This window comes from Streptomyces sp. NPDC090025, from assembly GCF_044748125.1.
GTDB lineage: Bacteria > Actinomycetota > Actinomycetes > Streptomycetales > Streptomycetaceae > Streptomyces.
The window spans coordinates 115,343-162,002 of the sequence record NZ_JBIVFL010000018.1 but is presented as its reverse complement, the minus strand read 5'-3'; the positions used below and the strand labels follow the sequence as shown (position 1 = coordinate 162,002).

Here is a 46,660-nt window from a genome sequence, read left to right as displayed (position 1 = left end):
ACCCGCTACGACAAGACCGCACAGTCCTACGAAGCAGCCGTCACCCTCGCATCACTCCTGATGTGGGCGTGACATTTGACGACAGAACCTAGGGGCGAAGGACGCGAACGCGAATCGCGTGCCCACCGGTACGGACCACGGGCGGCCCGCCGTACGACGGCGAGGCCGCGCCCCGAGGACGCCGGGCGCCCTGCCCGTACCCCCGACCCCCTCCCGACGGGATTCCGCTCAGCGGTGGTCCGTACCGCTCGCAGCGGCCCGAGGGCGTCATCCGGGACCCTCCGCTCCGCCCGCGCGCCATCGAGCCGACGAGTTTCGGCCAACCCTTCTCGGCCTGTCGTACGAAGGGCGATACCAGACCGGGCAGGTCTACGGGTAAGTTTGCCAACTGCGCACCGCACGTGAACGGTTGACGTCTATCGTGGGTGCTTGGTGATCATGGGTAGGCTCGTCCCACCCGTCCGACACCCACCCCCGTTCAGCCCCGCACAGCCCCCCGTAGAGCACCCCCGTCGTACGCCGATTCCTGGGCACGTACCAAGGACACTCATGTCTCAACTTCGCTCACCCGCCGCGCGGTCCGAACGCCGCGAGGGCGGGCGGCACGGCCGGTCGGGCGCCCGCGTCACCGGTGCGGCCGGTGCCGGATCCGCTCAGTCCCCCGCCAGGCCCCCCGCGCAGCTCCCCGTCGAGACCCGCATACGCTCCCAGCTCCTGCGCGTCTCCGTCCTCCCGGCCGTCGCCGTCGCCCTCGGTGGCGCCGCCGCCGTGCTGTTCACCGTCCGCTCCACCGGCACCGGACCCACCGCCGGGGTATGGACCGCTCTCGTCGGCGCCGCCGCGCTCACCGTCGCCTCGGTGACCGCCGCCGTGCTCGGCGCCGACCGGGTGGCCAGGACCGTGCTCGGCCGGGCCACCGCGCTGCGCCGCGACAGCGTCCGCGGCCAGGGTGAACTCCGTACCATCGTCGAACAGTTGCGCAGGGGCGAGACCCCGGGCGAGCGTCCCGCGCTGCCCGCCGGTTCCTCCTCCGGTGATGAGTTCGACCAGCTGGCCCTGGAACTGACGCGCTCTCACGAAGCCGCCGTCACCGCCGTGGTGCAGGCGTCGCAGCTCTCCAGCAGCGTCGGCAACGAGCAGAAGGTCGAGGTCTTCGTGAACCTCGCCCGCCGTCTGCAGTCCCTGGTCCACCGCGAGATCCAGCTCCTCGACGAGCTGGAGAACGAGGTCGAGGACCCCGAACTGCTCAAGGGCCTGTTCCACGTCGACCACCTGGCCACCCGCATCCGCCGCCACGCGGAGAACCTCGCGGTGCTCGGCGGCGCCATCTCCCGCCGCCAGTGGTCGAACCCGGTCACCATGACCGAGGTGCTGCGCTCCTCCATCGCCGAGGTCGAGCAGTACCCGCGGGTGAAACTGGTGCCGCCGATCGACGGTACGCTCCGGGGCCATGCCGTGGCCGACGTCATCCACCTGCTCGCCGAACTCGTCGAGAACGCGACGCTGTTCTCCGCGCCGCACACCACCGTGCTGCTGCGCGCCCAGTACGTCACGGCCGGACTCGCCATCGAGGTCGAGGACCGCGGGCTCGGCATGCCGGTCGGTGAGCAGACCAAGATGAACGCCCTGCTCGCCGACCCCGACCAGGTCAACGTCGCCCATCTGCTCCAGGACGGGCGCATCGGCCTCTTCGTGGTCTCCGCGCTGGCCCGCCGGCACGGCATCGCCGTCCGACTCCAGTCGAACATCTACGGCGGCGTCCAGGCCGTGCTCGTCCTCCCGCAGGGCCTGCTCGGCGCCGACCCCGAGGGCCTCGGCCGCGGCGAGCACCCGGCCGCCCAGGCCCAGGCCCAGGCCGCCGCCCAGATCCAGGCGCAGACCCAGGCCCACGCCCAGGAGCACGCCCCGGTCGCGCCCGCCCCGGTCGCACCCGCCCAGGTCCCGGCCCCGGCCGGCGCGCCCGCCGCCGTACCGGCCGCCGCCCCCGCACCGGTACCGGCGCACGCCTCGGCCCACGCACCCGCCCCGGCCGCGGCGGCGCACCCGCAGCCCCCGGCGCGGCAGCCGTTCCCGCACGCGCCCACGCCCGCCGGGCCCGCCGTGAGCACCACCCCCGCCGTCCCCCCGGCGGCGCACCGGCCCACGGCACCCACCCACACGGCGGTCGGCGCCGCCGGACTGCCCGGGGGCCTCCCCGGCGGCCCGCACGGCGTCCCGGCCCACACCGCCCCCGCGTATCCCGCCCCGGCCGCCCCGGTCCCCCCGGCCCCGCGTCCCGGAGCGTCGGGCAGGCCCGTGCTCCCCAAGCGGCGCGCCCAGGAGCACCTCGTGCCGCAGCTGCGCGAGGAGCCGGTGGCCCGCACGAACGAGGAGCACACCCTGCACGACCCGGGTCTGATGGCCGCCTTCCAGCGCGGCATCGGACTCGCCGAATCCCAGCCCGCCCCCCGTGAAACGCTGCGTCCCGGTGACGCGCACAAGGAGTAGATGCACATGGCGAGCAATGCGCCGCACGGCCATTCCTCGGATCTCGACTGGCTGCTGAGCGGTCTGGTCCAGCGGGTCCCGTACACCCGCAACGCCGTACTGCTCTCCTCCGACGGCCTGGTGAAGTCGGTGCACGGCCTCGACCCCGACGCGGCCGACCACATGGCCGCGCTCGCCTCCGGCCTGTACTCGCTGGGCCGCAGCGCCGGTGCGCGGTTCGGCGACGGCGGCGAGGTCCGCCAGGTGGTGGTCGAGCTCGACTCCACCCTGCTGTTCGTCTCCACCGCGGGCTCCGGCACCTGTCTCGCCGTGCTCGCCGGGCGCGAGGCCGACGCCGCCGTGCTCGGCTACGAGATGGCGATGCTCGTCAAGAGCGTCCGGCCGTATCTGGTCACCCCGGCCAGAGCGGCCGCCGGCGCGGCGGGCAGTGCGGGCCAGTGATCATGGGGTCCCACCAGGAAGGGCCCTGGCTGGACGACGCGGCAGGCCGGCTGATCCGCCCGTACACCGTCAGCGGTGGCCGGACCAAGCCCACCACCGCGCTCGACCTGCTCTCGATGGTGATGGCGACCGGCGCGGCCCCCCAGGGCCAGATGGGTCCCGAGCACAGCCTGGCACTCGGGCTGTGCGAGGGACCCACCTCGGTGGCGGAGATCGCGGCGCACTTACGGCTCCCCGCCGTGGTCACCAAGGTCCTGCTCTCCGACCTCGTGGACTGCGGCGCGGTCACCGCCCGGGCGCCCCGCTTCCACGCCAATCCAACCGACCGTTCCTTGCTGGAGGCAGTGCTCGATGGCCTACGACAACGGCTCTGAGCGCCACGACCGCGGCCCGGCGGGCCCCGGCCACGAGGGCCACGAGGGCTTCCCGACCGATCCCTTCCCCACCGCCCTGAAGATCCTGGTGGCGGGCGGCTTCGGGGTGGGCAAGACCACCTTCGTCGGCGCGGTCAGCGAGATCGAACCGCTCTCCACCGAGGAGCTGCTGACCTCGGTCAGCGCGGGCACCGACAGCCTGGAGGGCGTCGAGTCCAAGACCACCACCACGGTCGCGATGGACTTCGGCCGCATCACCCTGGACGAGCGCAATGTGCTCTACCTGTTCGGCACGCCAGGACAGGAACGGTTCTGGTTCATGTGGGACGAGCTGTCCGAGGGCGCGCTCGGCGCGGTGGTGCTCGCCGACACCCGGCGACTCCAGGAGTGCTTCTCCGCCGTGGACTTCTTCGAGCGGCGCGGCATCGGATTCGTGGTCGCCGTCAACGAGTTCGACGGTGCCCACCGCTACGATCCGGACGAGGTGCGGGCGGCCCTCGACCTCAGGCCGGAGGTGCCGGTCATGCTCTGCGACGCCCGGATCTCCAGCTCCGGCATCCGCACCCTGCTGACCCTCGTCCAGCATCTGCTCACCACCATCCCGGCCACCGTGCCGACCTACGGAGCCACGCCATGACCTTTGACCCGACCGGTCACATGCTGCTGACCCCGATCGACCAGGAGGCCCCCGCCCGGGTCCGCCGCCTGCGCGAACTCGGCCTCGGCGAACAGCCCGACCCGGCCTTCGACGAATTCGCCCACCGGCTCGCGGACGTGACCGGCGCCCCGTTCTCGATGGTCAACTTCATCGACGAGAACCGGCAGTTCTTCGCGGGGCTGCACACCCCGTCCGGCAGCCACTCGGGCACCGACCTCGGCGCCACCGCGGCGGGCAGCGGGGGAGTGGGCCGCTTCATGGCCCGCGACCACGGCTACTGCCCGCACGTGGTGGTGCGCCGCAAGGCGCTCGTCCTGGAGGACGTCTGCGACTATCCGCGCTTCGCGGGCAACCCGGTCGTCGACGAGATCGGCATCCGCTCGTACATGGGAGCACCGCTGATCGACCGTACGGGAATAGCTCTGGGCACGATCTGTGTCGTGGACACCGACGTACGGCCCTGGGGCCGGGCGGGCCTGGAGACCATCAAGGCCATGGCCGCCGAGCTGGTGGAGCAGATCCACCGCCGCGAGGACGGCCGCATCTGACGCTTCGCCGGTCCTTCCGCGCGCGCCGGTGCCCCGGTGTTCGGCCTCCTCGCCGGACTCCGGGGCACGTTTCTTCCGGGGAACCGCTGGTGTCTCGCGGTCTGTTCAGGCGTGGACGCCGGCCATCGGCTCCATCCGGACCAGATCCGACAGACGCTCCGACCAACTGCCCTTGTCCTGGCCGAGGGCGACCTCCGCGAGGCGCAGCAGCTGGATGTCGGACGTGCCCGCGGGCGCGTAGATGTGATGGGCGTCGCGCAGATAGCGTTCGATGTTGCGGTCGGTGAAGAGCCCGGCCGCGGCGTGGATCTCCATGGCGTTGCGCCCCGAGTCGATCGCCGACTCCACGTTGACCAGCTTGGCGTTCATCAGCTCCGTGTCGCAGGACAGACCCTGGTCGAGCAGATGGACCGCGTGGTACGCGGCCAGCCGGGCGGTCATCAGACGCGACTGCATCTGACCCAGTTTCAGCTTCACCGTGGGCAGCGCGGCGAGCGGCTTGCCGTACCGGATGCGCTCGGTGGCGAAGCGGGTGGTCTCCTCCAGGATCGCCTGGTGGATGCCGAGGGAGACCGCGGTGAGGTTGGCGCGCCCGTACAGGACGCTGGAGGAGTACGCGACGGCGAGGCCGTCGCCCTCGTCGCCCAGTCGGTTGGCGGCCGGGATCCGGCAGTCCTCGAAGATCAGCTCACCGAAGCTGAAACCGTGCAGGCCCATCGCGGGCTGTTGCGGACCGGTGCTGAACCCCGGGCGATCGGATTCGACCAGGAAAGCGGTGAGTCCCTTCGAACCGGGACCGGTTCGGACCACCACGCCGTGCAGATCACCGACGTGGCTGTTGCCGACGTAGACCTTGCTGCCGTTCAGGACGTAGTCGTCGCCGTCCCGCACGGCGCTCGCCGACATGCCGAGGACATGGCCGCCGGACTCGGGCTCGGTGACCGCGATGGTCGGCAGGCAGTCGCCCGCGGCCACGGCCGGGAGCCAGGTCTTGCGCTGCTCGTCGCTGCCGAAGTGGACGATCTTGGCGGTGCCGAGCTGCGACGCCTGGACCATGGCGCCCATCGCGCCGCTGACCCGGGACAGCTCCTCGATGATGATGGTTTTGGCCAGATGGCCGGCGCCCATGCCGCCGTACTCGTGGCCGATAGTCGCGCCCAGCCAGCCCTGTCGGGCGATCAGCCGGGACAGCTCGTGATGGACCGAGCGTGACGCCTCCATCTCGGCTATCCGTGGCCGAACCTCACGCTCTGCGAAGTCCCGTACCTCCTGCCTGAGTTGATGATGCAGTCGGCTGCTGAAGTAGCCGTCCATACGAGTCCCTCCCCTGCGTGTCCCCGCTCGCCTCGTGGTCCGAGCAGGTGGTGCATCGGCGGTGATCCCCGTCCGAACAGGCCGACCACTTCATGGTGTTGATCTTTCTATGGCGGATCAATATCGCCACAAAGTTTGTCCGAAAACGGAACCGTTGACGTTCGTTTCTGACTGTGTTTCGAGTGGTCGCGGCCTGCTCGGTCCGGCCCGTTGGACATTCCCCGGGGTCTTCTTTCTGCCACATGCCAACGGCATCGGATTCAGGGGCATATGGCGCCGAGGGGGGTCCGGTCGCCACATACGTCACTTCGTCACCGCAGATGCGTCATGCCGGACGCGTCCCTGAGCCCCCGGTGCGCCGTAACCGCACGGGTTCCCGGTTTTTCGAACCTCCGCGACCGCCCTTTGGAGGGCGCGTGGCGGCATCCCAGGGCGCAAGGGCGCATGACGGGGAGTGAAGGGGGAGCGTGACAGAGCGTGCGCGGGCGCGTGCGCTGGTGAGGTCGAATGTCACCGGCAGGGCGTACGGTCGGTGCATGGCCACCACCGCGGAGGATGTCCGCAGGATCGCGCTGTCGCTCCCGGGCGCGTTCGAGAAGCTCGCCTGGGGCATGCCGACCTTCCGCGCCGGACCCGGCGGCAAGGTGTTCGCCTCGCTCGACGGCGCGGACGAGGTGCTGGGGGTGAAGTGCCCCAAGGAGGACCGCGCGGAGCTGATCGCCGCCGAGCCGGACAAGTTCTTCCTGCGTCCGGGCCACGACGACAATTACGCGTGGATCAGGGTCAGGCTGGGCGCGGTCGAGGACGAGGCGGAACTGCGCGCGATCCTCGCCGACTCCTGGCGTCAGGCGGCCCCGAAACGGCTGGCGGCGGAGCACCCGGAGGTGGGACGGGAGCGGTGACCGGCGTGATGCCGTGAGGGCCGGGGCAGGGGCCGGGGCTGGTGACGCGGGGCGCCCGGCGCACGGCCCGCTCATCCGAGGAAGGCGCCGATCCGGGCCCGCAGCGCGGCCGGGTCCAGGCCCTGCCCGGCCAGGTGCTCGTCGACCGACCCGTACCGGCGCAGCTCGCGCCGTCCGATGCCGAGCCCGAGCACCCGGTGCGGCACCTCGGCGAGGGCGTCGTTCGCGGCGGCGGTCGACGTGCCCGCCAGGTACGGCTCCACCAGGACCACGTCCGGCCGGGCCGCGGCGACGGCCCGCCGCAGGGCCTCGGCGTCGAAGGGCCGTACGGTCGTCGCGTACAGGACCGTGAGGTCCTGGCCCTCGGTCGCGGCGAGCACGGCGTCGAGCATCGGCCCCACCGCCACCACCACACCCCGCGACCCCTCCCGCAGCACGGTCATGCCGGTACGGGACACCGGGTGCGCGGCGGCGTTCGCGTGCGCCGAGAGCCGCAGATAGACCGACCCGTCGCTCGCGGCCGCCCGCCGCAGCAGGGTCTCCGCCTCGTCGGGGTGACCGGGCACCTGCACGGTCCAGCCGTCGAGCGTGTCCATCAGGGCCACGTCGCCGGGCGACATGTGGGTGAACCCACCGGCCGGCCAGTCGTACGAGCCGCCCGCGCTGACCAGCAGACCGTGCACGCCCTGGTGCCCGAAGTCCAGCTTCAGCTGCTCGAAGGGCCGCTCGACCAGGAAGCTCGCGAAGGTGTGCATGATCGGGCGCAGCCCGGTGAGCGCCATCCCGCCGCCGACGCCGATGAGCAGCTGCTCGCGGATGCCGACGTTGACCGCGCGGTCGGGATGCCGGTCGAGGGTGGGCCGGAAGCCGTCCGCGCTGATCTCGGCGAGGACCAGGGCGAGCCGGGGGTCCTCGGCGAGCAGCCGGTCGGTGGTGGCGATGAAGCGGTCGCGCATGGTGTCCATGGCAGGGGTCTCCAAGAAGAAGGGGATACGGAGGGCGGGGGCTCGGCGGGGGGGTGGGGTGGCGTCGGGTGGCGGGGCCTCGGGTGGCGAGGCGCGCCACCCCGTTCACCGCTTGGGTTCGACCCGGGCGACGACCGCCCGCGGCCTGCCGGGGTGCGGGGCGGTGAAGGCGGCGTGCAGCGCCTCGTGGTCCCGGCCGTCCACGGTCGCGGCGGACCAGCCCGCCGCCTCGAACCGGGAGGCGATGCCGCCGGGCCAGCCGAGGCTGGCGGAGGAGTTGTCGATGACCAGGGTGTGCAGCTGCTCGAGCCCGGCGGGCCCGGCGTAGGCCAGCGCCTCGTGATTGCTGCCCTCGTCCAGCTCGGCGTCCCCGATGAGCACCCACACCCGGGGCTCGGTGAGCCCCTGCGCCCGCAGCCCGAGCGCGGTCCCCACGGCCAGCGGGAGGCCGTGCCCGAGCGACCCGCTGCCGATCTCGACCCCCGGCACCAGGGTCCGGTCCGGATGGTGCCCGAGCGGCGAGGTGTACCCGCCGAACCCGCTCAGCCACTCCTCGGGCACGAACCCCTTCTCGGCGAGCACGGCGTAGTACGCCATCGGCCCGTGCCCCTTCGACAGCAGGAACCGGTCCCGCTCCGGCGCCTCCACCGTCCCCGGCGACACCCGCAGCACCCGGTCGTACAGCACCCAGAGCGCGTCGAGCGTGGAGGTCGCGGCGGTCGAGTGCTTCTCGTCCCCGGTCATCAGCCCCATGAGCCGTTCGAGCCGGTCGATGCCGGGGCGGGCCGTGCCCGGTGCGCCAGGGGTGTGCGTCGCGTGCGTCGTGTTCGTCATGACACACACCGTGCTACCTCAAGCGCGCTTGAGGTCAACCCGTAAACGGGTTCGTGAGCACGTGCGGAAGTGCGGTATTGTTCTCATGCGCGTCCGGCCAGGGAAACCCCAGGTCAGACGGGTATCGGGACGTGGCGCAGCTTGGTAGCGCACTTGACTGGGGGTCAAGGGGTCGCAGGTTCAAATCCTGTCGTCCCGACTCGAAAGAGTCGCAGATCAGGGGCCGTTTCAGAGAGATCTGAAACGGCCCCTTGATTGTTTTTGGGGACCAGTTGGGGACCAGGGCGGTCAGCGGGGGTCAGACGGCGACAACTGCCGTGACAGGCAGTGAACGAGGTGCACGGAGCACCATGAGGTGCGCGGAGAGGGCTGCTCCGGCTGCGGTGATCTGGCCGGCGTCGGGGTGCAGGTAGCGCTGGGTGGTGGTCAGTGAGCCGTGCCCGGCGATCTTGCGCAGGACGTGAAGGGGGACCCCGGCGTCTGCGAACCACGTCAGCCCGGTGTGGCGCAGGTCGTGTCGTCGAAGGTGCTCGAAGCCGAGCTGGGTCACGACGTCGTTCCAGTGCGTGGCGTCACGCAGGACGGCCGTGGAGATGCGTCCGCCGCGAGGGCCGAAGAATACGCGGGCGTCCGGGTCGTCACCGGCCGCGAGCAGGCGCTGGGCGACCATCGGCCGGACTTCTTCGATGAGGGGCACCTGGCGGGCGCGCTTGCCCTTGGTGGCCTTGCCGACAAGCCCGCCGCGGGCGGGGGTGGTCTGCCGGCGGACGGTCCAGATCCAGTTGTCGGTGTCGATGTCCCGGACGCGGACACCTGAGACCTCACCGATGCGCGCTGCTGTAGAGGCGGCGAAGGTGACCACGTCGCCCCAGCCCTGGTACTGGCCGTGCGAGCGGGCGACCAGAGCCTTGGCGAGGGCCTGCAGAGTCTCCCAGTCGGGAAGGGCGAGCGCGCGAGGATCGTTCAGCTCGTCCTCGACCTGCTGGTACTGCCGCTGCCAGCCGCTGACCCGGGCCGGGTTGACCTTGATCAGGCCGTCGCGGACCGCCTGCTCCATGACTCGTACGAGGACGGCGATGGTGTTCTTGACGGTCGAGCGGCTGTACTCGTCGGCGATCCATCGGTACACGGTGCGGTCCACGGCGCCGTTGGTGATCATCCGGACTGGCAAGTGGCCGAGGGCCGGTACGACTCTCAGGCGCCACCCGGCGAGATAGGGGTCGAGAGTCTTGAGCTCCAGTCCACGGAGCGCGAGTTCCATGTTCGCGGTGCCGTAATCGGCCAGAGGCATGGTGGCGAGCGAGGGGTTGACGCCGGCTTCCGCAGCCTCGACGAGCGCCGTGATCCACGCCTGTGCTTCGTCTTCCGTGTCCTTGGCCTCGGAGAGGGACTTGCGGGACTTCGTCTCGGGATCCCACCAGCGCACGCGAGCCCGGTAGGGCGAGGGGCGGTTGGGCCGGTACTCGACATCGGCGGTAAGGCGGACGCCGATCGGAACGCTCTCGGCGGCGGCGGGCGGTGCTGCTATCGCCACGTCAGGCTGCCTGCCCCGGGACGACACGGCGAGTGCGCAACCAGTGCTCGACGTCGTAGGCGCTGTAGAGGGTGACGCGATCGGACACGGGCACGAAGGGCGGCCCCTGCGGAGGGCGGGCCGAGCGCCAACGACGGAGGGTGGAGGGATCGATGTTCAGCATGCCCGCGAGCTCGTCGGTCGTGAGCCACTTGCCGGTGACCAGGTCGGGGAGAGCGTCTCGTCCGGTCTGAATGGATTTCTGGGAAGACATGAGTTCCTTGTGGCGCGGCGCGCCGACGGGGTGAGGTGAGGTCATGAGCAGGGTCGATCAGCTCCCTTGGTCAGGCGAATGCCGGGACGGCGACCATAAGAGCAACGGTGGAGAAGTCCAGGGGAAAACCTATGGATTCGCGCACGGAGAACAACCTGTTCTGGTTTGCGGCGCTGATCCCTCATGGGCCCTGGAATACCCCGCACATGGATGCAGTCGGGCGGCACACATCTGGGTGAGGCGCGAAGCGCCCGGTACGGAGGGGGCGTTCAGGATTTCGGCATGGCAAGTGCGCGGTCGCTTCGTGGCTGGGAGCGAGGTGTCAGCCTGGACGTGACGAAGACGCATGAGGGGATCTATGGCTTTCGAAGTGTGGCGGACAGGACTGTGCTGGGAGAGCTGATTTTCCGAACGAATCCCCGGTTTCGGAAACCGGGGATTGCGTGCTATATATCCCAGCAGTGATCGTCTTGTCTCCGTCAGGAGGCCGTCGCCCGTAGATGTGGCTGCATGGTTGAGTCCTCGTGGCTTCCGCGGTCGACGCCTGGAGCGAGGAGTCCGCAGAGGGCGGCAATGGTTCCCGCAGACGAGATCGGCAGCGATGTGGCGCAGTCGGCCACGAGGAGATCTTCTTGAAGTCGTCGTCCTCAAGGTGCTGTACTGCGAAGATCGCCTCAGGAGGTGTTCTGAACTGCGACTCTGCAGCTTTCCGGGGCTTTCATGGTGACGCGGTTTTATACGGTTGATTCTCCCCAGCCGCTCCTCAGTGCGGCTGATTCTCCCCAGGTTCTCCCCAACGGCGGGTGGTTTGAGTGGCGGATCGCTGCTGGCCTGGGGCGGATTCCGGGGCCGCTCGCAGCGCGCGGCGTAATCGAGGCACGGGCTGAGCTGGTGGCCTCTGCTCGGCCCGACCGGACTATTGGCGGTCGCCGCGAGGTACCTCCTCGAAGAGGTCGGTCAAGGAGACGGGTGCGTCCGCCACCGTGAGTTCAAGTGATCCGGTGATCACGGTGTCGTGGTTGCTGCAGGTGACCGACCAGGTGGCCGTGATCGGGGATGGCGCCGGCGCGGAGACGATGACGACGATGTCCTCGGAGTCGGCGTGCCGGCGGGGGCGGATGTGGCCGAGCGGGAAGGTGATGGTCGTCGAGCCGCCGTTGGCGATGTCCGGGCGGAAGGGGGCGTACGCCGGTGCCCGGCCGATCAGACCGCCGGGGATCAGGTCCTGGGGAATCGAGGTCTGGAAAGGGAACAGTGCTGAGGTGGGGGTCCCGAAAGGCTTGGGAGGTGAAGGGAACCCCGTCAGCGATTCGTTGGCGGTCTGGGTACGAGGGTGCACGGCCTCGACAGCGCCGGGGATGTAGAGCTGGATCTCGGCATCGGCCAGGTTGAGGTCGGTCAGGTTGGTCACGCGAAGCGCAAGAGGCGACAAGCGGATCGCGGCCGCTCGTCGTACGGCACGGGGCATCTCCTTCTCGCATTGCTCGACATGGTGGGTGACGTCGCGGAGGTATTGATCGCGGCTCCGGGGATCTCTGTTGAGGCCCAGGCTGTTCTGGCGAACCTGCGCCAGGATGTCGGCGATCGCCGCTGAGCCGCTGCTGGTGCCTGCGCGGTCGGCCACGTCGGCGGGCGGAGTGGGGGAGTGGAGCGAGGCGTGGCAGCGCGCGGTTTCGAGTGCCAGCCAGGACTGTCGTGCCTTCGGGCCTTGGTCCACAGGTTGCAGAGGCACGCCCGAGAGAACCGTGGTGGAGAGGCGGACCTGCTGGGGTGCGCGGCGGGCTCGTTCGCTGAGGTTGTCCATGTCCTCCGGGGTGGCGCGCTCGGTCCTGCCGTCGCAACGGACGAACACGGCTGCGGCAGCTACGTCGTGATAGCCCTTGCGCAGGACATGGATGGGGTCACCCCACTGAGGGGGTTCGACATCGACCAGGAGCACGTTGACCAAGCCATTCCCAAGATCGACAGGAACGACGGTGGGCTGGCAGAGCCGGCCGATGTCAGATCCGAGGTAGGCCTCCAGCTTTCGGTACAGCTCGACGGAGTCGATCTCCTCGATTCCCCGCGCCTGCCCGGGCTCGACCCCCACGAGGAGGTATCCGTGTCCCTCGGCGCTACGAAGGGCACGGTTGGGCATGCGGTTCGCGAAGCCGAGCACCGCTTTGGCGATGGTGAAGAAGGACCGGCGCTCGGTCAGGTCAAGGTGCGACTTCCATTCCAGCCATCCGACTTCGTCGGCGGCGCCGGCCCTGTACACGGCGGTGATGAGGGCTTGCTTCTGATCAAGGCGCACAGCTGCCGTGGTCTGGTCGTAGTCAAGGGCCATTCGCGGATGCACCACCCCTTCGCAGAGGGAACCAGAATGCCGGGTTGCGGGTCATCATGGGGTGGGGAAGGGAAGACGCAGGCAATCCGTCCCGGTGGGGCTACTTGGTGCGGCGGTCCCTACTGGGGACGGATGGGGGAGTCGTGCCGCCCTACTCCGGGGAACGCTGCTCGGTGACCTGAAGAGCCCGTTGATGTGGGTGGTCAGGGGCGGTAGACCAGCTCCAGGAGGACGGCCGCGATGAGGAGCCACGCGCCGGCCCCGAGCAGCCACATGCTGTCGAGGACCAGCCCGAGGGGACTGGCGAGGCAGGCGCCGCCGACGAGCCCGATCGAGTGCCGGCGCACGCTGTGGTCGGAAGGCAGGCGTCCGTCGGGTCGCGTCATGGGCCGAACTGTAGGGCGCGGTCGGGCCGGCCGCCCGTTGCCCGTGAAGTCTTCACTCGAACCTGACGCCCCGCGCCGTCGAGTCCGGCGTCAAGGAGCTGTCAGGGGAAGGGCGAGCTGCGCCAAGAACGCGCCAGGAAGGGCAGACATGCCCGTGGTGGGGCCGGACGCTGATCGGAGCCCGATGTGAAGGAGCCCGTCCGCATGACCACCTTGACCACCGCGAAGGACGCCGTACCCGGTGCCGAGGAGCCCCCTGATAGCGGTGCGCGGCACAAGCTGACCGCCGTCACCGGTCTGGCCGCGCTGTCGCTGGACGCGATGGCGTCGGTGGCGTACGGGCCCGAGGCCATCGTGCTGGTGCTGGCCGCAGCCGGCGGACACGGGCTGGGGTTTACGCTGCCGGTCACGCTCGCCATCGCGGGCCTGCTGGCCGTCCTGGTCGCCTCGTACCGGCAGGTCATCGCCGCGTTCCCGGACGGCGGCGGCTCCTACGCCGTGGCGAAGGCACACTTGGGGCGGCGGACGAGTCTGGTCGCGGCTGGCTCGCTGGTCCTGGACTACGTCCTCAACGTGGCCGTCGCCGTCACCGCCGGTGTGGCCGCGCTGACGTCCGCCTTCCCGGGCCTGTACGGCGACCGGCTGGTGATCTGCCTCGGCGTCCTGGTGCTCATCACAGCCGTGAACCTGCGAGGGATCGTCGACTCGGCCCGCGCCTTCATCGTCCCGACAGCCGCCTTCGTCGGCGCGATCCTCGTCGTGATCGCCGTCGGCCTGTTCCGCGACGCGCCCGTCTCCACCGCGGCCTCCGACGGCCACGCCTCCGTCCTCGCCGACAACGCCACCACCGTCGGCGCCCTGCTCCTGCTCAAGGCGTTCGCATCCGGCTGCTCCGCCTTGACCGGTGTCGAGGCGATAGCCAACGCCGTGCCCTCCTTCCGGGCGCCGGCCGCCCGGCGGGCGATGCGCGCGGAGGTGGCGCTGGGCGCGCTGCTCGGTGTGATGCTGGTCGGACTGTCGGTGCTGATCTCCCGCTTCGGGCTCCAGCCGGTGGAGGGCGTCACCGTCCTCGCCCAGCTCGCCGACGCCTCCCTGGGGCACAACTGGGCCTTCTACGTCATACAGTTCGCGACCATGGCGCTCCTCGCGTTGTCTGCGAACACGTCCTTCGGAGGCCTGCCCGTCCTGCTGAAGCTGCTGGCCCGTGACAACTACGTGCCGCACGTCTTCGGCCTCAAGGCGGACCGGCAGGTGCACCGGCACGGGGTCGTGTGGCTGGCCGTGGTGTCGGCGGCGCTGCTCGTGTTCTCCGGCGGCGACACCAACACCCTCGTACCGCTCTTCGCCATCGGCGTCTTCGTCGGCTTCACCATCGCCCAGACCGGCATGGTCCTGCACTGGCGGGCCACCCGGCAGTGGGGGAGGGCCCTCCTCAACGGTCTCGGTGCCGTCCTGACCGGCGTTTCCGCGTTCGTCGTCACCGCCGCGAAGTTCCACGACGGTGCCTGGCTGATCGTGATCGCCCTGGCCGTCCTCGTCCTCGCCTTCGAGACCGTCCACCGCGCGTACGGGCGGATCGGCGAGCGGCTGGGCGTCGGCCGCGTCCCTGAACCGCCGCACCGTGAGCGCTCCCTCGTCCTGGTCCCCGTCTCCTCGCTCACCCGGCTCACCAGCGAGGCCCTCACCGCCGCCGTCTCCCTCGGCGACGAGGTTCGGGCGGTGACCGTCTGTCACCCGGACCCGGAGGACCGGGCCCAGACCGAGGCGCTGGAGCGGGACTGGGCGCTGTGGAACTCGGGCGTTCCGCTGGTACGGCTCCCCTCCGAGCGGCGCTCGCTGGGCCGGCCCGTCAGCTCCTACGTACGCGAGTTGCGCGCGGCCGCGCCGGGCACCAGGGTCACCGTGCTGATCCCGGAGGCCGAGCCGGAGCACCTGTGGCAGCGGCTGCTGCAGAACCAGCGGGGCGCGGTCGTGGCCCACGCCGTACGCAGGGACACGGATGCCGTGATCTGCCGACTGAGGTTCCGGCTCGGGGCTCGTTAGCCGGACAGCTCGTCCCTGCCGGCTGCGCTTCGAAGCCGTCGAGGAGCGCCGCGAGGCCGAATCCGCAGGTGCGGTCGGAGCCGCGGTGTACGCGGCCGCGGCCCGGTCGGCGTCGGCGGGGGAGAAGCCCGCGCGCTCGTACTGGGCGAGGCTGTGGTCGTCGTGCCGTGACTCACCGGGACCGTGCATCAAGTTGCCGAAGGCCTGCCCGAGCTACGGGTGGCGGGTGAGCATCGTGTGCATGCTCCCGGCAATGGTGGCGGCGGACTGACGCCGGTCCATCGCGTCGGGGTCGGGCAGCTCGACCTCGGGCCAGACCGCGTCACCGGCGGCCGCACCCGCTCGTCCTTGGTCCTGATATGCCAGTACGCGGCGGTGGCGGCGGTGCCTGACCGAAAAGAACCCCCAGCCCGGGCCGTACGACGACACCCGCGCCCGCGAGGTCGCCGGGCGCTACGAGGTCGACGCCATGAATGAATCTCGACATCGCCACCGACGGCGCCCGGCTCACCTTGGCCGTAGAGATCAAGCCGGAGCTCCACCTGGCTAGCCGACGTGGACGCGGGGGCGTCGGTCCCGTTCGGACTCGGCCTCGCGCAGGATCTCGCGGGTGACGGGGGCGATCTCGCCCTGGCCGAAGAGGAAGAAGCGGAGGAAGTTGGCGAAGGGGTTGCCCTCGGTCCACTCGAAGTAGATGTGCGGGCGGGTGCCGGTGAGGTCGCGGGCGTGGAGGAGGAGCGCCGCGAGGGCGTTGGGGACGGAGGAACTCTCCACGGTGAGGACCCGGAAGCGGTCGTGAAGGACTTCGCCCTTCACGGTCAGGCCGGCCTCGAACTCGGACGGGTCGGTGATCGTCACCTCGACGAAGACGAAGTCCTCGGTGCCGGGAAGGTCGTTGTCGGCGCGGATCTGGTCCTTCTTCGCCCGGTACTCCTCGGCGTCCCGGGCGCCGGGTTCGTTGGCGATGAAGCGGGGGGTGCGGCGGGAGATGTCCTGGATGAAGCGCTCGGCCATGTCGTCGAGCTCGATGTGGGTGACGCGGAGCTCGAAGGCGCGGCCGAGGCGGGAGAGGAGGGAGATGAGGATGATGCCGGCGATGAAGCAGGCGCCGATCTTCACGCCGTCGGGTCGTTCGATGACGTTGACGACGGTGGTGTAGAGGAAGACGACGGAGATGACGCCGAAGCCGATGGTCCAGCCGCGCTGGCCGGCCTTGCGCGCGGCGATGGTGACGGCGATGGCGGCTGAGGAGATCAGGACGAGGACGCCGGTGGCGTAGGCGCCGCCCTGGGCGTCGACGTCGGCGTCGAAGATCCACGTCACGAGGAAGGCGACCAGGGTGAAGACGATCACCATGGGGCGCACCGCGCGGGCCCAGTGGGGGGCCATGCCGTACTTGGGCAGGTAGCGGGGCATCAGGTTGAGCAGGCCGGCCATGGCCGAGGCGCCCGCGAACCACAGGATCGCGATGGTGGCGATGTCGTAGACGGTGCCGAAGGTGTTGCCCAGGTACTCGTGGGCGAGATAGGCGAGGGCGCGCCCGTTGGCGCTGCCGCCGGACTCGAACTCCTTCTCGGGGATCAGCACGGTGGTGATGAAGCTGGTGGTGATCAGGAAGACGCTCATGATCAGCGCGGCCGTCGTCAGCAGCTTCTTGGTGCCGCGGATCCGCCCGGTCGGCTTCGCCTCGGTGTCATCGAGGTCGCCCTGGACGTGGGGCATGACGGCGACGCCGGTCTCGAAGCCGGACAGTCCGAGCGCGAGCTTGGGGAAGACGAGCAGGGCGACGCCGACCATGGCGAAGACGTTGCCGTGTTCGGCGGTCAGCGCGGTGGTCCAGTCGGTGACGACATGGCCCTCCGTCAGGACGTGCCACAGACCGTTGACCACGACGACCGCGTTCAGGGCGAGGTAGATGCCGACGAGGGCGACGGCGACGCCGATGGCCTCCAGGAAGCCCTTGAGGAACACCGCGCCGAGCAGCGCGATGAGGATCATGGTGATCAGCACCTGCTTGTCGTGCAGGGCCGACTCCAGGTGGGGGTTCTCCACCAGGTGGGTGGAGGCGTCGGCCGCCGACAGCGTGATGGTGATGAGGAAGTCGGTCGCCGCGAAGCCCAGCAGGGTGAGGACGAAGAGCTTGCCCTTCCAGAAGGACAGCAGGCGCGCCAGCATGGCGATCGAGCCCTCGCCGTGCGGGCTCTCCTCCGCCACCCGCCGGTAGACCGGCAGGGCGCCGGCCAGGGTGACGATCACCAGCACGATCGTGGCCACGGGAGAAAGGAGGCCGGCGGCCAGGGCGGCGATGCCGGGCTGGTAGCCGAGGGTCGAGAAGTAGTCCACGCCCGTCAGGCACATGACCCGCCACCAGCGCTGCCCCTTGTGCCCGGAGTCCGCGGCGGGCTCCTTGGGCCGGGAGGGTTTGCCCTTCCCCATGTCGGACAGCCCTTCCAGCATCCACGCTCGCAATCGGTCAGAGCGAGCGTCGTTCGTGGTGGCCATCGGTGGTCCCCGGGTGTTCGTAGGCGATCGTTTTCGGCCGTCACCGGACGGCCGGGCAAGCCTAAGCAGAGCACCCGTTGCAGAGCCCGGGTCGCGCGTCAGGAAAGCGTCAAGATGGGCCGGTCGGGCGTCACATCCCTCACACCAGGGGCAATCTTGAGCTGTATGCGGAGGAGGCCGTGAATGCGGATGTCACTCCGGGACGCGGTCGCGATGTCAGCCGCGGTCCTCGCACCGTTTCTGATGGGGCTGGCGCTGGTGCCGCTGCGTACGAGCCTCTCGCACACGAATCTGGCGTTGCTGCTCGTCGTCGTGGTCGTGGCTGTGTCGGCCCTGGGGAATCGGTTCGCCGGGGCGCTGGCAGCCATGTCGGCGGTCGCCTGGTTCGACTTCTTCCATACCGAGCCGCACCAGAGCTTCCACATCCAGGACCGCGCCGACGTGGAGACGGCGGTGCTGCTGCTGTTCGTCGGTCTGGCCGTGTCCCAGCTGTCGGCCCGTGCCCGGGTGCTGCGGAGGGCAGCGGTCTCGGATGCCCGACACCTGGAGCGGCTGCATGCCCTGGCGAGGCTGCTCCGGTCGGGCCGAGGTTCGGCCGACGAACTCGTCGAGCAGATCCGGGAGGAGCTCATCGAGGTCCTCGACCTGCGCGGCTGCCGCTTCGTGCATGGTTCTGCGCCCGTCGATCGTCCGCTGCCCAGACTGGAACCCGACGGCTCGTTGCGCGTCGACGGCTGGATCTGGGACCTGGACCGACAGGGCTGGCCGGACGGGGAGACGGAGTTGTGGGCCGTCGCCCACGGGCGCTGCCAAGGGGTCTTCGTGATGACTCCTGTGCCCGGCGTCGTGCCGGCGTCGCCGGAGGCCCGGCTGGTCGCCGTCGACCTGGCGGGGCTGGCCGCGCTCGTGCTCAGCGGCCAGAAGGATCTAGCCCAGCCCTGAGACCTTGAGAACCGACCGTGTCGTCTCGTGGTGGATGTAGAGGGAGAGCCGGGCCAGATCGTGGGTGCCGGGGCTCAGCATGCCGCGCTGCAAGGAGGTGCGGGCGCCGGCCTCGAGGCGGAGCCAGAGCGCCGGATTGGCGGTGAGAACGCGCAGGTCGACCTCGGCTCGACCGCCTTCCGTATCCCTGAGCATCACACGATGCGAGGTGCCTCCGGCCGGCCAGGCGAACGCCGTGAGCCGGTCCAGGCGGACCGTCCGCGTCACCCACAGGCCCTGGACGATCAGCAGGTCCGGTGCGGCGCTGACCCGCGGGGGCACCAGGACCACCAGCAAGAGCGACGCGAGAGCGATGAATCCCGCCGTGCGGAGCAGCGTCAGGCCGTGCGTGCCGGCGTCGACGGTCAGCGACGCCGCCAGCAGGAGCACCGCGCATCCGACGGCGGCGCGAGCCTCTCCCGGCCACCCCGCGTCTGACAGAACGTCGCCGGGGACGTCGGTTGCACGACGGGCAATGCGACGGAACGGCTTCATGGCGCTCACGCTAGGACCGTTGCCCGGCCCCGCCACCGGGCTCGTACGCCGTGTTTACGCTGCTGCCCGCAGGATTGACGGGTTGCTGACGGCGATGGGTCCGGTCGTGTGGTGCACGTACTCGCGGACGAGGCGGAAGCCGGCCGTCCAGGCCAGGAGGCGGCTGGCACGGTTGTCGCGGGAGCAGCTCCATGTGGCGGTTCGGCCGCGGGCGGTGATGTCGGCGGTGAGGCCCTGGACGCAGGCGAGGGCGAGGTGCTGCCGTCGCTCGGAGGGGTCGGTGGCGCAGGCCACGTCCTCGTACCGGCTTCCGGTGAAGCGCGTGCAGGCCAGCGCGAGGACACGGCCCTTACGGAAGGCTGCCCAGCCCTGCCCTGAGGCGGCGAGGCCCGCGGGACCGCCCCATGTGGCGTGGATCCAACTCATGGAGGGGGCGAGCGCCGCGAGCGCCGGGCCGTCCTCGGAAGTGAGCCGCCGTACCGTCACCGCGCGCGGCACGCGTGGTGGAGCCCCGGCCGCGTGGTGCATGTAGAGCATGCGGTCCCAGGGGTGCAGGCGGTCGAAAGCGGCGCCGAGCACCGGCAGGAAGCGGTCGGACGCCTCGACACAGTGACCGGTCAGCGGGGCGAGGTCGGTGGGGGTGAGGGCGGTGGGGTCGCCGGCCAGGAGGGCGTGGTCGCCGCAGGTGACGGCGATGACGCGGGGGTGTTCAGTGCGGTCGGTCCACCAGGTGCCGTGGCCGGTCGCGAGGACGTGCTCGGCGAGGGCGGCGGTGCCTGGTCCGCCGGCGGGGAAGACGCGGGCGCAGGCCGGTGGCTGGTGGGCGGGGTGAGGGATCACGGGGGAACCTCCGTTACGGACACGGGGCGGCCCGCCGGGGGACGGGCCGCCCCGTTCGGGGTCAGCTCTGGCCGGCCTTGCGGCCGTGGTTCGCCTTCTTCTTGCGGCGGTCCTTCTTCTTGCGTGCGCGCTTGGACATGCCTCGGATTCCCTTCAGGCGGTGTGGCCGACGAGGACGTCAGCGAGCTTGGTGAGGCGCTTGATCGTGCGCTCCTCGGTGGCGGCGGGCGCGGGTGCGACGCGGTGTTCGCGGTCGTAGTAGGCGCCGTTGACGATCTCGACGGCCGGGTCGCAGAGCCGTACGACATGGGCGGCGCCCTCGGCGGGGGAGACGCCCTCGTGCGCGTACAGGGGCAGCAGGCTGGTGGTGCAGATGCCGGGGTGGACGGAGACGGCGGTGACCCGGGGGTCGGCGGCGAAGACCGTCAGGGCCAGCTGCGACTGGGCGTAGGCGGCGAGCCGGGAGTAGCGGCGGGCGCGGTTGGGGTCGGCCCACTGGATGGAGCCGGTGCGGTGCAGGGAGGAGGAGACGTTGACGACGCGGCCGCCCGGCTCGGAGGTCAGGGCCGGTTCCAGGAGGTTGGTCAGGAGGTAGTGGGCGAGGAAGTTGACCTGGAAGGCGATCTCGTTGCCGTCGACGGTGACGGTGTGCCGCTCGGGAGCCGCCATGCCCGCGTTGTTGACCAGGACGTCCAGGTGTGGGTGCTCGGCGAGGACCCGGGTGGCAAGCTGCTCGACCTCCTCCAGACGGGAGAAGTCGGCGCCGAAGGGGCACAGCTGCCCGGCGGAGACGTCGGAGAGCGTGACGAGACGGTCGACGGCGGCGTGCGCCTCCTCGGTGGTCCGGCCGTGGAGGAGCACGGTGGCGCCGCGCTCGGCCAGCTGCCGGGCGGTCTGGTGGCCGATGCCTGAGGTGGCGCCGGTGACGAGCACGGTGCGTCCGGACAGGGAGGAAGAAGACATGGTTCATCCAGGGTTGGTCGAAGAGGTACGAGAAGAGGGGCGCCGTGGACCGGTTGCGACGGTCACGGCGCCCCTGTGACGTGGCGCGGGCAGGCGTCAGCGCAGGGCGGACGCGCCCGGTCGGCAGCGGGGCGTGCGACTCGGCGACGCCTGATGAGGCGGCCGGTCGAGCAGGAGCCACGCGCTGTTCACGCTTCTCATCCAATCCCGGGACACATCCCGGGGCAAGGCCAAAGGCCCTTCCCTGACGCCGCCCTGACGGACATTCACCCGAGCCCCGGAATCATCGACACGAGCAGGTCGATGGCCTTGATGCCGATGAACGGCAGGACGAGACCGCCGAGACCGTAGAGCAGCAGGTTGCGGCGCAGCAGGTCGTGCGCCGATGCCGGCGTGTAGCGGACGCCGCGCAGCGCGAGCGGAATGAGCGCCACGATGATCAGGGCGTTGAAGATGATGGCGGAGGTGATCGCCGAGGTGGGGCTGTGCAGACCCATGATGTTGAGCGCTTCGAGGCCTGGATAGGCGCCGGCGAACATCGCGGGGATGATCGCGAAGTACTTGGCCACGTCGTTCGTGATCGAGAAGGTTGTCAACGCGCCTCGGGTGATGAGGAGTTGTTTGCCGATCTGGACGATCTCGATGAGTTTGGTCGGGTTGGAGTCGAGGTCGACCATGTTGCCGGCCTCCTTCGCGGCCGACGTGCCCGTGTTCATGGCCACGCCGACGTCCGCCTGGGCGAGCGCCGGAGCGTCGTTCGTGCCGTCTCCCGTCATCGCGACCAGCTTGCCGCCCTCCTGCTCCTTCTTGATCAGGGCGAGCTTGTCCTCGGGGGTGGCTTCGGCGAGGAAGTCGTCGACCCCGGCCTCGTGGGCGATGGCGCGCGCGGTCAGCGGGTTGTCGCCGGTGATCATGACCGTGCGGATGCCCATGCGGCGCAGCTCCGCGAACCGTTCCTTGATGCCGTCCTTCACCACGTCCTTGAGGTGGACGATGCCGAGGACGCGGGGACCGTCCCAGTCGTGGACGGCGACCAGGAGCGGGGTGCCGCCGGCCGCCGAGATCTGGTCGCTCCAGGCGCCCGCCTCGCCGGGAACCTTCCCGCCGTACATCTCCACCCAGGCGATGACCTGCGCCGTCGCCCCCTTGCGCACGTGGCAGACGGCGCCGTTGTCCCAGCGCAGGTCGATGCCGCTCATACGGGTCTGCGCGCTGAACTCCACGAACCGGGCGTTCGCGAGCTCGCCGTCGGCCGGGGCCCGCAGCCCGTACCGCTCCTTGGCCAGGACCACCACCGAGCGGCCTTCGGGCGTCTCGTCGGCGAGCGAGGACAGTTGCGCGGCGTTCGCGAGCATGGCCTCGTCGATGCCCGGCAGCGGCACGAAGTCCGCGGCCTCCCGGTTCCCGAGGGTGATGGTCCCCGTCTTGTCGAGGAGGAGCGTGTTGATGTCGCCGGCGGCCTCGACGGCCCGTCCCGACATGGCGAGGACGTTGCGCTGGACGAGCCGGTCCATGCCGGCGATGCCGATGGCCGAGAGGAGCGCGCCGATCGTCGTCGGGATGAGCGTCACGAGCAGGGCGACGAGGACGGTGGTGGAGGGGGCCGCGCCCGCGTACGTGGCCATGGGCTGGATGGCGACGACGACGAGGACGAAGACGACGGTGAGCGCGGCGAGCAGGATGTTCAGCGCGATCTCGTTCGGCGTCTTCTGCCGGGAGGCGCCCTCGACCAGGGCGATCATGCGGTCCATGAAGGAGTGGCCGGGCCGCGAGGTGACCCGTACGACGATCCGGTCCGACAGCACCGTCGTACCGCCCGTCACTCCCGTCCGGTCGCCGCCGGACTCGCGGATGACCGGGGCCGATTCACCGGTGACGGCGGACTCGTCGACCGCCGCGACCCCGTCGACCACGTCGCCGTCGGCCGGGATCAGCTCGCCCGCCTCGACGAGTACGAAGTCGAACATCTTCAGATCCGTGGCGGCCACGGCCTCCGTCTCCGCCCGGTCGAGATCCGTCCCGTACCGCCAGTGCCGGAGGCGCAGGGCCACCGTGTCCGTACGGGCCTTCCGCAGCGACTCGGCCTGTGCCCGGCCCCGTCCTTCGGCGACCGCCTCGGCCAGGTTGGCGAAGACGACCGTCAGCCACAGCCAGACGCTGATCACCCAGGTGAACACGGACGGGTTGACGACCGCGGACAGGGTGGTGAGGACCGATCCGACTCCGACGACGAACAGCACCGGGTTACGGACCAGGTGCCGTGGATGAAGTTTCCGGAGGGCGTCGGGGAACGAGCTGATCATCTGGGCGGGGTCGAGCAGCCCGCCCTCCACGCTGCGTCTGCGCCGTGGTGGATGCGTGGTGGGCGGGAGGGAAGGCGCCTGCTGGACTGGAGCGGCGGGATTCATGGGGTCAGGACCTTCATGAAGGAGCCGCCGCCCGGGACGGCGGGCGACGGCTGGACCGGCAGGACGCACCGGGAGTTCCGGGTGCGCCGGACAGAGGAACGGGAGCGAGGCGCCCTGCCGATCCCGAGGATGGGCGGTGATCGGCAGGGCGCCGTTCCCGGCTCGGCGCATGCGGATGGGAGGCATGGCACCGAGCGGCCTTCGTCGAGGAGGGTCGAGCCACTGACGTCCTCGGCGGTGAGCGGCGGTTGCTGAATGTAGTCGCCGACTTCGTTCCGGCGGACGGACGTTGACGCCCCTCTGACGGTCTGAGGCGTGGCTCTGACGGTTTCCTTGCACCCTGCCGCGCCGTCTGTCAGGACGGTGTCAGGACTCGCGCGCGGGGCGTCAGGGTCGCGTCAACAGAGATCGTCTTCAGTTCTCGCCCGGTCAAGACTGATCGGCACGGGGGACGGACGACCGTCGGTTCGGCGGGCGCACGACCAGCGGCGCCGATGCAGGGCACAGTCTGGGGGCGGGGGCCCCGACAGAAGCCCAACGCCATGCGACGGCCGTCCGGCCAGGGGCCCCGCCCGGCCCGTGACCCTGAGGGGGGTCGCGGCCGGGCCGGCCGCGGGCCGGGGTGTCCCGGGAGTTCTGACACGCACTCCTGGAACGGCACCCCGGCCCGTTCTCGGTTTCTGCGCCGGGTTGTGCGAACCGCGGATGACGTCCGTACGGATCGCGTCAAGAGCCTGTCAGCATCACGGGCCTGGGCGCCAGGGAGCCGTCAAGGTGGCTGCGCAGGACAAGACGAGCGGCGTCTTCTTCGGGAGTGCGTGCGCCACGCGCGCAATTCCGAGGAAATGCCGCGCAGTCGAAGGGCAGTCTGGAACATGAGTGTCGAGAACATCGTCGGTCTGATCATCACGGTCGCCCTGGTCGGTTACCTGGTGGCCGCCTTCATCAAGCCCGAGAAGTTTTGAACGTCCGCAGCCCCGCCGACGGGGCACCTGGTCGCCGCGGCCGGCTCAAGGTCTACCTCGGGGCCGCCCGTGGCGTGGGCAAGACGTGCCGGATGCTCGACGAGGGTAGCCGCAGGGCGGCGCGAGGCACGGATGTGGTCGCCGGGCTCGTGGAGCCACACGGACGCCCCTACACGGAGACGATGCTCCAAGGGTTCGATCGGGTCGCGCCCCGGGGCCGGGAGCTCGACCTGGACGCGGTGCTGCGCCGCTGTCCGGAGGTCGTCCTCGTCGACGATCTCGCCCACGCCAACGCCCCCGGCTGCCGCAACGAGCGCCGCTGGCAGGACGTGGCCGAACTCCTCGCCGCAGGAATCGACGTCGTCACGACGCTCGACATCCAGCACCTGGAATCGCTCAGCGACGTCGTCGAGCGGATCACGGAACTGCCCGGCGGGGAGACCGTCCCCGACACCGTCGTACGAGGCGCCGACCAGATCGAGCTCGTCGACCTGGCGCCCGAGGCGCTGCGCCGCCGGATGGCCCACGGCGACATCCTCCCGCCCGGTGAGGTCGACGCCGCCCTCGCCCGTTACTACCGCATCGGCAACCTCACCGCTCTGCGCGAACTCGCCCTGCTGTGGCTGGCAGACCGCGTGGACGACGCCCTGCGCGCCTACCGGTCGGAACACCGCATCGGCGGAGTCTGGGAGACCCGCGAGCGGGTCGTCGTGGCGCTCACCGGAGGGCCCGAGGGGGAGACCCTGATCCGCCGGGCCGCACGCATCGCCGCCCGCGCCGCCCACGGCGAACTCCTCGCGGTGTACGTGGCGCGCAGCGACGCACTGAGCGCGGGCGCCTCCGCCGCCGCTCTGGGCCGCCAGCGCCGGCTCGTCGAAGACCTGGGGGGCAGCTACCACACGGTCGTCGGCGAGGACGTGCCCACGGCCCTGACCGACTTCGCCCGTGCGGAGAACGCCACCCAGCTCGTCGTCGGCACCAGCCGACGCGGGCGGCTGGAGCGATTCCTCACAGGGCGGGGCATCGGAGAGACGATCGTCGCGCTCTCCGGTGACATCGACGTCCACATGGTCACCCACGAGCGGGCAGGACGTGGCCGTCTGCTGCCCTCCCGGCGCCGTACCCTGCCGACCTCCCGGCTCGTCGCCGGACCGGTCGCCGGCCTGGTCCTCCCGGTGCTGCTGACCTTGCTGCTCGACCGCGTCCGCGGCACGCTCAACCTCACCAGCGAGGCGCTGCTCTTTCTCCTCACCGTGGTGGGCGTCGCGTGCATCGGCGGTGTCGCCTCCGCGCTCGTCGCCGCGCTCACCGCCTCCCTGCTGCTCAACTACTGGTTCATACCGCCCGTCGGGCAGTTCAGCTTCCAGGACCCGGACAACGTCCTCGCCCTCGTCGTCTTCGCCGTCGTCGCGGGAGTCGTCGCCGCGGCCGTCGACCGGTCCCTACGGCTCTCCCGCAGGGCCGCCCGCGCCACCGCCGAGGCCGAGACCCTGTCCTCGCTCGCGGGCTCCGTCGTCCGTGGCGAGGAGGCGGTCTCCGCCCTGCTCAGCCGGGCCAAGGAGGCCTTCGGGATGGCATCGGCCGAGCTCATGGACGCGGCCGAACTCGCCGCCGTCCGGGAGACGGGACCGGCCGACGGTAGGGACATCACAGGGGTCGCCGTCGACGATGGCCTGCACCTCGTGCTGCGCGGCCGGCCCCTGTCCTCCTCCGACCGCCGCGTCCTCGCCGCCTTCGCCGCTCACGTCTCCGCCGCCGCCGAACGCGACCGGCTTGCCGAGGCCGCCGCCGAGGTGGAACCCGTACGGGCCGCCGACCGCATGCGCACCGCGCTCCTCGCCGCCGTCAGCCACGACCTGCGCACGCCACTCGCCAGCGGCTGGGCCGCGGTCGCCTCGCTGCGCAGCCCCGACGTCGAGTTCACCGAGGAGGAGCGTCAAGAGCTCCTCGACACCGCCGACACCTCCATGGCCCGGCTCGGCCGGCTCATCGACAACCTCCTCGACATGAGCCGCCTCCAGGCGGGGGCCCTCTCCCTGTCCCTACGACCCACCGCGCTGGAGGAGGTCGTCCCCTCGGCTCTCGACACCCTGACGCCCGGCTCCCGGCCGCCCGCAGTCGCCAGCCTGGAGGACACCCCGGCGGTGCTCGCCGACCCGCCCCTTCTGGAACGGGTGGTCGCCAACCTGGTCGCCAACGCCACCCGCTTCGCCCCGCCCGAGCACCCGGTCCTGATCACCGCCAGCAGCCTTGCGGGCCGCGTGGAGATCCGGATCGTCGACCGTGGCCCGGGCCTCCCCGCAGGCGTCCATGAACAGGCCTTCGAGCCCTTCCAGCGCCTCGGTGACACCGACAACACCACGGGCGTCGGCCTCGGCCTCGCACTCTCCCGAGGGCTGACCGAGGCCATGGGCGGCACGCTCACCCCCGAGGACACCCCGGGCGGCGGCCTGACCATGGTCATCAGCCTGCCCTGCGCACCGCTGGAGAGGAGCGGCACCGACGAAGCCACGCAGGTGGCCCGATGAGTGAGCCGAAGCCGGTGTTTCCTTCACGCCGAGTCATACCTTCAGACGGGTGCGGATGAGCGTGTCGAGGTGCCGCCACGCCGCGGACTCGGCATTGACCGTGCCCTGGATGAGGGCGGGGATCTCGGAGCCCGTGTCCAGCTCGGGCAGTTCGTCGGGCCCGTAGCGCGCTCGGGTCTCCTCGGCGATCCGGCGGGCGAGGTCGTCGAGACAGGGGTCGTCGGCATCGAGGTCGTGCGCGTGGTCGTAGTCGAGGAAGAGCTGCCGCCGCGCGGGGTCGGCCAGGATCTCGTCCTGGTCCCCGAAGAGTGTCATCGCCTCGTCCGGGTGGGTGGCGAACACGAGGATCCACAGGTCGCGTTGCAGGTCCACCCATCGGGAGGTGAAGCCCCAGCCGGGCAGCCGCCGCAGAAAGGCGGTGACCTCGGTGGGCAGGGGTGACAGTTCCCCGGCGGCGAGTCGGCGCAGGCGCCCCTGTGTCGCCCGCAGGTCACGAATACGGGCGGTGAGCCCGTCGTCGATCTCGCGCAGTGCCTGCTGGAAGTCCTCGTCGGCCGCCGCTCTGAGGTCCCGGATGCGGGCCAGGGGGACCCCGGCTTCCGCGAGTGCGCGGATTTTGATCAGTTCGATGGCGTCAGCAGCACCGTACCGTCGGTAACCGGATGCGTCGCGGTCGGGTTCGGGGAGCAGCCCCTTGTCGTGATAGACGCGAATCGTCTTCGTCGACACTCCGACGTACCTGGCCAGCTGCCCGATGGTGATCACCCGGCCATCGTCCCATTTGGCCTTTCCCCAGGGGCAGGGTCGCACCCTGGCGTCATGACGAGCAAGAACATCGATCGGGAGACCCTGCGGGCACTGGCCGACGAGGGCAACGAGACCGCTCTGGACCGGCTGGCCGACCTCGCCGACGCCCACGGCGACCTGGAGGAGCTGAGCGAGCTGTTGGACGAGGGGTCCATGCGTGCCGGGCTCCTGCTCACGCGGCGGGCCGTCGCGACGGGCAACCTGCGCGAGCTGCAACGGATCTCGGACGCCGGGTTCGACGACGCCGGGAACGAGCTGGACCGACTGCTGAAGGCGCTGGTCGGCGAGGAAACCGACTGATCCAGGACGCCGGCGCGTACGGGTTGTGTAAAGACGGCCGCAGTACACGTTAGGGGGACGTCAACGTCGGCGGTGTGGTGGCTGAAATGCGCTTTCCTCTAACAGGTCCGACGGACCGCTCATCTCATCCACTCACATCCGGGAGCTCACGATGGCCGACCTGGCCTTCGTCGTCACCACGATCGCGATCTTCGCGCTGGTGGCTTTCGTCGCCAAGGGGGTGGCGAAGCTGTGACTGTCGAGAACATCATCGGTCTGGTTGTCGCCGCCGGCCTGCTGGCTTATCTCGTCCTCGCCCTCGTCAAGCCGGAGAGGTTCTGAGTTCCCAGATGAGTCCCGTTCTTGCTGGAATCCTCCAGCTCCTCGCCCTGATCGTCGCCCTCGGCCTGTCCTACCGGCCGCTCGGCGACTACATGGCCAAGGTCTACTCCTCGGAGAAGCACTACAAGCCTGAGAAGTGGATCTACAAGGCGATCGGCGCCAACCCAAACGTGGAGATGCGCTGGCCCGCCTACCTGCGCGGTGTCCTCGCCTTCTCCGCGGTGAGTGTGCTCTTCCTCTACCTGCTGCAGCGCGTCCAGGGTTCGCTGCCCGGCTCGCTCGGCTTCGTCTCGATCGACCCGGACCAGGCCTTCAACACGGCCGCATCCTTCGTGTCGAACACCAACTGGCAGTCGTACTACGGCGAGCAGGCCATGGGCCACGTCGTGCAGACCGGCGGCCTCGCGGTGCAGAACTTCGTCTCCGCCGCGGTGGGTATCGCGGTCGCGGTGGCCCTGGTCCGCGGCTTCGCCCGCTCCCGTACGGGTGAGCTGGGCAACTTCTGGGCCGACCTGGTCCGCGGCACCGTCCGCATCCTGCTGCCGATCTCGGTGGTCGGCGCGCTCGTCCTGGTGGCGTGCGGCGCGATCCAGAACTTCGCCGGGATCCACGAGGTCGGCCAGTTCATGGGCGGCACCCAGCAGTGGAACGGCGGTGCGGTCGCCTCGCAGGAGGTCATCAAGGAGCTGGGCACCAACGGCGGCGGTTACTTCAACGCCAACTCCGCCCACCCCTTCGAGAACCCCAACGGGCTGTCGAACCTCTTCGAGATCTACCTCATCCTCGTCATCCCGTTCGCCCTCACCCGCACCTTCGGGCGCATGGTCGGCTCGATCAGGCAGGGCTACGCGATCCTGGCGACGATGGGCGCCATCTGGCTCGGCTTCGTCGCGCTGATGATGTGGACCGAGTTCGCCCACCCGGGCCCCGCCTTCGACATCGCGGGCGGCGCCATGGAGGGCAAGGAGACCCGCTTCGGCATCGGCGGATCGTCGATCTTCGCGGTCAGCACCACGCTGACCTCGACCGGCGCGGTGGACTCGTTCCACTCTTCCTTCACCGGCTTCGGCGGCGGCATCGCGATGCTCGGTATGCAGCTGGGCGAGATCGCGCCCGGCGGCACCGGCTCCGGCCTCTACGGCATGCTGATCATGGCGATCATCGCGGTGTTCATCGCCGGTCTGATGGTCGGCCGCACCCCCGAGTACCTGGGCAAGAAGATCGGTACGCGGGAGATCAAGTTCGCCGCGCTCTACATCCTGATCACGCCGGCGCTGGTGCTCTGCTTCACGGCGGCCTCGTTCGTCCTGGACACCCCGGCGCACTCGATGACGAACTCCGGCGCGCACGGCTTCTCCGAGATCCTGTACGCCTACACCTCCGGCGCCAACAACAACGGCTCCGCCTTCGCCGGCCTCAACGCCGACACGCAGTGGTTCAACTCGACCATCGGCATCGCGATGCTGCTCGGCCGCTTCCTGCCCATGGTGTTCGTGCTCGCGCTGGCCGGATCCCTCGCCGAGCAGGCGCCCGTCCCCGAGACCGCGGGCACCCTGCGCACCGAGAAGCCGCTCTTCACCGGCCTGCTGGTCGGCACGATCATGATCATCACTGGTCTCACCTACTTCCCGGCCCTGGCGCTGGGTCCGCTCGCCGAAGGGCTCGCAGCATGAGCACCATCACTCCCACCCGGGCACCGCACCCGGACGTACCCACGGGGCACAAGCCCGAGGGCGGACGTGTCGGTGGCGGGCTGTTCGACCCGAAGCAGCTGGTCAAGTCCTTCCCGGACGCGATCAGGAAGCTCGACCCGCGCGTGATGGTCAAGTCGCCGGTCATGTTCGTAGTCCTGGTCGGCTCGGTGGTCACCACCGCGCTCGCGATCAAGAACCCGGGGGACTGGTTCGGCTGGGCGATCACCGCCTGGCTCTGGCTCACCACGGTCTTCGCCAACCTCGCCGAGGCCGTCGCCGAGGGCCGCGGCAAGGCGCAGGCCGACACCCTGCGCCGGGCCAAGACCGACACCGTCGCCCGCCGCCTCACGAAGGACGGCAAGAGCGAGGAGCAGGTCCCCGGCACCGATCTGAAGATCGGTGACCTGGTGGTCTGCGAGGCCGGCGACATCATCCCCGGCGACGGTGACGTCGTCGAGGGCGTCGCCTCGGTCGACGAGTCGGCGATCACGGGCGAGTCCGCGCCGGTCATCCGTGAGTCCGGCGGCGACCGGTGCGCGGTCACGGGCGGTACGAAGGTGCTGTCCGACCGGATCGTCATCAAGATCACGACGAAGCCCGGCGAGACCTTCATCGACCGGATGATCAACCTGGTCGAGGGCGCCGCCCGCCAGAAGACCCCGAACGAGATCGCCCTCAACATCCTGCTGGCGTCCCTCACCATCGTCTTCCTGCTGGCCGTTGTCACCCTCAAGCCCTTCGCGATCTACGCCGGGGCCGACAAGCAGACCTCGATGATCGTCCTCACGGCGCTCCTGGTCTGCCTCATCCCGACCACCATCGGCGCGCTGCTCTCCGCGATCGGCATCGCCGGCATGGACCGGCTGGTCCAGCGCAACGTGCTCGCGATGTCCGGCCGCGCCGTCGAGGCGGCGGGCGACGTGTCGACGCTGCTGCTCGACAAGACCGGCACGATCACCCTCGGCAACCGGCAGGCTTCCGAGTTCGTTCCGGTCAAGGGCGCCACCGACGCGGAGGTCGCCGACGCCGCCCAGCTCTCCTCGCTCGCCGACGAGACGCCCGAAGGCCGCTCCATCGTGGTCCTCGCCAAGGAGAAGTACGGGCTGCGCGAGCGCCACCAGGGCGAGCTGGCGCACGCCACCTGGATCGAGTTCACGGCCCAGACCCGTATGTCGGGTGTCGACGTGGACGGCAAGAGCATTCGCAAGGGTGCCGCGGGCTCCGTGGTCACCTGGGTGAAGGAGCAGGGCGGCCAGGTCTCCGACGACGCCGACACCCTCGCCAACGCCATCTCCGAGGCCGGTGGCACGCCCCTCCTCGTCGCAACCAAGGACGACAAGGGCGCCCGCGTCCTGGGTGTCATCCACCTGAAGGACGTCGTCAAGGAGGGCATGCGCGAGCGGTTCGACGAGCTGCGCCGCATGGGCATCAAGACGATCATGATCACGGGTGACAACCCGCTGACCGCCAAGGCCATCGCCGAAGAGGCCGGTGTCGACGACTTCCTCGCCGAGGCCACCCCCGAGGACAAGATGGCGCTGATCAAGCGCGAACAGGCGGGCGGCAAGCTGGTCGCGATGACCGGCGACGGCACCAACGACGCCCCCGCCCTGGCCCAGGCCGACGTCGGCGTGGCGATGAACACGGGCACGTCGGCCGCCAAGGAGGCCGGCAACATGGTCGACCTCGACTCCAACCCGACCAAGCTCATCGAGATCGTCGAGATCGGCAAGCAGCTCCTCATCACCCGAGGCGCGCTGACCACCTTCTCCATCGCCAACGACGTCGCGAAGTACTTCGCGATCATCCCCGCGATGTTCGCCGTCGCCTACCCGTCGCTGGACAAGCTCAACATCATGGGCCTGGCCTCGCCCGAGTCCGCGATCCTCTCCGCCGTCATCTTCAACGCCCTGATCATCATCGCGCTCGTGCCGCTCGCCCTAAAGGGCGTGCGCTACCGGCCGAGCAGCGCCGACTCGATGCTCCGCCGCAACCTCGGCCTCTACGGACTCGGCGGCCTGATCGCCCCGTTCATCGGCATCAAGATCATCGACCTGCTCATCTCCCTCATCCCCGGAATCGGCTGACCATGACGAACAACTCCGTAGGCAACGCGGGACGTCTGCTCTGGGCCGCTCTCCGTGCCCTGCTCGTCCTGACCGTGGTGACGGGCGTGCTTTACCCGCTCGCCGTCACCGGCGTCGCCCAACTGGCCTTCCCCGGCAAGGCGAACGGCTCCGAGATCAAGGACGCGAGCGGGAAGGTCGTCGGCTCCGAGCTCATCGGCCAGACCTATAACCTCCCGCTGAAGGACGGCGAGGAGACCGCGAGCCCGGACCTGAAGTGGTTCCAGCCGCGCCCGTCCAACGGCCTCGGCACCAACAGCGTCAACACCCAGTACAAGATCATCCTCTCCGGCGCCACCAACCGCTCCGGTGACAACGGCGCCGTGACCGACAAGGAAGGGAAGGCCGTCTGCCCGGAGAAGCCGGAGGAGGGCACCCTGTGTGCCCAGGTGACGGATGCCAAGGCCGCCGTCGTCAAGGACAACTCCACCGCCGACTTCAAGGTCAGGCCGTCCGACGTCCCGGCCGACGCGGTCACGTCCTCCGGCTCGGGCCTTGACCCGCACATCTCCCCGGAGTACGCGAAGCTCCAGGTGCACCGAGTCGCGGAGAAGAACGGCCTCGACGTCAAGCAGGTCGAGAAGCTGGTCGCCGACCACACCGACGACCGCATCCTCGGTTTCATCGGCGAGCCCCGCGTCAACGTCCTCCAGCTCAACCTCGCGCTGAAGTCGCTCGTGGCGGCCAAGGGCTGATGGCCTTACGCCCGACGCACGGGAGCCGGCAGTCCGGGAACGTCCCGGCTGCCGGCTCCCGACGCGCATCCGACGCCATGCTTCAAACGAAAGGCAGTACGCCGATGACCCGGGTCCTGGTCGTCGAGGACGACGCGCAGCTCGCGCGTGCTCTGACGATCAACCTCAAAGCACGCAAGTACGACGTGGACGCGGCCCACGACGCCGCCGCCGCGCTCCGGCTCGCGGCCACCGAGCCACCGGACGTGATCCTCCTGGATCTCGGGCTGCCCGACATGGACGGCATCGACCTCATCCGGGCGCTGCGCGGCTGGAACCGGGCTCCGGTGCTCGTACTCTCCGCCCGCAGCGGGTCCGAGGACAAGATCCGGGCCCTCGACGCCGGTGCGGACGACTACATGACCAAGCCCTTCAGCATGGACGAACTCCTCGCCCGGCTGAGGGCGGCCACCCGCCGGATCGAGGAGTCGCCCGCGCAGGCGCGGCCGAGTCCGGGAGCGGCGGCCGCCGTGGTCACCACCGACGAGTTCTCGGTCGATCTCGTGGGGAAGAAGGTCCGGCGCGGTGACCGCGACGTCCGGCTCACCCCGACCGAGTGGCACCTGCTGGAGATCCTCATCTGCAACCCCGGCGTCCTCGTCAGCCAACAGCGTCTCCTCAAGGAGGTGTGGGGGCCGAGCTACAGCAGTAAGACCAACTATTTGAGGGTCTACATGGCGCAGCTGCGTCGCAAACTGGAGGCGGACCCGTCACACCCCCGCTATCTGATCACCGAGCCCGGCATGGGATACCGCTTCGAGGCGTGACGTCCCGTCCGCTCAGCCACACGCTCTGTCCGACATCGACGAGAAACGAAACCATGGGACGCGGAAAGCTCCGTATCTACCTCGGCGCGGCACCGGGCGTCGGCAAGACGTACTCGATGCTCTCGGAGGCCCACCGGCGGGTCGAGCGCGGCACCGACTGCGTCGTCGCCTTCGTCGAGCACCACCACAGGCCGCGCACGGAGGTGATGCTGCACGGCCTGGAGACGATGCCGCGTACGGAGATCGCCTACCGGGACACGGTGTTCACCGAGATGGACGTGGACGCGGTGCTGGCCAGGAAGCCCGCCGTCGCGCTCGTGGACGAGCTGGCCCACACCAACATCCCCGGCTCCCGCAACGCCAAGCGCTGGCAGGACGTCGAGGAGCTGCTTGCCGCAGGCATCGACGTGATCTCCACGGTCAACATCCAGCACCTGGAGTCCCTCGGCGACGTCGTCGAGTCGATCACGGGGGTGCGGCAGCGGGAGACCGTCCCCGACGAGGTGGTACGTCGCGCCGACCAGATAGAACTGGTCGACATGTCGCCCCAGGCGCTGCGGCGGCGGATGGCGCACGGCAACGTCTACAAGCCGGACAAGGTCGACGCGGCTCTGTCCAACTACTTCCGCCCCGGCAACCTCACCGCCCTGCGCGAACTGGCGCTGCTGTGGACCGCCGACCGGGTCGACGAGTACCTCCAGGAGTACCGCACCGAACACCGTGTCTCGAAGATCTGGGGCTCCCGTGAGCGGATCGTCGTCGGTCTCACCGGAGGACCCGAGGGCCGCACCCTCATCCGCCGCGCCGCCCGACTGGCCGAGAAGGGCGCCGGCGGCGAAGTCCTCGCCGTCTACATCGCGCGCAGCGACGGACTCACCTCTGCCTCGCCGAAGGAACTGGCCGTCCAGCGGACCCTCGTCGAGGACCTGGGCGGCACGTTCCACCACGTCATCGGCGACGACATCTCCACCGGACTCCTGGAGTTCGCGCGTGGGGTCAACGCCACCCAGATCGTCCTGGGAGTCAGCCGCCGCCGCTCCTGGCAGTACGCCTTCAGCCCCGGCGTCAGTGCCACGGTCGCCCGTGAGTCGGGGCCCGACCTCGACGTCCACATCGTCACCCACGACGAGGCGGCGAAGGGCCGGGGGCTGCCTGTGGCGCGTCGCGCGAAGCTCGGGCGGTCCCGCACCATCTGGGGTTGGGTGGTCGGCCTCGCAGGGCCGGTGCTTCTCACCCTGCTGCTCAGCAGCGCCCTCCCGGACGTAGGCCTCGCCAACGACGTCCTGCTCTTTCTCACCCTCACGGTCGCCGCGGCACTTCTCGGCGGCCTCAGGCCCGCCCTCGCCTCCGCAGCTGTCGGATCGCTGCTGCTCAACTACTACTTCACCCCTCCCCTCCACGAACTCACCATCGCCGACCCGAAGAACGTGGTCGCCCTGGTGATCTTCGTGGGCGTGGCGATCTCCGTCGCCTCCGTGGTCGATCTCGCCGCCCGCCGCACCCACCAGGCCGCCCGCCTGCGTGCGGAGGCGGAGACGCTCTCCTTCCTCGCCGGCAGCGTGCTGCGCGGCGAGACCGGACTCGGCGCGCTGCTCGAACGGCTCAGGGAGACCTTCGCCATGGAGTCCGTCGCGCTCCTGGAGCGCCCCGACGACAGCGAGCCGTGGACGTGCGTCGCCGTCGTCGGCCCCGGCCGCCCGGTCGGCCGGCCCGAGGACGCGGACGTCGACATGCCGGTCGGCGACCACCTGGCCCTCGCGCTCACGGGCCGCGTCCTGCCGGGCGAGGACCGGCGTGTGCTCGGCGCGTTCGCCGCCCAGGCGGCGGTCGTGCTCGACCGGCAGCGTCTCGTCGACGAGGCGGAGCAGGCCCGCCGGCTTGCCGAGGGCAACAAGATCCGCACCTCGCTGCTGGCCGCCGTCAGCCACGACCTGCGCACCCCGCTCGCCGGCATCAAGGCCTCGGTCTCCTCACTGCGGGCGGAGGACGTCGAGTGGTCGGAGGAGGACCGGGCCGACCTGCTTGCGAACGTGGAGGAGGGCGCCGACCGGCTCGACCACCTGGTTGGCAACCTCCTGGATGTCTCCCGGCTGGAGACCGGCACCGTCACCGCCGTCCTGCGGCAGACCGACCTCGACGAGGTCGTTCCGATGGCGCTCGTGGGCGTGCCCGAGGACAGCGTCGAGCTCGACATCCCCGAGACCCTGCCCATGGTCGTCGTCGACCGCGGCCTGCTCGAACGGGCCGTCGCCAACGTCGTCGAGAACGCGGTGAAGTACAGCCCTGACGGAACCCCGGTCCTCGTGGCCGCCAGCGCGATCGCCGACCGCGTCGAACTCCGCGTCGTGGACCGTGGACCGGGCGTCCCCGACGAGGCCAAGGACCGCATCTTCGGAGCCTTCCAGCGGTACGGCGACGCCCCGCGCGGCGCGGGAGTCGGCCTCGGCCTCGCCGTCGCCCGCGGCTTCGTCGAAGCCATGGGTGGCACGGTCACGGCCGAGGACACCCCGGGCGGCGGCCTGACCATGACCATCAGCCTCCGCAGGGAGGACGGTGCCCCGCCCTTCCACCCCGACGCGACGACCGGGACGACGTGACCGCTCGGAACCGTACGGCCGGATGATCAGTCATCCAGTGGTGCCGGCAGGGCACCGAGGACGCGGACGAGAAAGGGGGGAGTGCTGGTGAGCGAGGCAGAGCGCTCGCGAACGAAGGCGCCCACGACCGGGGTCAAGGCGCTCGCCGCCGCTCTGGCGGTGGCGGCGGCCGCCGGCGCGGCCTGGTTCGGACTCGGCGGCGGCGAGGCGTCCGGCGACGACCTGGGGGACAGCTGCCGGGGGTCGCTGGCGGTCGAGGAGGCCCGGACGTTCTTCGGCGGTGCCGACCTCGAAGCGCGCGGGCACACCGGTGAATGGGTCGGACACGACACGGAATGGTGCTCGGTCACGGCGCGCGGCCAGGACTCGGGGACCACCCTGAGGCTGCAGATCCGCCCGGTCGCCGCACACCGGGCCAGCGGTGCGGCGGAGGAGGCCTCGGCGACGCCCATCGGATACGGGTGGAACGGTTCGTTCGTCGGCCGGAGCCGGCCCGGGGCGGCGGTGCTCGTCGACTGCGCCGCGCTGCCAGGTAAGGGCCTCCTCGTTCTGACCGAGACCACGGCGAAGGCCGAGGACCTGACGAAGGAGCAGGTCGGCCAAGTCGCCCGGCTCGCCACGGAGACGGCCCGGAAGGCCGCCGATCGCTTCCACTGCGAGGGAGCGCTCGGCACACGTCCGTCCGGGGTGGACCTGAGCGAATGGCGCGATGTCCCGCCCGCCCGCGCGACCGGAACCTGCCGCGACGTGGTCTCCGCCGCGACGGCGGGCCGACTGGGTGTCACGGCGGTCGCCGAGAAGCCGGCCGGCCGCGCGTTGACCGAGGCCTGCGCGCTGAAGCGCGGGGCGAAGACGCTCGCCGAGCTGACCGCCTACTACGGCGCCTCCGCCGAGCAGGAGATGTATCTCGACGGCCGCTACCCCGGCAGCGTCAAGGGCGCCAGCACGCGCGCCCTCACCTGCAAGGGAGCCCTCGGTACCGCGTACGTCAAGCTGGTCGGCCCGTCCGGCGGCCAGGGCGGTCCGGGGGACCTCCGGCCCGCCGACGTCCAGGAGCTGCTGGGCCGCTTCGCGGCCACGTCGACGGCCCGCCACGGCTGCCCCGCGTGAGCCGGCACGAGGAACGGACGTTCAGGCGTCGGGCCCGGGCGTTTCCACCCCGGGCGGCATCTGCTGCGCAAGGGCGGACCCGGCTCTGTCGGAACCGGCCACCGCCGGACCGTAGGCCGGTAGGTCCGTCGGCCCGTCAGCCCGTCGATCAGGAGGCATCCGACGGGGCGGACCGATCGGTCGCGGTGCCCGTCTGAGTTTCCGGCGTCTCCGGCATCGGCGTCGGAGCGGCGTCGAGGTTGCGGGCCGCCCGGTCGAAGTAGCGGAGCAGTTCCACCGGGAAAGGCATCACGAGCGTGGAGTTCTTCTCCGCCGCCACCTCGACGACGGTCTGCAGCAGCCGCAGCTGCATCGCCTCCGGCGTGTCGGCCATGATCCGCGACGCGTTGGCGAGCTGCTGTGCCGCCTGGAACTCGCCGTCCGCCGTGATCACCCGCGCCCGCCGCTCGCGCTCGGCCTCGGCCTGCCGGGACATCGACCGCTTCAGCGACTCCGGCAGCTGTACGTCCTTGATCTCGACCCGGTCGATGTGGACGCCCCAGCCGGCCGCCGGGCTGTCGATCATCAAGGCGAGCCCTTCGTGCAGCCGCTCCCGGTCGGACAGCAGGTCGTCCAGGTCGCTCTTGCCGATGATCGAGCGCAGCGACGACTGCGCGACCTGGCCGACGGCGAAGGCGTAGTCCTGCACCTCGATCGTGGCACGGGCGGGGTCGGTGACCCGGTAGTAGACGACCGCGTCGACCTTGACCGACACGTTGTCCCGGGTGATGCCCTCCTGCGTCGGGATCGGCAGCGTCGCGACCTGGACGTTCACCTTCCGCATGCGGTCCGCGACCGGTACCAGGAAGGTGATGCCCGGCTGTCGATGACCGGGCAGCGCCTTGCCGAAGCGGAACACGACGCCCCGCTCGACCTCATTGATCACCCGCATCCCGCTGCGCAACAACAGCAGCAGGAAGACAGCCACGACGACCACTCCGACAACCGCGCTCTCCATGGGAACGCCTCCTTCGTGAAACCGGTTCGACACTGGTCAGGACGGCCGAGCGGGCCCTGCGGATGCGCCTCTGGCGTCAGGAACACGTCAAGCTTGTGGTGCCTGTACCGGTGCCGAAGTGCGACGGGGGCCGGGCGCGCATGATGGAGGGAGAACGTGTGGGTGTGGAGTATCGGTAGGAGCCCCCGATGGCGCGAGGACGATTGCGGATCTACCTCGGGGCCGCCCCGGGGGTGGGGAAGACGTACGCCATGCTTGAGGAGGGACAGCGGCTGCGTGCGAGCGGCGCGGATGTCGTCGCCGGTTTCGTGGAGCCGCACGGGCGACGGCCGACCGCCGCGATGGCCGAAGGGCTGGAGACGATCCTTCGACGCACCATGACCCACCGCGGGGCGGCCTTCACCGAGATGGATCGGGACGCGGTGCTCGCCCGGCACCCGCAGGTCGCCCTGGTCGACGAACTGGCCCACACGAACGTACCGGGCTCGCGCAACGCGAAACGGTGGCAGGACGTCGAGGAACTCCTCGACGCGGGGACGGACGTCGTCACCACCCTCAACGTCCAGCACCTGGAGTCACTGGGCGACGTGGTCCGGCAGATCACGGGCGTCCAGCAGCGCGAGACGCTGCCCGACGAGGTCGCGCGCCGCGCGGACCAGATCGAGCTGGTCGACCTTCCACCGGAGCTCCTGCGCCGCCGCATGCTGCACGGGGAGATCTATCCCGCCGACCGCGTCGAGGCCGCCCTCACCCACTACTTCCGCGTCGGAAACCTCACCGCCCTGCGGGAACTCGCCTTGTTGTGGCTCGCCGACCGTGTGGAGGAAGGACTGCAGCGCTACCGTGCCGAGCACGGCATCACCGCCCCCTGGGAGACCCGCGAACGCATCATGGTCGCCCTGACCGGCGGCCCGGAGGGCGAGACCCTGATCCGCCGCGCGGCCCGGGTCGCCGCCCGAACGCCCGGCAGCCAGCTCCTGGCGCTGCACGTCGTCCCGAGCGACGGACTCGTCCATGCCGATCCGGCTGCCCTCGCCGCCCAGCGTGCCCTGGTGGAGTCGATGGGCGGCAGCTATCACCAGACGACCGGGGACGACCTCCCCGAGACCATGCTGCAGTTCGCGGAGGCCGAGAACGTCACCCAGATCGTGCTGGGCGCCAGCCGGCGCGGACGGCTCTCCACCTTCCTGTACGGAAGCGTGGGGCGCCGGACGATCCAGCGCTCGGGCCCGATCGACGTGCTCGTCGTGACCCACGAGGAGGCCGCCGGCTCCTCCTCGCCCCTGCGGCTGCCGCACCCGACCCACGCCACCGGGCCACGGCGCTTCTGGGGCGCGATGCTGCTGGCCGCAGTGGTGCTCCCGGCACTGACCATGCTCCTGGTCGCTCTGCGGGGGCACGTGGACCTGGCCCTCGTGCTCGTGCTCTACCTCCTGACCGTCGTCGTGATCGCCCTCGTCGGTGGTCTGCTGCCCGCCCTGTTCGCGGCGCTGGCCGCGGGACTGCTCGCCGACTACTACTTCACCCTGCCCCTGCACTCGCTGGACGTGGAGCACACGTCCGACATCGCCGCTCTGCTGGTCTTCGTCGTCACGGCCGTGGTGGTCGGTTCGGCCTCGGGAACGGCCGCGCGCCGCACGTACGAGGCCGTCCGAGCGCGGTCCGAGGCGCGTGCCCTGAGCAGGCTCGCCACCTCACTGATGCGTGATCAGGACCTGCCGGTGCTTCTCGAACAGGTTCGCGAGGACTTCGGCCTGGACGCGGTCAGCCTGCTGCAGGAGGACACCGAGCACCCTGCCGATCCTCGCTGGTCGGTCGTCGCCGCTGCCGGAGAGAACCCGCCGGAACGTCCGTACGACGCGGATGTCGAAACGCCCGTCGACAGCTCCGCCGCCGGCGGACTGACGCTGGCGGCCCGCGGTCGCACCCTCAGCGGTGACGACCAGCTCCTGCTGGGCGCGTGCGCCGCGCAGCTGGTCATGGCGTACGCGCACGGGCGGCTCGCCGCCGTGGCGGCCGAGACCGGCCTTCGCGCCGAGGCGGAACACACGCGGTCCTCGCTGCTTCTCGCCGCGAGCCGTGATCTGCGGTCCCCGCTGCGTGTCGCGGAGGAGGCATTGCGACGCCTCCCTTCCCCTCCCGCCGCAGCCGACGGACGGCCGTCCGTCCAGCGGGACGACAGCCGGCTCCTCGACACGGCCCGGGCATCGGTGCGCCGTGCCACCCAGCTCGTCACGGATCTCGACGACCTCAGCCGCCTGCGTGCCGAATCCCTCGACCTCTACCTCCGCCCGGTCGACCTCGACGAGGTGCTGACCGCGGTCCTGGACACCCTCGGCCCCGGCAGCGACAGGATCCGCTGCACCCTGCCGGAGCACCTGCCCGACGCGATCGCCGACGCGGCGGTGCTCACCCGCGTACTGGCCGCGCTGACAGCGGAAGCCCTGCGCCACACCCCGCCCGAGGAGCCCGCACACCTGACCGCCGAGGTGCGGTCCGGTCGGCTGGTGATACGAGTGGGTGCCGGGACCGGAGCCGGGTCGGACAGCGCGGCGTCGATGACGGATGCGAGTCCACCGACGGACACCGTGATCCTGCGGCTGGCCCGCGATCTGGCCGAGGCCATGGGCGGCACCCTGGACTCCGTGGCGTCCGGGCCACGGTTCGCGAGGGCGCTCACTCTTCCGGCAGCGGTTCCCCACACGGCGCGCCCTCCGTCGTAGCCGCTCGGTGGGCCGGGACGCCCCGCTCGCTGCCGTCGCCGGAATCGCGGCGGTCACGAAGGCGCGCCACCCGCGTCGGGCGGACTCGCCGTACCCTCCGCACCGGGTCCGCGCCCGGGAGACGGCCTCGCCGCGTCGCCTTGCCGGGTGAGCCATGCTCCGAGGCCCACCGAGCCGACCAGGACCGTCGCACCGACAGCTGTGGCCACGGCGGGGTACGTGTTGTCCCAGTCGTCGGCCTTCTCCTCGTAGGTGTAACGCACCAGGTTGGAGCCCGCGCGCATCACGCAGGTGTCGCCAGGGCCCATCCTGCGGTCCATGCAGGAAACGGTGGTGCCGTCGCGCAGGTCGGTCACGCCTCTCCAGAGCGTGACCGATCCGAAAAGGATCAGGAGGAGCGTCAGCCCGCAGCCCATGTCGCGATGGGAGTTGTCCATGGGGGAAGCCTGAACGTCGGCGGGCGTCGCCCGCGCCGATCCGAAGGAATCCTGCCGCCGCCCTGACGCCGCGCCCGCTCCCGAGGCGGTACGCCTGGACGGAGCCTAGCGGGCCACGCGGTCCACGAGATCGGCGACGAGGTCGGGCTCTTCCTCGATCACGAGGTGTCCGGCGCCCTCGATGACGCCGAGCTCGACGCCGAGCCGCCGGTGTACGGCGGCCTCCAGCCGCCGAGGGGGCAGGAACACGTCGTGCTCGCCGGTGACGACCCGGCGGGGGACGGGCCGGTCGGGCACGATGGCCAGTCCCGGGGCACCGCTGGACCGGGCGTGCCGGGCGACGAGTGTCATCCAGTCCACCAGTTCGGTCCGGGGCGTGCCGCCGTCGGCGTACATGGTGCGCAGGAGCCGGGCGCTGTGCCGGGGCCGGGGTGCGGCGAACCAGGCCACGGAGGCACACAGCACACCGGGTGTCAGACGCAGCCGGATCAGACCGCCGGGGGAGACGAGCACCTGGCCGTCGACACGGGGAGACGCGCTGGACAGAGCGATCGCCGCGCCGAAGGAGTGGCCCAGCACGACCACCGGACCCGGTCCTGACGCGCACGCCTCGACAACCTCGGAAAGCCAGGTTCCGTACCAGTCGAGTCGTCCCTCCGCCAGGCCGCGCTCGCCCGAGCTCAGTCCTGGCTGCCCCGGCACGTCGGCGAGCACGGTCCGGTACCGACGGGAGAGTGCTGTCGCCAGCGGCAGGACGGTGGCCGCGTTGAAGTTCGTGCCGGGAACGACCACCACGGTCGTTTCCCCACCACCACCACCGGCGACGACCACATGAGTCTTGGCGCCGTTGGCCTCGAAGACCTCCCGCTCATGGGGCACCGGCCAGGCTCCTAGCCGTTCGACGCACCAGCGCCGAACGGCGTCCCGGCCGACCGTACTTCGGTAGATCGACGTCACGCGGCGAGTATCACACGCGCCGACAACGTGGCGGGATGTCTGAGTTCGTGCCTGCGTCAGAGGGGCGTCAATTCCGGGGGAGCCAGCCGGATCGGCGCATCCAAGCTCCTAGATTCCTCCCAGGCGGCCACTGAAGGCCCGGCGAGACGGCGGCCGGCACTCCCGGCGAGAGGATCTTCGAATGAGCGGCGCGAGCAACAGGGGAGCCGGCGACACCAGGGGACTTCCGAGGCTGTCGATCCTGGGCGGTCGGCATGAGTTGGCGGTGCGCGGGCTGACCGTCCGGCGGGACTCCTTCACCATCCGGTACACGATCACCCCGCCCCTGCCGTACGGGGGCGACGAGCCGTCGATCCTGCTGGTCTTCGAGGCGAAGGACGACCTCGGTCATGAATACGTCGACTGGGGCGGCGCCTACGGGCCCGGCGAGGACGGCACGTACACCGACGGGAGCGTCACGGGCCAGCCGGCCCTCGCTGCCGGGGTGCGCGTCCTGCGTGCCCGGCTCACGTTCCTGCGTGACGGTGAGGAGTTCCCTCACGACCTGACCCTGCCCGTCCCAGGTCCCTGACGGGCGCCCGACGGGACGAGGCACCGCCATGGCTCGTCCCGTCGGAGGGCCGGCCGATGGGGACGGCCGGACCGGGTGCCGCAGGCGTTCAGGTCGCCCTGCGTCGGAAAGGGAATCTAGGGCACCGATGCTCCCCGAAGGGGTTCCCACGGAACGAACTTGCGCACTCTTGACGGGCCGATCGCCCCGGCCGCCAAGAGCGCGTGAAAACGGACTTCCGGAGCGTCAGGGTCACGTCAATGAACCCGGTCCGTGTCCGAAACCGATCGGACACTGATCGGCACGGGGGACGGACCACCGTCCGTGGCGTGGTTGGAGGGTGCGTGGCCATCACCACCGGACAGACGCGAAGTTCGGGCGTGGGGGCCCAGACGGACGCGGAGCACACGCCAGAGGCGGTCGATCCGCGAGGGGGGCCGCCCGGTCCTGGCAAGGGGCAGGGGCCGGGCGGTCCCCACCGTCTGCGGCGCCGGACCGTCGCCGCGGCAGAATCGTTCCGCCGCCGGTACGGAGACACCGTGCCCGCCCGGTTGCGTCTCCTGCGCGTGACGGTGCTCCTGCTCACCGCCGCCTGAGCCGCCCTGCTCCTGGTCGCCGAGCTTGCCGCGTCCCGTACGTGGCGACGAGCAGGCCGTGGAGACGCTCACCGAGGACTTCGCCCGGTACCAGAAGCTGCTGGGACGCACGCTGGAGAACGACGGCCGTGCCGGCGGCAAGGCGGACGCGCTCGCCGACTACCGCGCCGCGACCGACCTCCTCGCCGAGCGCCTGCTGCCGGAGGCCCGCGTCTTGGTCGAGGCCAACGACCACGCCTTCGACGCCACGTACATCGCCGAACGCTCCGATCTCGCCACCCAGTCCACGGTCCTCGCGGCGCTCGGTCTCGTGCTGTTCGCCGTGCTCGTCCTGCTGCAGTGGTACCTCGCTCGCCGCTTCCACCGCGTCCTCAATCCAGCCCTGCCGGCCGCGACGGCCTGCGGCCTCATCGCCCTCGTCCTCGGCCTGCACCTGGTCACCGCCTCCGGCGAACAGCTCAGGGCCGCACGACGGGACGCCTTCGACTCGGTCGTCGCCCTCACCCGCGCCCGCGCCCTCGCCTACGACGCGAACGCCGACGAGAGCCGCTACCTCCTCGACCCCTCGCGGCGCGCCGCTTACGAGCAGAGCTTCCTCGCCAAGTCGCAGCAGCTGTACGGCGTCGAGGGGGCGGCACTCTCCTCGTACGACGCGAAACTCGGCGGGACCTGGGCGCGATACCGGGCCGACCACGAGGACCGGGTCTTCACGGGCGAGTTCCGCCGTGAGCTGGACAACATCACCTTCACGGGCGAGCGTGCCGCGGCCGAGCGGACGGTCGAGGCCTACGCCGTCTACCAGCGCGACGACCGCACGATCCGGTCCCTGCTGGCCCAGGGCGAGGACCGGGAGGCGATCGCCTTCTGCATCAGCTGGGAACCGGACAAGTCCAACGCCCACTTCGGCGCCTGGATGAAGGCGCTGGACGAGGTGACCGGAATCAACCAGGCCGCGTTCGACGGCGCGGTACGGGACGGACGGAACACGGCCGCCGGCCTGTTGCCCTGGGCGGTGGGAGCCCTGCTGGCCGCGGGCGTCCTCACCGTTCTCGGTCTGCGCCCCCGCCTCGCCGAGTTCCGTTGACCAGACGCCCGACGGGAACCTCGTACGAGGGATCGGCTGCGTCATCCATACGAAACCCTGACGCCGAACTCACGTACGACAGGTAACCCGGCGCGCCGCGATCGGCAATCTTGGTGCACGTGACGTCAACCATCCATCTGCGCATGCCACTTGGGCAGCGATCCCAGCACATGGTGATCTGCGGGGACGACGGTCTCGCCCACCGTCTGGCCGTCGAGCTCGACGCGGTGTGCGGCGAGACGGTGACCGTGGTCCTGCCCTCGCGGCGCGACGCGTACGGGGCGGAGATCGCCGGCCTGCACCGCGACCCCCGGTCGCCGGTCGAGCTGCTGGTGTCCGCGCGGCCCGACGAACAGACCCTGCGTGCGGCCGGAATCGAGCGGGCCGCCGCCCTCGCGCTGACCTACGGCGACGACCAGGTCAACATGACGGCCGCGCTCCTCGCGCGCAGCCTCAATCCGTCCATACGCCTGGTCATCCGCATGTACAACCGCGAACGCGGGCGCCATCTGGAGCGGCTCCTCGACCGGGCCGCCGAGGTCGCGGGGTGGGCGGACGGCGCGTCCCTGGACGCCTCCACGACCGTCCTCTCCGACACCGACACCGCCGTTCCGGAGCTCGTGTCGGCCGCCGCGGTCGGGCAGGGCCACACGCTCCAGGTCGAGGGCAAGGTCTTCCGGGGAGTCGTACGTCCGGCGGGGGCGCCCGCCCGGCCGACCGATCTGGCGACGCTGGCCGTGCTGTCCGGGGCGCACCAGGACGACCCGGCGAGCGAGGACAGCGCGGAGACGCCCGGAGAGGACGGCACCCTGCTGTTGCCGGACACCCGTACCTCCTACCACCGCCAGTTCACGCACGGCCGGCTCATGCTCGAAGAGGTCACCCATCACCATGACCCGGAGGCCCCGAAGGCATCCCGCGGCTACCGGGACCTGCTGCTCGGCCATCTGACCCACCTGCCGTGGAGGGTCTTCGTCTCCAAGGAGGTCATCGCCGTCTTCGGGGCACTGGCCGCGATCGTCGTCCTGCTCTCCGCCGCGACCGCGTTCGTCCTGGACGGCCCGCTGTGGAAGGACGTGTACCTGCCGCTGCTCGACATCTTTACCATGGGGGACCCGGCGACCGACGAGGAGCCGGCCCGCCGGATCCTCCAGCTCGTCGCGGGCTTCGTCGGCCTCGCCGTCCTCCCGCTGGTCGTGGCAGCCACCATGCACGCCACCGAGGCCTTCCGTACCGGCTCCGCGAACCACCCGCCGTCCGAGGACCTGAGCGACCACATCGTGCTGGTCGGACTCGGCAAGATCGGTACGCGGGTCCTGGCCCGGCTCGGTACGACCGACCACAAGATCGTGGCCGTCGAGCGGGACCCGCACGCCCGTGGGGTCGCGCTCGCCCGCGAGCTCGGGATACCGCTGCTCCTGGAGGACGCCACCGCGCCCGGCGTCCTCGACCGGGCCCGTGTCGGACAGAGCAAGTCCCTGCTCGTCCTGACCAGGGAGGACGGCGAGAACCTGGACATCGTCATGGCCGCGAGGGAGGCCAACCCGGCCGTCAGGGTGGTGATGCGGCTGTACGACGACGACTTCGCGGCCACCGTCTCGCGGACCATGCGGGCCTCGTACCCCGATGCCCTGACCCGCAGCCGGAGCGTGTCCGCGCTGGCCGCCGCGTCGTTCGCCGCGGCGATGATGGGCCGGCACGTGCTGGGGGTGATGCCGGTCGAGCGGGGCTCGCTCCTCTTCACTGTGGTCGATGTGGCCGGCCACCCGGAGCTGGAGGGCCGCTCGATCCACGCCGCGTTCCGCGAGAACGAGTGGCGCGTCCTGGCGGTCGGCGCCGCGGGCGCCCGGTTCTCCTCGTCCTCGATGGACACGCTGGCGGGGCTGCGGCTGCACCGGCAGGGCCTCGACTGGCGCCCGCCGCACGGGCGGGTCCTGCGGGCGGGGGACCGGGTGGTCCTGGCGACGACCCGGCGGGGGCTGGACTTCCTGATGACCGGGGTGCAGCCGCACCCTCCGGGGCGGAGGCCCTGAGCCTCGCGAGCCGGGGTCGGGGGAGAGGAAGCGTCACCGCGCAGACGGTCTCCGGCCACGCCCGGGGCCACATGGCGGCG

39 protein-coding genes and 1 tRNA gene are annotated in these 46,660 nt (G+C 70.7%); 23 read left to right on the top strand and 17 right to left on the bottom strand.

The window, feature by feature from the left end:
• Window positions 1-549: 549 nt before the first annotated feature.
• Genes ACIPXM_RS31475 through ACIPXM_RS31455 form a run of 5 tightly spaced genes read left to right on the top strand, consistent with a single transcriptional unit; the run spans window position 550 to window position 4,508 of the window.
• On the top strand, window positions 550-2,487 hold the full coding sequence (locus tag ACIPXM_RS31475) for a sensor histidine kinase (protein WP_401662550.1): 1,938 nt from the start codon (window positions 550-552) through the stop codon (window positions 2,485-2,487).
• A 6-nt stretch (window positions 2,488-2,493) separates the two neighbouring features.
• Window positions 2,494-2,928, top strand: coding sequence for a roadblock/LC7 domain-containing protein (locus ACIPXM_RS31470; protein ID WP_401662548.1), 435 nt, complete (start codon window positions 2,494-2,496; stop codon window positions 2,926-2,928).
• Window positions 2,929-2,930: 2 nt separating this feature from the next.
• Window positions 2,931-3,302 (top strand): DUF742 domain-containing protein, encoded by a 372-nt coding sequence (locus ACIPXM_RS31465; RefSeq protein WP_401662546.1) that lies wholly within the window; start codon window positions 2,931-2,933, stop codon window positions 3,300-3,302.
• Window positions 3,280-3,939, top strand: coding sequence for a GTP-binding protein (locus ACIPXM_RS31460; RefSeq protein WP_401662544.1), 660 nt, complete (start codon window positions 3,280-3,282; stop codon window positions 3,937-3,939). Before ACIPXM_RS31465 ends, ACIPXM_RS31460 begins: the two co-directional genes overlap by 23 nt.
• Window positions 3,936-4,508, top strand: coding sequence for a GAF domain-containing protein (locus ACIPXM_RS31455; protein WP_401662542.1), 573 nt, complete (start codon window positions 3,936-3,938; stop codon window positions 4,506-4,508). The genes ACIPXM_RS31460 and ACIPXM_RS31455 overlap by 4 nt, the downstream gene beginning before the upstream one ends.
• A 105-nt stretch (window positions 4,509-4,613) precedes the next feature.
• On the opposite strand, the gene ACIPXM_RS31450 is transcribed toward ACIPXM_RS31455, so the two are convergent.
• Window positions 4,614-5,822 (bottom strand): acyl-CoA dehydrogenase family protein, encoded by a 1,209-nt coding sequence (locus ACIPXM_RS31450; protein WP_401662540.1) that lies wholly within the window; start codon window positions 5,820-5,822, stop codon window positions 4,614-4,616.
• Between the two features lie 536 nt (window positions 5,823-6,358).
• On the opposite strand from ACIPXM_RS31450, the gene ACIPXM_RS31445 reads away from it, so the two are divergent.
• Window positions 6,359-6,724, top strand: coding sequence for an MmcQ/YjbR family DNA-binding protein (locus ACIPXM_RS31445; RefSeq protein WP_401662538.1), 366 nt, complete (start codon window positions 6,359-6,361; stop codon window positions 6,722-6,724).
• Between the two features lie 71 nt (window positions 6,725-6,795).
• On the opposite strand, the gene ACIPXM_RS31440 is transcribed toward ACIPXM_RS31445, so the two are convergent.
• The gene (locus tag ACIPXM_RS31440) at window positions 6,796-7,689 is read right to left on the bottom strand and encodes a transketolase family protein (RefSeq protein WP_401662536.1); all 894 of its coding nucleotides are present in this window, start codon (window positions 7,687-7,689) and stop codon (window positions 6,796-6,798) included.
• A 105-nt stretch (window positions 7,690-7,794) separates the two neighbouring features.
• Entirely contained in the window at window positions 7,795-8,523 is a 729-nt protein-coding gene (locus ACIPXM_RS31435) for a transketolase (RefSeq protein ID WP_401662534.1), read from the bottom strand.
• A gap of 125 nt (window positions 8,524-8,648) precedes the next feature.
• Between ACIPXM_RS31435 and ACIPXM_RS31430 the strand changes: the two genes are divergently transcribed.
• Window positions 8,649-8,722 (top strand) — tRNA-Pro (locus ACIPXM_RS31430).
• 99 nt (window positions 8,723-8,821) lie between these two features.
• Here ACIPXM_RS31430 and ACIPXM_RS31425 read toward each other — a convergent pair.
• From ACIPXM_RS31425 to ACIPXM_RS31410, 4 genes are all read right to left on the bottom strand, one after another.
• Complete coding sequence (locus ACIPXM_RS31425; protein ID WP_401662532.1) at window positions 8,822-10,057, bottom strand: tyrosine-type recombinase/integrase; 1,236 nt, start codon at window positions 10,055-10,057, stop codon at window positions 8,822-8,824.
• A 1-nt stretch (window position 10,058) separates the two neighbouring features.
• Window positions 10,059-10,310 carry a helix-turn-helix transcriptional regulator gene (locus ACIPXM_RS31420; protein WP_401662530.1) on the bottom strand — a complete coding sequence of 84 codons (252 nt, stop codon included), beginning with the start codon at window positions 10,308-10,310 and terminating at the stop codon, window positions 10,059-10,061.
• 916 nt (window positions 10,311-11,226) lie between these two features.
• A complete protein-coding gene (locus ACIPXM_RS31415) occupies window positions 11,227-12,636 on the bottom strand; it encodes a helix-turn-helix domain-containing protein (RefSeq protein WP_401662528.1) in 1,410 nt (469 codons plus the stop codon).
• Between the two features lie 203 nt (window positions 12,637-12,839).
• Window positions 12,840-13,022 (bottom strand): hypothetical protein, encoded by a 183-nt coding sequence (locus ACIPXM_RS31410; protein WP_190102325.1) that lies wholly within the window; start codon window positions 13,020-13,022, stop codon window positions 12,840-12,842.
• 204 nt (window positions 13,023-13,226) lie between these two features.
• On the opposite strand from ACIPXM_RS31410, the gene ACIPXM_RS31405 reads away from it, so the two are divergent.
• Window positions 13,227-15,065 (top strand): APC family permease, encoded by a 1,839-nt coding sequence (locus tag ACIPXM_RS31405; protein WP_401662525.1) that lies wholly within the window; start codon window positions 13,227-13,229, stop codon window positions 15,063-15,065.
• A gap of 546 nt (window positions 15,066-15,611) precedes the next feature.
• Here the strand turns inward: ACIPXM_RS31405 and ACIPXM_RS31400 are convergent.
• A complete protein-coding gene (locus tag ACIPXM_RS31400) occupies window positions 15,612-17,567 on the bottom strand; it encodes an amino acid transporter (RefSeq protein ID WP_401662523.1) in 1,956 nt (651 codons plus the stop codon).
• 183 nt (window positions 17,568-17,750) lie between these two features.
• Here ACIPXM_RS31400 and ACIPXM_RS31395 point away from each other — a divergent pair, with 183 nt between their 5' ends.
• Entirely contained in the window at window positions 17,751-18,509 is a 759-nt protein-coding gene (locus ACIPXM_RS31395) for a DUF4118 domain-containing protein (RefSeq protein WP_401662521.1), read from the top strand.
• Here ACIPXM_RS31395 and ACIPXM_RS31390 read toward each other — a convergent pair.
• The 5 genes from ACIPXM_RS31390 to kdpB (ACIPXM_RS31370) form a co-directional block, all read right to left on the bottom strand.
• A complete protein-coding gene (locus tag ACIPXM_RS31390) occupies window positions 18,495-19,052 on the bottom strand; it encodes a hypothetical protein (RefSeq protein ID WP_401662519.1) in 558 nt (185 codons plus the stop codon). The genes ACIPXM_RS31395 and ACIPXM_RS31390 overlap by 15 nt on opposite strands.
• Before the next feature lie 45 nt (window positions 19,053-19,097).
• Entirely contained in the window at window positions 19,098-19,883 is a 786-nt protein-coding gene (locus tag ACIPXM_RS31385; RefSeq protein WP_401662517.1) for a GNAT family N-acetyltransferase, read from the bottom strand.
• A gap of 61 nt (window positions 19,884-19,944) precedes the next feature.
• Window positions 19,945-20,022, bottom strand: a complete 78-nt coding sequence (locus ACIPXM_RS31380; protein WP_401662558.1) for a 50S ribosomal protein bL37 — start codon at window positions 20,020-20,022, stop codon at window positions 19,945-19,947.
• Window positions 20,023-20,036: 14 nt separating this feature from the next.
• A complete protein-coding gene (locus ACIPXM_RS31375) occupies window positions 20,037-20,846 on the bottom strand; it encodes an SDR family NAD(P)-dependent oxidoreductase (RefSeq protein ID WP_401662515.1) in 810 nt (269 codons plus the stop codon).
• A gap of 266 nt (window positions 20,847-21,112) precedes the next feature.
• Complete coding sequence (gene kdpB / locus ACIPXM_RS31370) at window positions 21,113-23,254, bottom strand: potassium-transporting ATPase subunit KdpB (protein ID WP_401662513.1); 2,142 nt, start codon at window positions 23,252-23,254, stop codon at window positions 21,113-21,115.
• Window positions 23,255-24,129: 875 nt separating this feature from the next.
• Between kdpB (ACIPXM_RS31370) and kdpF (ACIPXM_RS31365) the strand changes: the two genes are divergently transcribed.
• Together kdpF (ACIPXM_RS31365) and ACIPXM_RS31360 are read left to right on the top strand one after the other, a co-directional pair.
• Window positions 24,130-24,219: a K(+)-transporting ATPase subunit F gene (kdpF, locus tag ACIPXM_RS31365; protein WP_401662511.1), complete on the top strand. Its 90-nt coding sequence runs from the start codon at window positions 24,130-24,132 to the stop codon at window positions 24,217-24,219.
• Complete coding sequence (locus ACIPXM_RS31360; RefSeq protein WP_401662509.1) at window positions 24,216-26,747, top strand: ATP-binding protein; 2,532 nt, start codon at window positions 24,216-24,218, stop codon at window positions 26,745-26,747. Before kdpF (ACIPXM_RS31365) ends, ACIPXM_RS31360 begins: the two co-directional genes overlap by 4 nt.
• A gap of 33 nt (window positions 26,748-26,780) precedes the next feature.
• On the opposite strand, the gene ACIPXM_RS31355 is transcribed toward ACIPXM_RS31360, so the two are convergent.
• Window positions 26,781-27,512, bottom strand: a complete 732-nt coding sequence (locus tag ACIPXM_RS31355) for a MerR family transcriptional regulator (protein ID WP_401662507.1) — start codon at window positions 27,510-27,512, stop codon at window positions 26,781-26,783.
• Window positions 27,513-27,566: 54 nt separating this feature from the next.
• Between ACIPXM_RS31355 and ACIPXM_RS31350 the strand changes: the two genes are divergently transcribed.
• The 8 genes from ACIPXM_RS31350 to ACIPXM_RS31315 all read left to right on the top strand — a co-directional run bounded on the left by ACIPXM_RS31350 (window position 27,567) and on the right by ACIPXM_RS31315 (window position 37,203).
• Complete coding sequence (locus ACIPXM_RS31350; RefSeq protein ID WP_401662505.1) at window positions 27,567-27,854, top strand: hypothetical protein; 288 nt, start codon at window positions 27,567-27,569, stop codon at window positions 27,852-27,854.
• Between the two features lie 231 nt (window positions 27,855-28,085).
• A complete protein-coding gene (gene kdpF, locus ACIPXM_RS31345; protein WP_267260032.1) occupies window positions 28,086-28,175 on the top strand; it encodes a K(+)-transporting ATPase subunit F in 90 nt (29 codons plus the stop codon).
• An 8-nt stretch (window positions 28,176-28,183) separates the two neighbouring features.
• Complete coding sequence (kdpA, locus tag ACIPXM_RS31340; RefSeq protein WP_401662502.1) at window positions 28,184-29,848, top strand: potassium-transporting ATPase subunit KdpA; 1,665 nt, start codon at window positions 28,184-28,186, stop codon at window positions 29,846-29,848.
• Window positions 29,845-31,956: a potassium-transporting ATPase subunit KdpB gene (gene kdpB / locus ACIPXM_RS31335; protein ID WP_401662500.1), complete on the top strand. Its 2,112-nt coding sequence runs from the start codon at window positions 29,845-29,847 to the stop codon at window positions 31,954-31,956. The genes kdpA and kdpB (ACIPXM_RS31335) overlap by 4 nt, the downstream gene beginning before the upstream one ends.
• A gap of 2 nt (window positions 31,957-31,958) precedes the next feature.
• The gene (locus ACIPXM_RS31330; protein WP_401662498.1) at window positions 31,959-32,690 is read left to right on the top strand and encodes a potassium-transporting ATPase subunit C; all 732 of its coding nucleotides are present in this window, start codon (window positions 31,959-31,961) and stop codon (window positions 32,688-32,690) included.
• Window positions 32,691-32,794: 104 nt separating this feature from the next.
• A complete protein-coding gene (locus tag ACIPXM_RS31325) occupies window positions 32,795-33,496 on the top strand; it encodes a response regulator (protein ID WP_401662496.1) in 702 nt (233 codons plus the stop codon).
• Window positions 33,497-33,549: 53 nt separating this feature from the next.
• Entirely contained in the window at window positions 33,550-36,093 is a 2,544-nt protein-coding gene (locus ACIPXM_RS31320; protein ID WP_401662494.1) for an ATP-binding protein, read from the top strand.
• Between the two features lie 87 nt (window positions 36,094-36,180).
• Entirely contained in the window at window positions 36,181-37,203 is a 1,023-nt protein-coding gene (locus ACIPXM_RS31315; RefSeq protein ID WP_401662492.1) for a hypothetical protein, read from the top strand.
• Between the two features lie 148 nt (window positions 37,204-37,351).
• On the opposite strand, the gene ACIPXM_RS31310 is transcribed toward ACIPXM_RS31315, so the two are convergent.
• The gene (locus ACIPXM_RS31310; protein WP_401662490.1) at window positions 37,352-38,200 is read right to left on the bottom strand and encodes a slipin family protein; all 849 of its coding nucleotides are present in this window, start codon (window positions 38,198-38,200) and stop codon (window positions 37,352-37,354) included.
• A 188-nt stretch (window positions 38,201-38,388) separates the two neighbouring features.
• Here ACIPXM_RS31310 and ACIPXM_RS31305 point away from each other — a divergent pair, with 188 nt between their 5' ends.
• Window positions 38,389-40,923: a DUF4118 domain-containing protein gene (locus ACIPXM_RS31305; RefSeq protein WP_401662488.1), complete on the top strand. Its 2,535-nt coding sequence runs from the start codon at window positions 38,389-38,391 to the stop codon at window positions 40,921-40,923.
• Between the two features lie 53 nt (window positions 40,924-40,976).
• Here ACIPXM_RS31305 and ACIPXM_RS31300 read toward each other — a convergent pair whose 3' ends face one another.
• Window positions 40,977-41,360 carry a hypothetical protein gene (locus tag ACIPXM_RS31300; RefSeq protein ID WP_401662486.1) on the bottom strand — a complete coding sequence of 128 codons (384 nt, stop codon included), beginning with the start codon at window positions 41,358-41,360 and terminating at the stop codon, window positions 40,977-40,979.
• A gap of 105 nt (window positions 41,361-41,465) precedes the next feature.
• Window positions 41,466-42,239 carry an alpha/beta fold hydrolase gene (locus ACIPXM_RS31295; protein WP_401662484.1) on the bottom strand — a complete coding sequence of 258 codons (774 nt, stop codon included), beginning with the start codon at window positions 42,237-42,239 and terminating at the stop codon, window positions 41,466-41,468.
• Between the two features lie 259 nt (window positions 42,240-42,498).
• On the opposite strand from ACIPXM_RS31295, the gene ACIPXM_RS31290 reads away from it, so the two are divergent.
• From ACIPXM_RS31290 to ACIPXM_RS31280, 3 genes are all read left to right on the top strand, one after another.
• Complete coding sequence (locus ACIPXM_RS31290; protein WP_401662482.1) at window positions 42,499-42,888, top strand: hypothetical protein; 390 nt, start codon at window positions 42,499-42,501, stop codon at window positions 42,886-42,888.
• A gap of 633 nt (window positions 42,889-43,521) precedes the next feature.
• On the top strand, window positions 43,522-44,547 hold the full coding sequence (locus ACIPXM_RS31285; protein ID WP_401662480.1) for a hypothetical protein: 1,026 nt from the start codon (window positions 43,522-43,524) through the stop codon (window positions 44,545-44,547).
• 143 nt (window positions 44,548-44,690) lie between these two features.
• The gene (locus ACIPXM_RS31280; RefSeq protein ID WP_401662478.1) at window positions 44,691-46,580 is read left to right on the top strand and encodes an NAD-binding protein; all 1,890 of its coding nucleotides are present in this window, start codon (window positions 44,691-44,693) and stop codon (window positions 46,578-46,580) included.
• Window positions 46,581-46,660: the final 80 nt, after the last annotated feature.

Bases quoted from the DNA above. Each gene is read 5' to 3' on its own strand.
- ACIPXM_RS31475 (WP_401662550.1), top strand. From the start codon at position 550: ATGTCTCAACTTCGCTCACCCGCCGCGCGGTCCGAACGCCGCGAGGGC.
- ACIPXM_RS31470 (WP_401662548.1), top strand. From the start codon at position 2,494: ATGGCGAGCAATGCGCCGCACGGCCATTCCTCGGATCTCGACTGGCTG.
- ACIPXM_RS31465 (WP_401662546.1), top strand. From the start codon at position 2,931: ATGGGGTCCCACCAGGAAGGGCCCTGGCTGGACGACGCGGCAGGCCGG.
- ACIPXM_RS31460 (WP_401662544.1), top strand. From the start codon at position 3,280: ATGGCCTACGACAACGGCTCTGAGCGCCACGACCGCGGCCCGGCGGGC.
- ACIPXM_RS31455 (WP_401662542.1), top strand. From the start codon at position 3,936: ATGACCTTTGACCCGACCGGTCACATGCTGCTGACCCCGATCGACCAG.
- ACIPXM_RS31450 (WP_401662540.1), bottom strand. From the start codon at position 5,822: ATGGACGGCTACTTCAGCAGCCGACTGCATCATCAACTCAGGCAGGAG.
- ACIPXM_RS31445 (WP_401662538.1), top strand. From the start codon at position 6,359: ATGGCCACCACCGCGGAGGATGTCCGCAGGATCGCGCTGTCGCTCCCG.
- ACIPXM_RS31440 (WP_401662536.1), bottom strand. From the start codon at position 7,689: ATGGACACCATGCGCGACCGCTTCATCGCCACCACCGACCGGCTGCTC.
- ACIPXM_RS31435 (WP_401662534.1), bottom strand. From the start codon at position 8,523: ATGACGAACACGACGCACGCGACGCACACCCCTGGCGCACCGGGCACG.
- ACIPXM_RS31420 (WP_401662530.1), bottom strand. From the start codon at position 10,310: ATGTCTTCCCAGAAATCCATTCAGACCGGACGAGACGCTCTCCCCGAC.
- ACIPXM_RS31415 (WP_401662528.1), bottom strand. From the start codon at position 12,636: ATGGCCCTTGACTACGACCAGACCACGGCAGCTGTGCGCCTTGATCAG.
- ACIPXM_RS31410 (WP_190102325.1), bottom strand. From the start codon at position 13,022: ATGACGCGACCCGACGGACGCCTGCCTTCCGACCACAGCGTGCGCCGG.
- ACIPXM_RS31405 (WP_401662525.1), top strand. From the start codon at position 13,227: ATGACCACCTTGACCACCGCGAAGGACGCCGTACCCGGTGCCGAGGAG.
- ACIPXM_RS31400 (WP_401662523.1), bottom strand. From the start codon at position 17,567: ATGGCCACCACGAACGACGCTCGCTCTGACCGATTGCGAGCGTGGATG.
- ACIPXM_RS31395 (WP_401662521.1), top strand. From the start codon at position 17,751: ATGCGGATGTCACTCCGGGACGCGGTCGCGATGTCAGCCGCGGTCCTC.
- ACIPXM_RS31380 (WP_401662558.1), bottom strand. From the start codon at position 20,022: ATGTCCAAGCGCGCACGCAAGAAGAAGGACCGCCGCAAGAAGAAGGCG.
- ACIPXM_RS31375 (WP_401662515.1), bottom strand. From the start codon at position 20,846: ATGTCTTCTTCCTCCCTGTCCGGACGCACCGTGCTCGTCACCGGCGCC.
- kdpB (WP_401662513.1), bottom strand. From the start codon at position 23,254: ATGAATCCCGCCGCTCCAGTCCAGCAGGCGCCTTCCCTCCCGCCCACC.
- kdpF (WP_401662511.1), top strand. From the start codon at position 24,130: ATGAGTGTCGAGAACATCGTCGGTCTGATCATCACGGTCGCCCTGGTC.
- ACIPXM_RS31350 (WP_401662505.1), top strand. From the start codon at position 27,567: ATGACGAGCAAGAACATCGATCGGGAGACCCTGCGGGCACTGGCCGAC.
- kdpA (WP_401662502.1), top strand. From the start codon at position 28,184: ATGAGTCCCGTTCTTGCTGGAATCCTCCAGCTCCTCGCCCTGATCGTC.
- kdpB (WP_401662500.1), top strand. From the start codon at position 29,845: ATGAGCACCATCACTCCCACCCGGGCACCGCACCCGGACGTACCCACG.
- ACIPXM_RS31330 (WP_401662498.1), top strand. From the start codon at position 31,959: ATGACGAACAACTCCGTAGGCAACGCGGGACGTCTGCTCTGGGCCGCT.
- ACIPXM_RS31325 (WP_401662496.1), top strand. From the start codon at position 32,795: ATGACCCGGGTCCTGGTCGTCGAGGACGACGCGCAGCTCGCGCGTGCT.
- ACIPXM_RS31320 (WP_401662494.1), top strand. From the start codon at position 33,550: ATGGGACGCGGAAAGCTCCGTATCTACCTCGGCGCGGCACCGGGCGTC.
- ACIPXM_RS31310 (WP_401662490.1), bottom strand. From the start codon at position 38,200: ATGGAGAGCGCGGTTGTCGGAGTGGTCGTCGTGGCTGTCTTCCTGCTG.
- ACIPXM_RS31305 (WP_401662488.1), top strand. From the start codon at position 38,389: ATGGCGCGAGGACGATTGCGGATCTACCTCGGGGCCGCCCCGGGGGTG.
- ACIPXM_RS31300 (WP_401662486.1), bottom strand. From the start codon at position 41,360: ATGGACAACTCCCATCGCGACATGGGCTGCGGGCTGACGCTCCTCCTG.
- ACIPXM_RS31290 (WP_401662482.1), top strand. From the start codon at position 42,499: ATGAGCGGCGCGAGCAACAGGGGAGCCGGCGACACCAGGGGACTTCCG.
- ACIPXM_RS31280 (WP_401662478.1), top strand. From the start codon at position 44,691: ATGCCACTTGGGCAGCGATCCCAGCACATGGTGATCTGCGGGGACGAC.